This window comes from Enterobacter sp. JH25 (genome assembly GCF_021725435.1).
In the GTDB taxonomy this organism is placed as follows: domain Bacteria; phylum Pseudomonadota; class Gammaproteobacteria; order Enterobacterales; family Enterobacteriaceae; genus Enterobacter; species Enterobacter intestinihominis.
Map to the genome: position 1 here is coordinate 113,932 of NZ_CP091320.1, position 56,925 is coordinate 170,856.

56 protein-coding genes and 5 pseudogenes (2 of these 61 cut by a window edge) are annotated in these 56,925 nt (G+C 50.2%); 30 read left to right on the forward strand and 31 right to left on the reverse strand.

Translation table 11 applies throughout. The features are described from left to right. The 5 genes in view from merD to merT are tightly spaced (at most 38 nt apart) and all read right to left on the reverse strand, a layout consistent with a single transcriptional unit that may run on beyond the window. Positions 1-125: the beginning of a mercury resistance co-regulator MerD gene (merD, locus tag L2Y28_RS23170; protein WP_001277466.1), read on the reverse strand. It extends 241 nt beyond the left edge of the window; only the first 125 of its 366 coding nucleotides appear in the window; the start codon lies at positions 123-125; its stop codon lies off the left edge, out of view. A 17-nt stretch (positions 126-142) separates the two neighbouring features. After that, positions 143-1,828, reverse strand: a complete 1,686-nt coding sequence (gene merA, locus L2Y28_RS23175; RefSeq protein ID WP_000209296.1) for a mercury(II) reductase — start codon at positions 1,826-1,828, stop codon at positions 143-145. 38 nt (positions 1,829-1,866) lie between these two features. Next, positions 1,867-2,292: an organomercurial transporter MerC gene (gene merC, locus L2Y28_RS23180; protein ID WP_000522996.1), complete on the reverse strand. Its 426-nt coding sequence runs from the start codon at positions 2,290-2,292 to the stop codon at positions 1,867-1,869. Positions 2,293-2,319: 27 nt separating this feature from the next. Next, a complete protein-coding gene (gene merP / locus L2Y28_RS23185; RefSeq protein ID WP_000732275.1) occupies positions 2,320-2,595 on the reverse strand; it encodes a mercury resistance system periplasmic binding protein MerP in 276 nt (91 codons plus the stop codon). Positions 2,596-2,610: 15 nt separating this feature from the next. After that, entirely contained in the window at positions 2,611-2,976 is a 366-nt protein-coding gene (gene merT, locus L2Y28_RS23190; protein ID WP_001294656.1) for a mercuric ion transporter MerT, read from the reverse strand. A gap of 71 nt (positions 2,977-3,047) precedes the next feature. Between merT and merR the strand changes: the two genes are divergently transcribed. Then, a complete protein-coding gene (merR, locus tag L2Y28_RS23195) occupies positions 3,048-3,503 on the forward strand; it encodes an Hg(II)-responsive transcriptional regulator (protein WP_001166628.1) in 456 nt (151 codons plus the stop codon). Between the two features lie 65 nt (positions 3,504-3,568). Continuing rightward, positions 3,569-4,177: an HNH endonuclease signature motif containing protein gene (locus L2Y28_RS23200; RefSeq protein WP_000289256.1), complete on the forward strand. Its 609-nt coding sequence runs from the start codon at positions 3,569-3,571 to the stop codon at positions 4,175-4,177. A 606-nt stretch (positions 4,178-4,783) separates the two neighbouring features. On the opposite strand, the gene L2Y28_RS23205 is transcribed toward L2Y28_RS23200, so the two are convergent. Further along, positions 4,784-5,188 (reverse strand): H-NS family nucleoid-associated regulatory protein, encoded by a 405-nt coding sequence (locus tag L2Y28_RS23205; RefSeq protein ID WP_001287391.1) that lies wholly within the window; start codon positions 5,186-5,188, stop codon positions 4,784-4,786. A gap of 205 nt (positions 5,189-5,393) precedes the next feature. On the opposite strand from L2Y28_RS23205, the gene L2Y28_RS23210 reads away from it, so the two are divergent. Continuing rightward, positions 5,394-6,098, forward strand: a complete 705-nt coding sequence (locus L2Y28_RS23210) for an IS6-like element IS26 family transposase (protein ID WP_001067855.1) — start codon at positions 5,394-5,396, stop codon at positions 6,096-6,098. Between the two features lie 54 nt (positions 6,099-6,152). Continuing rightward, a pseudogene (locus L2Y28_RS23215) lies at positions 6,153-9,046 on the forward strand (Tn3 family transposase); the annotation flags it as partial. 36 nt (positions 9,047-9,082) lie between these two features. Here the strand turns inward: L2Y28_RS23215 and L2Y28_RS23220 are convergent. Continuing rightward, a pseudogene (locus L2Y28_RS23220) lies at positions 9,083-9,253 on the reverse strand (transposase); the annotation flags it as partial. Positions 9,254-10,007: 754 nt separating this feature from the next. Between L2Y28_RS23220 and L2Y28_RS23225 the strand changes: the two are divergent. From L2Y28_RS23225 to L2Y28_RS23245, 5 genes are read left to right on the forward strand one after another with little or no spacing between them, the layout of a single operon-like run. Continuing rightward, positions 10,008-10,388 carry a hypothetical protein gene (locus L2Y28_RS23225; protein WP_001371925.1) on the forward strand — a complete coding sequence of 127 codons (381 nt, stop codon included), beginning with the start codon at positions 10,008-10,010 and terminating at the stop codon, positions 10,386-10,388. 57 nt (positions 10,389-10,445) lie between these two features. Next, positions 10,446-11,111, forward strand: a complete 666-nt coding sequence (locus tag L2Y28_RS23230; RefSeq protein WP_001447900.1) for a hypothetical protein — start codon at positions 10,446-10,448, stop codon at positions 11,109-11,111. A gap of 59 nt (positions 11,112-11,170) precedes the next feature. Beyond that, positions 11,171-11,626, forward strand: a complete 456-nt coding sequence (locus L2Y28_RS23235; RefSeq protein ID WP_000916941.1) for a hypothetical protein — start codon at positions 11,171-11,173, stop codon at positions 11,624-11,626. Further along, positions 11,598-11,903, forward strand: coding sequence for a hypothetical protein (locus tag L2Y28_RS23240; protein ID WP_223152485.1), 306 nt, complete (start codon positions 11,598-11,600; stop codon positions 11,901-11,903). The genes L2Y28_RS23235 and L2Y28_RS23240 overlap by 29 nt, the downstream gene beginning before the upstream one ends. Before the next feature lie 25 nt (positions 11,904-11,928). Continuing rightward, a complete protein-coding gene (locus L2Y28_RS23245; RefSeq protein WP_001100635.1) occupies positions 11,929-12,222 on the forward strand; it encodes a hypothetical protein in 294 nt (97 codons plus the stop codon). A gap of 95 nt (positions 12,223-12,317) precedes the next feature. On the opposite strand, the gene L2Y28_RS23250 is transcribed toward L2Y28_RS23245, so the two are convergent. Then, positions 12,318-13,022: an IS6-like element IS26 family transposase gene (locus L2Y28_RS23250; protein ID WP_001067855.1), complete on the reverse strand. Its 705-nt coding sequence runs from the start codon at positions 13,020-13,022 to the stop codon at positions 12,318-12,320. Between the two features lie 254 nt (positions 13,023-13,276). Between L2Y28_RS23250 and L2Y28_RS25600 the strand changes: the two are divergent. Continuing rightward, a pseudogene (locus tag L2Y28_RS25600) lies at positions 13,277-13,480 on the forward strand (DDE-type integrase/transposase/recombinase); the annotation flags it as partial. A 363-nt stretch (positions 13,481-13,843) separates the two neighbouring features. Here the strand turns inward: L2Y28_RS25600 and tetR are convergent. Next, positions 13,844-14,485, reverse strand: a complete 642-nt coding sequence (gene tetR / locus L2Y28_RS23255; RefSeq protein ID WP_013851373.1) for a tetracycline resistance transcriptional repressor TetR — start codon at positions 14,483-14,485, stop codon at positions 13,844-13,846. 127 nt (positions 14,486-14,612) lie between these two features. On the opposite strand from tetR, the gene tet(A) reads away from it, so the two are divergent. The 3 genes from tet(A) to L2Y28_RS23270 all read left to right on the forward strand — a co-directional run bounded on the left by tet(A) (position 14,613) and on the right by L2Y28_RS23270 (position 17,571). Then, positions 14,613-15,812, forward strand: coding sequence for a tetracycline efflux MFS transporter Tet(A) (tet(A), locus tag L2Y28_RS23260; protein ID WP_031942321.1), 1,200 nt, complete (start codon positions 14,613-14,615; stop codon positions 15,810-15,812). A 514-nt stretch (positions 15,813-16,326) separates the two neighbouring features. Then, positions 16,327-16,830, forward strand: a complete 504-nt coding sequence (locus tag L2Y28_RS23265) for a shikimate dehydrogenase (protein ID WP_013851371.1) — start codon at positions 16,327-16,329, stop codon at positions 16,828-16,830. Positions 16,831-16,866: 36 nt separating this feature from the next. Next, positions 16,867-17,571: an IS6-like element IS26 family transposase gene (locus L2Y28_RS23270; protein WP_001067855.1), complete on the forward strand. Its 705-nt coding sequence runs from the start codon at positions 16,867-16,869 to the stop codon at positions 17,569-17,571. 311 nt (positions 17,572-17,882) lie between these two features. On the opposite strand, the gene L2Y28_RS23275 is transcribed toward L2Y28_RS23270, so the two are convergent. Continuing rightward, positions 17,883-18,452, reverse strand: a complete 570-nt coding sequence (locus tag L2Y28_RS23275; RefSeq protein ID WP_001749988.1) for a recombinase family protein — start codon at positions 18,450-18,452, stop codon at positions 17,883-17,885. 392 nt (positions 18,453-18,844) lie between these two features. Next, the gene (gene intI1, locus L2Y28_RS23280) at positions 18,845-19,858 is read right to left on the reverse strand and encodes a class 1 integron integrase IntI1 (RefSeq protein ID WP_002075255.1); all 1,014 of its coding nucleotides are present in this window, start codon (positions 19,856-19,858) and stop codon (positions 18,845-18,847) included. 176 nt (positions 19,859-20,034) lie between these two features. On the opposite strand from intI1, the gene L2Y28_RS23285 reads away from it, so the two are divergent. Continuing rightward, positions 20,035-20,589, forward strand: a complete 555-nt coding sequence (locus tag L2Y28_RS23285; RefSeq protein WP_032488579.1) for an aminoglycoside N-acetyltransferase AAC(6')-Ib3 — start codon at positions 20,035-20,037, stop codon at positions 20,587-20,589. Positions 20,590-20,816: 227 nt separating this feature from the next. Here L2Y28_RS23285 and istB read toward each other — a convergent pair whose 3' ends face one another. The 5 genes and pseudogenes from istB to L2Y28_RS23310 all read right to left on the reverse strand — a co-directional run bounded on the left by istB (position 20,817) and on the right by L2Y28_RS23310 (position 27,078). Next, entirely contained in the window at positions 20,817-21,557 is a 741-nt protein-coding gene (gene istB, locus L2Y28_RS23290) for an IS21-like element helper ATPase IstB (protein WP_012695455.1), read from the reverse strand. Next, positions 21,544-23,052, reverse strand: coding sequence for an IS21-like element ISCfr8 family transposase (istA, locus tag L2Y28_RS23295; RefSeq protein WP_077249983.1), 1,509 nt, complete (start codon positions 23,050-23,052; stop codon positions 21,544-21,546). Before istA ends, istB begins: the two co-directional genes overlap by 14 nt. 159 nt (positions 23,053-23,211) lie before the next feature. Continuing rightward, positions 23,212-23,514: pseudogene (locus L2Y28_RS23300) on the reverse strand (IS6-like element IS26 family transposase); the annotation flags it as partial. Positions 23,515-23,547: 33 nt separating this feature from the next. Next, complete coding sequence (locus L2Y28_RS23305) at positions 23,548-26,514, reverse strand: Tn3-like element TnAs1 family transposase (RefSeq protein WP_001138014.1); 2,967 nt, start codon at positions 26,512-26,514, stop codon at positions 23,548-23,550. 3 nt (positions 26,515-26,517) lie between these two features. Further along, positions 26,518-27,078 carry a recombinase family protein gene (locus L2Y28_RS23310; protein WP_001161490.1) on the reverse strand — a complete coding sequence of 187 codons (561 nt, stop codon included), beginning with the start codon at positions 27,076-27,078 and terminating at the stop codon, positions 26,518-26,520. Between the two features lie 309 nt (positions 27,079-27,387). On the opposite strand from L2Y28_RS23310, the pseudogene L2Y28_RS23315 reads away from it, so the two are divergent. Beyond that, positions 27,388-27,576 (forward strand): annotated as a pseudogene (locus L2Y28_RS23315) (PAS domain S-box protein); the annotation flags it as partial. Positions 27,577-27,632: 56 nt separating this feature from the next. Beyond that, positions 27,633-28,330, forward strand: a protein-coding gene (locus L2Y28_RS23320; RefSeq protein WP_095033700.1) for an IS1-like element IS1B family transposase whose coding sequence is annotated in 2 segments (ribosomal slippage) — positions 27,633-27,882 and positions 27,882-28,330 — 699 coding nt in all. Because the reading frame shifts where the segments join, the coding sequence is not laid out codon by codon here. 10 nt (positions 28,331-28,340) lie between these two features. On the opposite strand, the gene L2Y28_RS23325 is transcribed toward L2Y28_RS23320, so the two are convergent. Together L2Y28_RS23325 and L2Y28_RS23330 are read right to left on the reverse strand one after the other, a co-directional pair. Continuing rightward, positions 28,341-29,963 (reverse strand): phosphoethanolamine--lipid A transferase MCR-9.2, encoded by a 1,623-nt coding sequence (locus tag L2Y28_RS23325; RefSeq protein WP_044704969.1) that lies wholly within the window; start codon positions 29,961-29,963, stop codon positions 28,341-28,343. Positions 29,964-30,151: 188 nt separating this feature from the next. Next, the gene (locus L2Y28_RS23330) at positions 30,152-31,120 is read right to left on the reverse strand and encodes an IS5-like element IS903B family transposase (protein ID WP_072196614.1); all 969 of its coding nucleotides are present in this window, start codon (positions 31,118-31,120) and stop codon (positions 30,152-30,154) included. Positions 31,121-31,158: 38 nt separating this feature from the next. On the opposite strand from L2Y28_RS23330, the gene pcoS reads away from it, so the two are divergent. After that, positions 31,159-32,505 carry a copper resistance membrane spanning protein PcoS gene (gene pcoS, locus L2Y28_RS23335; protein WP_004248839.1) on the forward strand — a complete coding sequence of 449 codons (1,347 nt, stop codon included), beginning with the start codon at positions 31,159-31,161 and terminating at the stop codon, positions 32,503-32,505. Between the two features lie 217 nt (positions 32,506-32,722). Beyond that, the gene (locus tag L2Y28_RS23340) at positions 32,723-33,157 is read left to right on the forward strand and encodes a hypothetical protein (protein ID WP_000723070.1); all 435 of its coding nucleotides are present in this window, start codon (positions 32,723-32,725) and stop codon (positions 33,155-33,157) included. A 257-nt stretch (positions 33,158-33,414) separates the two neighbouring features. Here L2Y28_RS23340 and L2Y28_RS23345 read toward each other — a convergent pair whose 3' ends face one another. Then, the gene (locus tag L2Y28_RS23345) at positions 33,415-34,530 is read right to left on the reverse strand and encodes a nickel/cobalt efflux protein RcnA (protein ID WP_236919601.1); all 1,116 of its coding nucleotides are present in this window, start codon (positions 34,528-34,530) and stop codon (positions 33,415-33,417) included. Between the two features lie 122 nt (positions 34,531-34,652). Here L2Y28_RS23345 and rcnR point away from each other — a divergent pair, with 122 nt between their 5' ends. The 3 genes from rcnR (at position 34,653) to L2Y28_RS23360 (ending at position 37,411) form a co-directional block, all read left to right on the forward strand. Then, the gene (rcnR, locus tag L2Y28_RS23350) at positions 34,653-34,925 is read left to right on the forward strand and encodes a Ni(II)/Co(II)-binding transcriptional repressor RcnR (RefSeq protein WP_000019951.1); all 273 of its coding nucleotides are present in this window, start codon (positions 34,653-34,655) and stop codon (positions 34,923-34,925) included. A gap of 465 nt (positions 34,926-35,390) precedes the next feature. Further along, positions 35,391-36,209 (forward strand): DUF4942 domain-containing protein, encoded by an 819-nt coding sequence (locus L2Y28_RS23355; RefSeq protein ID WP_044704764.1) that lies wholly within the window; start codon positions 35,391-35,393, stop codon positions 36,207-36,209. Beyond that, positions 36,206-37,411, forward strand: coding sequence for a hypothetical protein (locus tag L2Y28_RS23360; protein ID WP_001572381.1), 1,206 nt, complete (start codon positions 36,206-36,208; stop codon positions 37,409-37,411). The genes L2Y28_RS23355 and L2Y28_RS23360 overlap by 4 nt, the downstream gene beginning before the upstream one ends. Before the next feature lie 279 nt (positions 37,412-37,690). Here the strand turns inward: L2Y28_RS23360 and L2Y28_RS23365 are convergent, their stop codons facing one another. From L2Y28_RS23365 to L2Y28_RS23375, 3 genes are read right to left on the reverse strand one after another with little or no spacing between them, the layout of a single operon-like run. Beyond that, positions 37,691-39,010 carry a DUF1173 family protein gene (locus L2Y28_RS23365; protein WP_000078514.1) on the reverse strand — a complete coding sequence of 440 codons (1,320 nt, stop codon included), beginning with the start codon at positions 39,008-39,010 and terminating at the stop codon, positions 37,691-37,693. A 22-nt stretch (positions 39,011-39,032) separates the two neighbouring features. Next, positions 39,033-39,200 carry a hypothetical protein gene (locus L2Y28_RS23370; protein ID WP_000220758.1) on the reverse strand — a complete coding sequence of 56 codons (168 nt, stop codon included), beginning with the start codon at positions 39,198-39,200 and terminating at the stop codon, positions 39,033-39,035. Between the two features lie 60 nt (positions 39,201-39,260). Continuing rightward, positions 39,261-40,688, reverse strand: coding sequence for a DNA cytosine methyltransferase (locus L2Y28_RS23375; protein WP_000833382.1), 1,428 nt, complete (start codon positions 40,686-40,688; stop codon positions 39,261-39,263). 214 nt (positions 40,689-40,902) lie between these two features. Here L2Y28_RS23375 and L2Y28_RS23380 point away from each other — a divergent pair, with 214 nt between their 5' ends. The 8 genes from L2Y28_RS23380 to L2Y28_RS23415 all read left to right on the forward strand — a co-directional run bounded on the left by L2Y28_RS23380 (position 40,903) and on the right by L2Y28_RS23415 (position 47,426). Further along, positions 40,903-41,418, forward strand: a complete 516-nt coding sequence (locus L2Y28_RS23380) for a thermonuclease family protein (protein ID WP_031942328.1) — start codon at positions 40,903-40,905, stop codon at positions 41,416-41,418. 2 nt (positions 41,419-41,420) lie between these two features. Then, positions 41,421-42,317, forward strand: a complete 897-nt coding sequence (locus L2Y28_RS23385; RefSeq protein WP_000975181.1) for a hypothetical protein — start codon at positions 41,421-41,423, stop codon at positions 42,315-42,317. A 47-nt stretch (positions 42,318-42,364) separates the two neighbouring features. Next, on the forward strand, positions 42,365-42,679 hold the full coding sequence (locus L2Y28_RS23390) for a hypothetical protein (protein ID WP_001005009.1): 315 nt from the start codon (positions 42,365-42,367) through the stop codon (positions 42,677-42,679). A gap of 73 nt (positions 42,680-42,752) precedes the next feature. Then, positions 42,753-43,010: a hypothetical protein gene (locus L2Y28_RS23395; protein ID WP_000637193.1), complete on the forward strand. Its 258-nt coding sequence runs from the start codon at positions 42,753-42,755 to the stop codon at positions 43,008-43,010. Positions 43,011-43,996: 986 nt separating this feature from the next. Next, positions 43,997-44,194 (forward strand): hypothetical protein, encoded by a 198-nt coding sequence (locus L2Y28_RS23400; RefSeq protein ID WP_001371914.1) that lies wholly within the window; start codon positions 43,997-43,999, stop codon positions 44,192-44,194. A gap of 140 nt (positions 44,195-44,334) precedes the next feature. Beyond that, entirely contained in the window at positions 44,335-44,610 is a 276-nt protein-coding gene (locus L2Y28_RS23405; RefSeq protein WP_000864986.1) for a hypothetical protein, read from the forward strand. Positions 44,611-45,101: 491 nt separating this feature from the next. Beyond that, positions 45,102-46,580, forward strand: a complete 1,479-nt coding sequence (locus L2Y28_RS23410) for a SulP family inorganic anion transporter (protein ID WP_000927306.1) — start codon at positions 45,102-45,104, stop codon at positions 46,578-46,580. Positions 46,581-46,598: 18 nt separating this feature from the next. Then, positions 46,599-47,426 (forward strand): universal stress protein, encoded by an 828-nt coding sequence (locus L2Y28_RS23415; RefSeq protein WP_001066652.1) that lies wholly within the window; start codon positions 46,599-46,601, stop codon positions 47,424-47,426. Between the two features lie 59 nt (positions 47,427-47,485). On the opposite strand, the gene arsC is transcribed toward L2Y28_RS23415, so the two are convergent. From arsC to L2Y28_RS23430, 3 genes are read right to left on the reverse strand one after another with little or no spacing between them, the layout of a single operon-like run. Next, positions 47,486-47,911, reverse strand: coding sequence for a glutaredoxin-dependent arsenate reductase (arsC, locus tag L2Y28_RS23420; protein ID WP_000065802.1), 426 nt, complete (start codon positions 47,909-47,911; stop codon positions 47,486-47,488). Between the two features lie 12 nt (positions 47,912-47,923). Then, positions 47,924-49,213, reverse strand: coding sequence for an arsenic transporter (locus L2Y28_RS23425; RefSeq protein WP_000922628.1), 1,290 nt, complete (start codon positions 49,211-49,213; stop codon positions 47,924-47,926). A 45-nt stretch (positions 49,214-49,258) separates the two neighbouring features. Next, the gene (locus tag L2Y28_RS23430) at positions 49,259-49,579 is read right to left on the reverse strand and encodes a transcriptional regulator (protein ID WP_000941305.1); all 321 of its coding nucleotides are present in this window, start codon (positions 49,577-49,579) and stop codon (positions 49,259-49,261) included. An 86-nt stretch (positions 49,580-49,665) separates the two neighbouring features. On the opposite strand from L2Y28_RS23430, the gene arsH reads away from it, so the two are divergent. Continuing rightward, a complete protein-coding gene (gene arsH, locus L2Y28_RS23435) occupies positions 49,666-50,370 on the forward strand; it encodes an arsenical resistance protein ArsH (RefSeq protein WP_000130816.1) in 705 nt (234 codons plus the stop codon). 32 nt (positions 50,371-50,402) lie between these two features. Here the strand turns inward: arsH and L2Y28_RS23440 are convergent, their stop codons facing one another. The 6 genes from L2Y28_RS23440 to L2Y28_RS23465 all read right to left on the reverse strand — a co-directional run. Then, positions 50,403-51,806 (reverse strand): ISNCY family transposase, encoded by a 1,404-nt coding sequence (locus L2Y28_RS23440; RefSeq protein ID WP_044704760.1) that lies wholly within the window; start codon positions 51,804-51,806, stop codon positions 50,403-50,405. 294 nt (positions 51,807-52,100) lie between these two features. After that, a complete protein-coding gene (locus tag L2Y28_RS23445; protein WP_016239971.1) occupies positions 52,101-52,907 on the reverse strand; it encodes a hypothetical protein in 807 nt (268 codons plus the stop codon). Between the two features lie 17 nt (positions 52,908-52,924). Continuing rightward, positions 52,925-53,365: a hypothetical protein gene (locus L2Y28_RS23450; RefSeq protein WP_016239970.1), complete on the reverse strand. Its 441-nt coding sequence runs from the start codon at positions 53,363-53,365 to the stop codon at positions 52,925-52,927. A 152-nt stretch (positions 53,366-53,517) separates the two neighbouring features. Further along, complete coding sequence (locus L2Y28_RS23455; RefSeq protein WP_000482601.1) at positions 53,518-54,879, reverse strand: FRG domain-containing protein; 1,362 nt, start codon at positions 54,877-54,879, stop codon at positions 53,518-53,520. Positions 54,880-54,892: 13 nt separating this feature from the next. Beyond that, the gene (locus L2Y28_RS23460; RefSeq protein ID WP_000589340.1) at positions 54,893-55,696 is read right to left on the reverse strand and encodes a hypothetical protein; all 804 of its coding nucleotides are present in this window, start codon (positions 55,694-55,696) and stop codon (positions 54,893-54,895) included. 58 nt (positions 55,697-55,754) lie between these two features. After that, a protein-coding gene (locus tag L2Y28_RS23465) for an ISNCY-like element ISLad2 family transposase (RefSeq protein ID WP_076611902.1) crosses the window boundary here: on the reverse strand, positions 55,755-56,925 show its 3' portion. The gene runs 176 nt beyond the window's last position; 1,171 of the gene's 1,347 nt are visible here — the last part of the coding sequence; the start codon falls outside the window, past its right edge; it ends in the stop codon at positions 55,755-55,757.

Sequence of the window (56,925 nt, forward strand, 5' to 3'; positions counted from 1 at the left end):
AACAAGCCGTAGCCGCCCGTGGTGTACGCGACCGGCCGTAGCAATCCGCGCAGCAGGTAGTCGCGCACGATATGCACGCTCACCCCGGCATCAAGGGCCAGCCGGGACACTGTGTAGGCGCTCATTGAACACCTCCTTTTCCTCATCCGGCGCAGCACGAAAGCTGCTTCACGTCCTTGCTGAAGGTCTGCGCCGCGAGCTTCAGCCCTTCGACCATGGTCAGGTAGGGGAACAATTGGTCGGCCAGTTCCTGCACGGTCATACGGTTGCGAATGGCGAGCACCGCCGTCTGGATCAGTTCACCCGCTTCCGGGGCCACCGCTTGCACGCCGATGAGCCGTCCGCTACCTTCCTCGATGACCAGCTTGATGAAGCCGCGTGTGTCGAAGTTGGCAAGCGCACGCGGCACGTTATCCAGTGTTAGCAGGCGACTGTCGGTCTCGATCCCGTCGTGATGTGCTTCCGCCTCGCTGTAGCCCACGGTGGCGACCTGCGGGTCGGTGAACACCACGGCCGGCATTGCGGTCAGGTCCAGGGCCGCATCGCCGCCAGTCATGTTGATCGCCGCACGAGTGCCGGCCGCTGCCGCCACATAGACGAACTGCGGCTGGTCGGTGCAGTCGCCGGCCGCGTAGATGTTCGGGCTACTGGTGCGCATGCCCTTGTCGATGACGATGGCCCCCTGCGCATTGACGGCTACCCCCGCCGCTTCCAATGCCAGGCTGCGCGTGTTCGGTGTCCGGCCGGTGGCGACCAGCAGCTTGTCGGCGCGCAATTCACCGTGCGTGGTGGTCAGCACGAATTCACCGTCCATATGGGCGACCTGGCTGGCTTGCGTGTGCTCCAGCACCTCGATGCCCTCGGCACGGAAAGCGGCTGTCACCGCCTCGCCGATGGCCGGGTCTTCACGGAAGAACAAGGTATTGCGCGCCAGGGCCGTGACCTTGCTGCCCAGCCGGGCAAAGGCTTGCGCCAGCTCCAGCGCCACCACCGACGAGCCGATTACGGCAAGGCGTTCGGGAATGGTGTCGCTCGCCAGGGCCTCGGTGGAAGTCCAGTAGGGTGACTCTTTCAAGCCCGGAATCGGCGGGACCGCCGGGCTGGCACCCGTGGCGACCAGGCAGCGGTCGAACATCACGACGCGCTCGCCACCCTCGTTCAAACTAACGATAAGGCTCTGGTCGTCCTTGAAACGCGCTTCACCGTGCAGAACGGTGATGGCTGAATTGCCGTCCAGGATGCCTTCGTACTTGGCATGACGGAGTTCTTCGACACGGGCCTGCTGCTGGGCCAGCAGCCGCTCGCGCAAGATCGTCGGCGGTGTGGGTGGCATGCCGCCGTCGAATGGGCTTTCCCGGCGCAGATGGGCGATGTGGGCGGCGCGGATCATGATCTTGGACGGCACACAACCGACGTTGACGCAGGTGCCGCCGATGGTGCCGCGCTCAATCAGCGTGACCTGCGCGCCTTGCTCGACGGCCTTCAGTGCTGCCGCCATCGCGGCTCCACCGCTACCAATGACGACGACCTGCAACGGGCGTTCGTTGCCACTGGGCTTATCAGCGGCCCCTATCCAGCCGCGCATCTTGTCGAGCAGGCCGGCGCGGTTGTCCGTCGGTGGCGCATCGGCAAGCGTTGCCTCGTAGCCCAGTCCGGCCACGGCGGTAGTCAGCGCATCCGATGACGTGCCCGCCTCAATGGCGAGTTGCGCTGTGCCCTTCGGATAGGACACCAGCGCCGATTGCACGCCGGGCACTTTCTCCAAGGCTTCCTTGACGTGAGCCGCGCACGAGTCGCAGGTCATCCCGGTGATTTTCAGGGTGGTCATGTATTTTTCCTTTTCTGTGGTGGCTACGGCTGTTGCCGTCAGCCACGTTGTTCTGGCAATTCACAGCTGTCCGGCCCGCAGCGGCGATGTGCTGGCGAGATGAAATCCCAGACCGACACCCCAACCATCAAGGCCAGGCCGACATAGAGCAGTCCACCGCTCTGCCAGCCGTAAGCCCGCATTAAAAACACCGCTGCCAGCACCAAGATCGGGCCTATCGTGCCGAGCGCCGTGCGTCGCCACTGTCGATGATTGAGCCAAGCGATAGCATTGGCGAGTAACGCGATGCCGGCGAACATCGGCAGCAGGATGCCAATGAATAGCCCCTCGTACTGGCTCAAGAAGCCCAGTCCGATGGCCGCGCCAAAGCTGGCGATGGCAGGAAAACAGGCGGCGCAGCCCATCGCGGAAACGACGCTGCCGAGCGCGCCGGTTTTGCCAGCGATGCGCGTGATGAGTCCCATGTGTCGCTCCCGAGTTCGGTTAACGGATCAGCGTTTGAGGCTGGACGGATAGCCCGCGTCCTCGGTCGCCTTGGTCAACTTCTGGACGTTGGTCTTGGCATCGTCGAAGGTGACGACGGCCTGGCGCTTGTCGAAACTTACGTCGGTCTTGCTCACGCCCTCAACCTTGGAAAGCGCGTGCTTGACAGTGATCGGGCAAGAGGCGCAGGTCATGCCAGGCACGGACAGCGTGACGGTCTGGGTGGCGGCCCACACGGGGGCAACAACGGCAGCGAGGGCGAGGGCGGCAAACAGTTTTTTCATGATGAACTCCTGTGATTAATAGAAAAATGGCATGACGTAGGGAAATCCGAGCGAGACCAGGACCAGCGCGGCCACGATCCAGAAAATGAGCTTGTAAGTAGCTCGCACTTGGGGAATCGCGCAGACCTCACCCGGTTTGCAGGCTTGCGCCGGGCGGTAGATGCGCCGCCAGGCGAAAAACAGCGCGACCAGCGCTGCGCCGATGAAGATCGGGCGATAGGGTTCCAGCACCGTCAGGTTGCCGATCCATGCCCCGCTGAACCCCAAGGCGATCAAAACCAGCGGCCCCAGGCAGCAGGCCGACGCAAGAATGGCGGCCAGCCCACCGGCGAAGAGCGCGCCGCGCCCGTTTTGTGGTTCAGACTTTTGTGGTTCAGACATACGCTTGTCCTTTCAAATTTGGTTTGGATAGCTTAAGCTTACTTCCGTAGTTATGTACGGAGTCAAGCGATATGCAAATTAATTTTGAGAATCTGACCATTGGCGTTTTTGCCAAGGCGGCCGGGGTCAATGTGGAGACCATCCGGTTCTACCAGCGCAAGGGCCTGCTGCCGGAGCCAGACAAGCCCTATGGCAGCATTCGCCGCTATGGCGAGGCGGATGTAACACGAGTGCGGTTCGTGAAATCGGCCCAGCGGCTGGGCTTTAGCCTGGACGAAATCGCCGAGCTACTGCGGCTGGAGGATGGCACCCATTGCGAGGAAGCCAGCGGCCTGGCCGAGCACAAGCTCAAGGATGTGCGCGAGAAGATGGCCGACTTGGCACGCATGGAGGCCGTGCTGTCTGAACTGGTGTGCGCCTGCCATGCGCGGAAAGGGAACGTTTCCTGCCCGCTGATTGCGTCACTGCAAGACGGAACGAAGCTCGCTGCATCGGCGCGGGGGAGTCACGGGGTGACTACGCCTTAGCGTGCTTTATTTTCCGAATTCTGAGACGACCCCTGTGTGTTGAAAGACAAGATGAGAACCATGATGTGTACGTAGGTAAATTCATCCAGTTACATGTAGCCGCTAATAAGAGCCTTAAGATCGTCGAAATGGGCGATGTGAAACTGGTGGCCATAACCAGCTCGATTCCTACCACTTTTAATGGTGGGATAAAGAGATACAAAGGGGTTACGTATGTGTCACTTTCCCAAACAGCTCAAACCACTATCGACTTCCCGAAGCGTATCTACAAAGAGGGCCAGGAATGTACTTCTGTCACCAGTCCTGACCAAGGTCCTTTCGCCCGGGATGTTAGGTTGAATTGCTACGGGCGATGTGTTGTCACCGGCGTAAGGTCCCCCTGGCGTACTGAGGCCGCGCACTTAACGCCACGTCATGAAGAAGGCATTCCCGACGTAACGAACGGAATTTTACTTCGCCGTGATATCCATACACTGTTCGACAATGACCATTGCGCCATAAACCCTGACACTATGAAAATTTACTTCAGCCGGGAGGCCCGGGAGTTGGATGATGATCTCCTGAAATGGCATGGGAATGAGATAGAGACGACACGCATGCAGGTTCCGGTTAACATCGAAAACCTTCGGATACGATGGCAAAAATTTAAGGCTAAGGATCGTCAGCGTAAATAAAGCCATAAGCTGAACCACGGCGAGGATTAGTCTTGTTCACTAAATGACAGCGAGAGATTAAATGCAAACCCAAAAAGATATTACAGTTGGCCAGATCTGGGAAGAAGTGGATCCAAGACTGATCCGGAAAGTGCGAGTTGTTGAGGTGGCCTCGTTAGAAGGGCCCAAAGGCATCCTAATCGAAAACGTGGAGTCTGGTCGTAAGAACTGGGCGTCGTCATCCCGCTTTAATGGAAAGCGTGGAGGGTATCGTCTTATTTCCTGAAGGTTTTGCCAATATGGGAAACTGAAGAGGTTGAAACCATCCCGGTGAGGGAGCATATCTGGTAAAGAAGAGTCTTTAAAAAGGTTTTACGCGACCTGGGATAATAAACGGGAAAACGATACCCAAAAAAAGAATACAGCGATGATAACGATAAGGAATGGTAAGGGCTTCAATATTTTGAGAAATGACCTGGCTTACTTTGCATCTGCATTTCTAATCAAACTGTCCACATAGGGATCACAGCTCTTAGGTTCTGAATTTTTCATATGTTCTGTACCTGAAATTGATTCCGTATGAGAAAAGGCCACCGAAGTGGCCTCTATCAAAACTGGTGGCAAAAGTTAGATCAGGAAATCATCAAGACTTTTACCGGCTGCAATTTGTTCTGCCAGAGCTTTGGGGGTACGGCCCTGTCCAGTCCACGTTTTTGTTTCGCCATTTTCATCAGTAAATGAGTATTTGGCCGGGCGTGGTTCACGGCTTTTCTTGGTAGCCGTAGATTTGGCCTGGAATGAGCCAAGCAGCTCTTCCGGGTTGATACCATCTTCTTCCATTAACTTACGCAGGGCGTCAAGTTTCTCCTGACGAGCTTGCAGTTCGGCAGCTTTGGATGATTCTTCCTGACGACGCTCATCAACAATGACATTAAGCTTTTCGAGGATTTCCTCAAGTACTTCTAAAGGCAGCTCGCGGCCCTGGGCGCGAAGAGTACGAATATTGTTTAACGATTTGAGTGCTTCAGACATACGACCTCACTTTCTAATTCTTTGATAAGGATTTACTTAATCATAATACACTCTATAAGGAAAAAGATGCCAGCTTTATGTCTTCAGGTACAAAGATATCTTGCTAAGAATACTCCTTATCTTCCTTGTGCAGACTGTTTCGGGCACTGTTGCAAATAGTCGGTGGTGATAAACTTATCATCCCCTTTTGCTGATGGAGCTGCACATGAACCCATTCAAAGGCCGGCATTTTCAGCGTGACATCATTCTGTGGGCCGTACGCTGGTACTGCAAATACGGCATCAGTTACCGTGAGCTGCAGGAGATGCTGGCTGAACGCGGAGTGAATGTCGATCACTCCACGATTTACCGCTGGGTTCAGCGTTATGCGCCTGAAATGGAAAAACGGCTGCGCTGGTACTGGCGTAACCCTTCCGATCTTTGCCCGTGGCACATGGATGAAACCTACGTGAAGGTCAATGGCCGCTGGGCGTATCTGTACCGGGCCGTCGACAGCCGGGGCCGCACTGTCGATTTTTATCTCTCCTCCCGTCGTAACAGCAAAGCTGCATACCGGTTTCTGGGTAAAATCCTCAACAACGTGAAGAAGTGGCAGATCCCGCGATTCATCAACACGGATAAAGCGCCCGCCTATGGTCGCGCGCTTGCTCTGCTCAAACGCGAAGGCCGGTGCCCGTCTGACGTTGAACACCGACAGATTAAGTACCGGAACAACGTGATTGAATGCGATCATGGCAAACTGAAACGGATAATCGGCGCCACGCTGGGATTTAAATCCATGAAGACGGCTTACGCCACCATCAAAGGTATTGAGGTGATGCGTGCACTACGCAAAGGCCAGGCCTCAGCATTTTATTATGGTGATCCCCTGGGCGAAATGCGCCTGGTAAGCAGAGTTTTTGAAATGTAAGGCCTTTGAATAAGACAAAAGGCTGCCTCATCGCTAACTTTGCAACAGTGCCCTTTCATCAACCTGCGTAGGGGCAGGCATAACCGGTTGGGAATTGCCCTTCAACTCACAACTGCCCGCTTTCTGGGAACCTTCTTGTCCGATCTCATGCAAATACCGCCCGGTGTCCAGTTTTATGTCGCAAGGCAACTTAACATCCGCTATCCAGAGATCATTTCCCGCTATGCTCAAAGGGAAAACACACGTTGGGAGCACCACGGGCTTATCAGGCAGCACTATAGCTATCATGATTTCGGTGATTTCCCGTGGTCGTTCAGACTGAAGCGATTGCTGTATACCCGTGCATGGCTCAGTAATGAACGCCCCGGACTGATGTTCGATTTTGCCACCGCGTGGTTGCTTCAAAATAAAGTGTTGTTGCCAGCCGCATCCACCCTGACGAGAGTCATTGGTGAAATCCGTGAGCGTGCGACCCGCCGCTTGTGGCGAAAATTGGCCGCGCTGCCAAACCGTTGGCAGACCGCACAACTGGCTGGGTTACTTGAAATCCCCGAAGGACAGCGACTCTCAGTGATGGAGCACCTAAAAAGAGGCCCTGTCACTATCAGCGGCCCCGCGTTCACTGAAGCACTTGAACGTTACACTCGCCTGCGCAGCCTGGAGTTTTCCTGTCTGAATTTCACTGGGCTGCCCGCCATACAGCTCCGCAATCTGGCACGCTATGCCGGAATGGCATCGGTGAAATATATCAGCAGAATGCCAGAAGAACGGCGGCTGGCGATCCTTACCGCATTCGTGAAAGCGCAAGAAATCTCGGCGCTGGACGAGGCCGTTGACGTGCTGGATATGCTGATCCTCAATATTACCCGGGAGGCGAAGAAAACCGGGCAGAAAAAGCGACTTAGGACGCTCAAGGATCTTGACCGCGCGGCGTTGCTGCTGGCGCGGGCATGCGCACTTTTACTTGATGAAGATACCGCCGATGATTTGCTGCGAAAGACCATATTCAGCAGTGTGTCTGTCGCCAGACTGGCAGAGTCCGTGGAAAAAGTGAATGAACTGGCCCGCCCCCAGGATACAAACTTTCAGGATGAAATGGTGGAGCAATACGGACGGGTAAGGCGTTTTTTGCCCGCACTACTGCGCGATCTGCACTTCCGTGCGGCCCCAGACGGTGAACATACCTTGGCTGCCATCCATTACCTGGCAGAGCTAAACGGCTCGAAAAAACGGATCCTGGACGATGCACCTGAACATATCATTTCAGGCCCTTGGAAACGCCTGGTGTACGATGCTGACGGTCGGATACAGCGAGCAGGTTACTCGTTGTGTCTGCTGGAGCGACTTCAGGATGCGCTACGCCGTCGTGACATCTGGTTGGAAAACAGCGATCGTTGGGGTGATCCGCGCCAAAAACTTCTTCAGGGGGAGGAATGGCAGGCGCAGCGGGTTCCAGTCTGCCGGGCATTGGGTCACCCCACTAATGGCAGTAAAGCATCGGAGCAATTGGCCGCTCAGTTAGATGAAACCTGGAAAACGGTGGCATCACGTTTTGATCGCAATACCGCCGTGGACATCTGCAATGAAGGTAAACATCCTTCGCTGACCATCAGCAGCCTGGATAAATTGGATGAACCACCGGCGCTGATACAACTGAGCAGCCGAGTCAGACAATTGCTTCCACCCGTTGACCTGACAGAACTGTTGCTCGAGATTGACGCCAGAACTGGCTTCACCCGTGAATTCAGCCATGTCAGCGAGTCAGGTGCCCGTGCGCAGGATCTGCATATAAGCCTGTGTGCGGTGATGCTGGCTGAGGCCTGCAATATCGGACATGAGCCGCTGATCAAGCACAATATCCCTGCACTGACTCGCCATCGTCTGAGCTGGGTGAAACAGAACTACATCCGAGCAGAAACGCTGGTTAGCGCCAATGCGCGGCTGGTTGATTTTCAGTCCTCGTTAGCGTTGGCAGGATACTGGGGGGCGGGGAGGTAGCCTCCGCTGATGGTATGCGTTTTGTCACGCCAGTGAAAACGGTGAATTCTGGCCCCAACAGAAAATACTTTGGTTCAGGGCGCGGCATCACCTGGTACAACTTTGTCTCTGACCAATATTCGGGTTTTCATGGCATAGTGATTCCTGGAACACTGCGGGATTCCATCTTTGTGCTGGAAGGGCTACTTGAGCAACAAACGGGACTAAACCCGGTTGAAATCATGACGGACACAGCAGGTACCAGTGACATTATCTTTGGCCTGTTCTGGCTACTGGGATACCAATTTTCACCTCGTCTGGCGGATGCGGGTGAGGCTGTGTTCTGGCGGGCCGACAAAGCAGCGAATTACGGGGCGTTGGACAAACTGGCGCGGGGTTGTGTTGACCTTTCTAAAATCGAAAGCCACTGGGATGAGATGATGCGGGTTGCCGGTTCGCTGAAGCTGGGCACTATTCATGCGTCAGAACTCATTCGATCGCTATTGAGAAGTACCCGACCGTCAGGGCTTGCTCAGGCAATAATGGAGGTCGGAAGAGTTAACAAGACACTGTATCTTCTCAACTATATTGATGATGAGGACTATCGTCGCCGGATCCTAACACAGTTGAACCGGGGTGAAGGCCGCCATGCCGTTGCAAGAGCCATCTGCTACGGTCAGCGTGGCGAGATCAGAAAACGTTACCGCGAGGGGCAGGAAGATCAGTTGGGTGCGCTGGGTCTGGTGACAAACGCAGTGGTGCTGTGGAATACGCTTTATATGCAGGAAGCCTTGTCGCACCTGCGCAGCATCGGGGAAGGGCCAGAGGATGAACATATCGCGCGGCTTTCGCCTCTGATGCACGGTCATATCAACATGCTGGGACATTATACGTTCACACTACCGGAGGATATTATGAAGGGGGAATTGAGGCCGTTAAATCTCAATTTAAACAATGAATTATCTCCTTAGCGTGGTTTTTTACATCATTGGCCCTCAAACCCCATGATGATGGTTTCGAAACGTCTTAAGGCCAAAGACTATCGAACGGTTTCCACGGGATTTAACGTCCTGAGCTCTAAGCCAGGGCTGATAACTTTGGCCATAGCCCACTCCTATGCCGTCACCTAGCGCATTTTCATAATCCAAATAGGATTTGAGACGCCTACCCCTACCCATGATCGTACCCAAAAAACGACATTGATACGTACCTATATGTGCATTTTATAGTCTCCAACCCTATAACCACACATTCAGTAAGCATACAACATTAGCGTCGTTTTTTGAGAATGGTTACAACTTTAGTGCTTTGTGTACAACTTTATTGTCTTCGGACAGTAGGACCCTCTAAAACCAATAGAATTTACGTAGAAACGCGTTTAGTAAAGGCTTTACTAATTACTAATGACTAACATATTAGCACTTTCAGATCTGTCAGCAATAACCCCGGGCGGCGAAATAATGAGAAGAGTTCTTCCGGAGAGCCTTTTCTTTCTATCTGATTGATTTTTAACACTTTTAAATGTCAGCTTTATGTAAACCTGTGGGATTTACTCCTAATTAAATCCCATAGTATGAAAATTAGGCATTTGCAAACCTTAATGACGTGACGTTGTCACGTAAATCAATGGAATTTAGTCTCTAGTAAAGAGTTAACTAGTGACTAACTGCCTGATCGGTGTGCTTGAACGGTGCACTTCAGGCCGGATATAAAAATTGATGAGAGATATACAGAAAATGATGGACCGGCTTAATAAGCCAGCCTTTCTTGGGATGATTGATGATGTTGAACACGCTATAAAGCGAAAATGCCCCTTTTTAACCTATAGGTTGGGCACTATGAGTAAGATACAATCAAATCGCCAGTCAGATGGCTAATTTCATTTTGACCAAAGCGGGCTATTTCAAGCGTTATCGCTGAGACGAGGCTTCAATGACAAGTACACTTGACCCATCACACAAGCAAATTGAAATGTGGCGCAGAGCTACCGGTTCCGAAGGTGGACTCAACGAATACCGCAACTGGGTTCTGGAAAATAGTATGAGATTTACAGCATACGGTATCCATACCGTTATCGTCGAAGGTGAGGCGAAGCATATAACAGCGCTTGATGATGTTACCCTCTGTAACGAGTGGGCGAAGCTTAAAAGAGAAAACAATAGGCTTTACGCAGCAAATGAAAAAATTTGCTCTGGCTGGCGTGGTTTTGTGTTGCGTTTGTTAGGAATAACACTGTCATGCAGAAAACCGGTCATCTTACTGGGGGCAGACGCGAAGAATCAAAATGATGCCGTGAAAGGGGCTGATTTGTAATTTTCAGGCGAGCCCACCGTTCTTAGAAAGCTGTTCTATGGGTATGTAAGGAAGATAATGTTCTCTGAACGCTCAGTACACTTAATCACTTCCTGTACAAAGGGCAAGAATCATCAGGGCCACGTCTGGCCGACATTGGACATAGATCCAAAACAAACCCCGGACGACGCAGCATATGCCTGGAGTAACATTGTAGACGACGCCAGAAGTAATCAGGCGGTACCGGCATTGTCCTTGTATTCAGGTAATCACTGGTCTACGGCAAAGGAAATTTTAAACTCAACCAGAAATCTGGAGTTGTGGATAATCTCTGCCGGGATGGGGTTTTTAAATAGTCGAGATCGGGTGCCCTCTTACGAGGCGACATTTCATCAAGTACCATTCAGGCATGATCTCTGGTGGAAAGCCATCACAAAATCACTAGGAAAGCATAACCGTTGCGCAACTATAAGCCAGTTAATGCAGTCCAGTCCGAATGATGAATATTTGATTGCGGCTTCGCCTGTTTATATTTCTGCTGTCCAGAATGACATCCTGAAGGGCATTGAGAGTTTGACTCATCCTCTTACGCAACTAACGATCGTGACATCAGGGGCATATGCTGGCCCACTTGAAGAATACTTAATTAAGAGTTCTTCTAGGATGATGAAAGAGCTAGAGTGCAATATGGTGTGCCTGAATATAAAACTGGCTCAATACATACTTAAAAGTGGTAGTCGTTAGAACTAGACTGTTAATGATACAATTCTCCTGTTATTTTATTTTTATAAAAGGTCTCAAATATGCTCAAAAACAGATTTTCTTTATTGTGTCTTGCTGTGGCATCGTCACTTACTCTTACTGCTTGCGATGTAGTTGATGCTGCCTATGACGAGACTTTAAATGATAATGCACCCGAAATTGTAATAGCTGGAGGATTCAAAATTGATATCCAAGGTAATGCAGTTCCGGTTGAGGGATATGATAATTGCTCTTTGAATACTCTTCAGGGAAGCGTTGATACGGATAAATCAAATTGTATTGTTCTGGATAGAACACGTAAAAAAGTACCGGTTCTAGTTCATTTGTCATCCGGTCCCGTCAAAGAAGAATGGAAGATCGAGCACCAGGTTGAAAAAACCAAATCCGGCAAAAATTTCATCCAAACTCGTATGATTAGACCTGACGGTAACTTTGTAGTGCCTGCATCCTCAGAACGAGGGATCTTTAGTGGCAAACATTACAGTCAAGCCAGCTAAGTCAAGTCTATCCGTTCAAACAGAAAAAGGTTTCTTAAAAATGACGTTATCCGCTGCATTGCAAGGCACTTTTAAAGAGATGAGGAAAGACAATACAGTAGGCATCACAGTTCAAACTTGTTCAGATATTTTTGACAGCAATGTTCCTCCGGCTTATGTTTTCTGGCTTTATCGTCTCAAAGCGGGAGAAACTTTGCCGCGCGGAAGGTTCTTCAGAAAAAGAAAGCCAATCATCAATGTTATGGCAGTTGTTCATGATGCTGCATTCGAAAAATAACTGCGCTATCAGGAAAGTTACTTTTATGAACGTAATTGCAGCTGGAATTTTTTGCTTTATTTTTTACCCTACAGCTTTCGCTTATGCTTGTTATAAAAAGAGATGGCTAGAGTGGATTTTTCTTACTTTAATTATAATTTTTGCTTCTGCCATTTCGATTCAACAATACAATGAAGCGAATTTTGTAAGTGAGTTAAATTACCCTATGTTTATCTCCGCCATATATGGCCTGTCACTGGCATGGTTTCCTTTTCCGATTGCTTATGTTGTTCTGCGCTTCCTTCTTGATGATTTACAGCATGAGTACCCTAAACAGTGAGCAGATTTTAAGACTCATGAACAACATCGAAAGCACGAAACAGGGCACTGTTGCAAAGTTAGCGATGAGGCAGCCTTTTGTCTTATTCAAAGGCCTTACATTTCAAAAACTCTGCTTACCAGGCGCATTTCGCCCAGGGGATCACCATAATAAAATGCTGAGGCCTGGCCTTTGCGTAGTGCACGCATCACCTCAATACCTTTGATGGTGGCGTAAGCCGTCTTCATGGATTTAAATCCCAGCGTGGCGCCGATTATCCGTTTCAGTTTGCCATGATCGCATTCAATCACGTTGTTCCGGTACTTAATCTGTCGGTGTTCAACGTCAGACGGGCACCGGCCTTCGCGTTTGAGCAGAGCAAGCGCGCGACCATAGGCGGGCGCTTTATCCGTGTTGATGAATCGCGGGATCTGCCACTTCTTCACGTTGTTGAGGATTTTACCCAGAAACCGGTATGCAGCTTTGCTGTTACGACGGGAGGAGAGATAAAAATCGACAGTGCGGCCCCGGCTGTCGACGGCCCGGTACAGATACGCCCAGCGGCCATTGACCTTCACGTAGGTTTCATCCATGTGCCACGGGCAAAGATCGGAAGGGTTACGCCAGTACCAGCGCAGCCGTTTTTCCATTTCAGGCGCATAACGCTGAACCCAGCGGTAAATCGTGGAGTGATCGACATTCACTCCGCGTTCAGCCAGCATCTCCTGCAGCTCACGGTAACTGATGCCGTATTTGCAGTACCAGCGTACGGCCCACAGAATGATGTCACGCTGAAAATGCCGGCCTTTGAATGGGTTCATGTGCAGCTCCATCAGCAAAAGGGGATGATAAGTTTATCACCACCGACTATTTGCAACAGTGCCGGCCGAATGTCTGCAGCTCGGTGAATCGGACTTTACGCATGGAGATCTCCTCAGAGGACATAATTAGTATGTCGGAGGATCTCTAAAAGTGAATGGTTCGTTTTGCAGGGATACTTACATGGGGAAACAAGATGAAACTTGAATATATACAGATAAATTAGTGGTCTGGGCGTTCTCGTCAGAAGCAAACAGCCTGCTTGCAAAAACAAGCGCTGGCAATGGCTTGGCAGGGCCGAGGTTGCCCGGGAGGTATAATTTTCCATTCGGACCAGGGAACCCAATATTGCAGCCTGCCGTACCGGATTCTGGCCGCTCAATATGGAATGATGCTCAGCATGAGCCGCAGCGGGAACTGCTGGGATAATGCTTTGCAGAATGACTGTTCCGCAGTCTGAAATCGGAGTGGATACCACGGGGTGGTTATCGGGACAGGACTGAAGCTGCTGGCGATATTGTTCAGTATCAAGGGGTGAGTCCCGAGAGGCGAGACAAGTCAAGGGCGCAGGCTGCGATGCGCAGCACGACATAGCCGGTATTTCCCTGCGGTGCCCCACAAGTATCAATGAAAGCCTCCAACGCGAGCCATTCGCGAGAGCCTTGAGTCCACGCTAAATCTATCTTATCTGCGCAGGGCAGAATGTGAAGACGGCCGCCCTGGCTCTTGCCCGCCAGGCGCACGAGGCGGTGGAAAGGGGGAGGGGATGTTGTCTATATGGCTCTGCTGTAGTGAGCGGGTTGCGCTCCGACAGCGGTCCTGATCAATCGTCACCCTTTCTCGGCCCTTGAATGTTCCTCGCAACGAGCCTCCTTTTCGCCAATCCATCGACAATCACCGCGAGCCCCAGCTCGAACACTGCGTCCGGACCGGCTTCGTCGAAGGTGTCTATCACGGCCCGCAACAACGGAGCCTGTTCAATGGTGCCGCCGCGCTCACCGGCATCGCTGTCGCCGGCCTGCTCCTCAAGCACGGCCCCAACAGTGAAGTAGCTGATTGTCATCAGCGCATTGACGGCGTCCCAAGCCGAAAAACCCGCCTCGCAGAGGAAGCGAAGCTGCGCGTCGACCACTTCCATCTGCGGTGCGCCCGGTCTCGTGCCAGCATGGATACGCGCGCCATCGCGATAAGCGAGCAGCGCCTGCCTGAAGCTGCGGGCATTCCCGATCAGAAATGAGCGCCAGTCGTCGTCGACTCTCGGCACCGAATGCGTATGATTCTCCGCCAGCATGGCTTCGGCCAGTGCGTCGAGCAGCGCCCGTTTGTTCCTGAAGTGCCAGTATAACGCCGGCTGCTGAACCCCCAACCGTTTAGCCAGTTTGCGTGTCGTCAGAGCCTCTACGCCGACCTCATTCAACAGGTCCAGGGCGACACGGATAACTGTATTAGGCTGCAACTTTATCATGCTTGACACTTTATCACTGATAAACATAATATGTCCACCAACTTATCAGTGATAAAGGATCCGTGAGTTCTATCGGACCAGCGGAGGCTGGTCCGGAGGCCAGCGGAGGCTGGTCCGGAGGCCAGACGTGAAACCCAACAGACCCCTGATCGTAATACTGTGCACTGTCGCGCTCGACGCTGTCGGCATCGGCCTGATTATGCCGGTGCTGCCGGGCCTCCTGCGAGATCTGGTTCACTCGAACGACGTCACCGCCCACTATGGCATTTTGCTGGCGCTGTATGCGTTGATGCAATTTGCCTGCGCGCCTGTGCTGGGTGCGCTATCGGATCGTTTCGGCCGGCGGCCGGTCTTGCTCGTCTCGCTGTCCGGCGCCGCTATCGACTACGCCATCATGGCGACGGCGCCTTTCCTTTGGGTTCTCTATATCGGGCGCATCGTGGCCGGCATCACCGGGGCGACTGGTGCGGTAGCCGGCGCCTATATTGCCGATATCACAGATGGGGATGAGCGCGCGCGGTACTTCGGCTTCATGAGCGCCTGTTTCGGGTTCGGGATGGTCGCGGGACCTGTGCTCGGTGGGCTGATGAGCAGTTTCTCCCCCCATGCTCCGTTCTTCGCCGCAGCAGCCTTGAATGGCCTCAATTTCCTGATGGGCATTTTCCTTTTGCCGGAGTCGCACAAAGGCGAACGTCGACCATTACGCCGGGAGGCTCTCAACCCGCTCGCTTCGTTCCGGTGGGTCCGGGGCATGACCGTCATCGCCGCCCTGATGGCTGTCTTCTTCATCATGCAACTCGTCGGACAGGCGCCGGCCACGCTTTGGGTCATCTTCGGCGAGGATCGCTTTCATTGGGACACGAGCTTGATCGGCATTTCGCTTGCCGCATTTGGTATTCTACATTCACTCGCCCAGGCAATGATCACCGGCCCTGTAACCACCAGGCTCGGCGAAAGGCGGGCACTCATGCTCGGAATGATTGCCGACGGCGCAGGCTACATCCTGCTTGCCTTGGCGACAAGGGGATGGATGGCGTTCCCGATTATGGTCCTGCTTGCTTCGGGTGGCATCGGAATGCCGGCGCTGCAAGCAGTGTTGTCCAGGCAGGTAGATGAGGAACGTCAGGGGCAGCTTCAAGGATCTCTTGCGGCGCTCACCAGCCTGACCTCGATCGTCGGGCCCCTCCTCTTCACGGCGATCTATGCGGCCTCTATAACAACGTGGAACGGGTGGGCATGGATTGCAGGTGCCGCCCTCTACTTGCTCTGCCTGCCGGCGCTGCGTCGCGGGTTTTGGAGCGGCGTAGGGCAACGAGCCGATCGCTGATCGTGGGAACGATAGGCCTATGCCATGCGGGTCAAGGCGACTTCCGGCTACCCGTCTTTCAATCACAACAAGTACAGCAATATTAGGACTGCTTTTCGCTCACAGCGGACCTCTAACCCAGCCATCTTGTCCGCTTCGTTCTAAGAACAGACATCCCTCACTTCAGAATGTGTAGTCAACGGGGGACAGGACAATACGAATGTTCCACTAAAAAATACAGATGAGATAATTATTTACACCAAATTTTGGAGATTTATCGTTGTATCAGGTATTAAAAGTACAATTTAAATCTATTATATCTCGCAATAAGCCTGACATGTAGGTTTCTACAAATTCTCTAATTACGTTATTGACATATGAGCATTTGAAGGCGTAACCTTCAATCACTGTATGTAGATGTGTCTTCCCCTGTTGAGGTGGCTGATACAGCATTTCTACTTGCCATTAAACCAGTCTTTCATGTAATCCTATGTAAAATAGTCTGGTTAATTTATTTTACATACGGGTATCAGTGATGAATGAACTCAGTATTGTTAGTGGTAAATTGCAACTGTTGTCGATCATAGGTGACCCGATCGCTCAGGTCAGCGCTCCACTCATGATAAATGCCGCCATCCTTGAAAAACAAATCCCCGACACTTTGATGGTCCCTCTCCATATAAACTCTGTAGGTCTGCAAACCGCTGTCAATGGTCTGAAATGTATTCAGAATTTTCGTGGTGCCATTATAACGATGCCTCACAAACAACATGCGCTTTCATTAATTGATTCAGCCAGTGAATCTGCTATGGCAATCGGAGGATGCAACGTCATCAGGAGGAATGCTCAGGGCCAACTACATGGGGATATGCTCGATGGTGAAGGTTTCGTATCGAGCCTTTTGAAAAGAGGCTTCGATGTGACAGGTAAAAGAGTCTATCTAGCTGGAACAGGCGGTGCTGGCTCAGCTATTGCTTATGCTATGGCCGCCAAACAGGTTGGAGAATTAATTGGCACTGTTGCAAATAGTCGGTGGTGATAAACTTATCATCCCCTTTTGCTGATGGAGCTGTACATGAACCCATTCAAAGGCCGGCATTTTCAGCGTGACATCATTCTGTGGGCCGTACGCTGGTACTGCAAATACGGCATCAGTTACCGTGAGCTGCAGGAGATGCTGGCTGAACGCGGAGTGAATGTCGATCACTCCACGATTTACCGCTGGGTTCAGCGTTATGCGCCTGAAATGGAAAAACGGCTGCGCTGGTACTGGCGTAACCCTTCCGATCTTTGCCCGTGGCACATGGATGAAACCTACGTGAAGGTCAATGGCCGCTGGGCGTATCTGTACCGGGCCGTCGACAGCCGGGGCCGCACTGTCGATTTTTATCTCTCCTCCCGTCGTAACAGCAAAGCTGCATACCGGTTTCTGGGTAAAATCCTCAACAACGTGAAGAAGTGGCAGATCCCGCGATTCATCAACACGGATAAAGCGCCCGCCTATGGTCGCGCGCTTGCTCTGCTCAAACGCGAAGGCCGGTGCCCGTCTGACGTTGAACACCGACAGATTAAGTACCGGAACAACGTGATTGAATGCGATCATGGCAAACTGAAACGGATAATCGGCGCCACGCTGGGATTTAAATCCATGAAGACGGCTTACGCCACCATCAAAGGTATTGAGGTGATGCGTGCACTACGCAAAGGCCAGGCCTCAGCATTTTATTATGGTGATCCCCTGGGCGAAATGCGCCTGGTAAGCAGAGTTTTTGAAATGTAAGGCCTTTGAATAAGACAAAAGGCTGCCTCATCGCTAACTTTGCAACAGTGCCCCTGAGATACAATTATTCGCTCCCTGAAGTGATGCAAACTTCCTGCTGGAGGTGATCAAGTAATTTGCGAGTGAGTGATCAACTGATTTGCGAATGGGGGATCAGATACATGCGAATACACAGGGAGGGGGCTGGGCCGGGCGATCCGGTCAGCGTTGCGGTTTCCGGCGATTTGCGGCCGGTGGCCGGTTAAGTCCGGCGCGGACGCCTTCCATGCCCTGACGGGCATAAGAAAATAAAACCGCCATGCTGCGGTCATTCATGATTTTGTGGTGTAGCGATAAATAGTCATGCGAGAAACGTTGAAGCGCTTAGCAACTGCACCAACTGTCATTTCAGGATCAGCAAGTAAGATTCTAATTTGTTTAACATCTTCTTCAGAAAGTGACGGTTTTCTCCCTCCCACACGGCCCCTTGCGCGTGCAGCTGCAAGGCCTGAGCGCGTTCTTTCAATATTGCGGTTGCGTTCAAAGCTAGAGAATATCGCCATCAGATGCGTATAGATTTCCCCTATAACTGGCGCATTTGTGTCTATTCTGTCCTTGATGGCTATGAAAGTTATTCCGCGTTTCTTCAGGTCGTCGAGTAAAGTAATGACTTGACCCAATGAACCGCCGAGCCGATCTAGTGCCCAAACTACTAGGGTATCTCCCTCGCGCAATGCTTTCAGGCAGTTCTCCAGTTCCGGCGCACCTTTTTTGTCGCGCTTGGGGCCGCTACGTGAGGTCTGATCCTGATAGATTTGCTCACATCCAGCTTTTGTTAGTTCGTCAACCTGGTGCGCCACATCCTGAAGATGCGTAGATTTACGTGCATAGCCGATTTTCATTCTTTTCACGCTAATTAGTTATGGGGTTATTGTTATGTTGATATAGTAACGAGTTTTGTTACATGAGGGGAGTCATTTTTCGGGAGAAGTCAGGACTTTTCAAGACTGTCACAAAAACCATCGTTTTTGATACATTAATTTAACCAATAGGTTGCAGATCAAATCGCCTGTAACAGCCTTTCTGGCTGTTTGTCGTTTTCAGAAGACGGCTGCACTGAACGTCAGAAGCCGACTGCACTATAGCAGCGGAGGGGTTGGATCCATCAGGCAACGACGGGCTGCTGCCGGCCATCAGCGGACGCAGGGAGGACTTTCCGCAACCGGCCGTTCGATGCGGCACCGATGGCCTTCGCGCAGGGGTAGTGAATCCGCCAGGATTGACTTGCGCTGCCCTACCTCTCACTAGTGAGGGGCGGCAGCGCATCAAGCGGTGAGCGCACTCCGGCACCGCCAACTTTCAGCACATGCGTGTAAATCATCGTCGTAGAGACGTCGGAATGGCCGAGCAGATCCTGCACGGTTCGAATGTCGTAACCGCTGCGGAGCAAGGCCGTCGCGAACGAGTGGCGGAGGGTGTGCGGTGTGGCGGGCTTCGTGATGCCTGCTTGTTCTACGGCACGTTTGAAGGCGCGCTGAAAGGTCTGGTCATACATGTGATGGCGACGCACGACACCGCTCCGTGGATCGGTCGAATGCGTGTGCTGCGCAAAAACCCAGAACCACGGCCAGGAATGCCCGGCGCGCGGATACTTCCGCTCAAGGGCGTCGGGAAGCGCAACGCCGCTGCGGCCCTCGGCCTGGTCCTTCAGCCACCATGCCCGTGCACGCGACAGCTGCTCGCGCAGGCTGGGTGCCAAGCTCTCGGGTAACATCAAGGCCCGATCCTTGGAGCCCTTGCCCTCCCGCACGATGATCGTGCCGTGATCGAAATCCAGATCCTTGACCCGCAGTTGCAAACCCTCACTGATCCGCATGCCCGTTCCATACAGAAGCTGGGCGAACAAACGATGCTCGCCTTCCAGAAAACCGAGGATGCGAACCACTTCATCCGGGGTCAGCACCACCGGCAAGCGCCGCGACGGCCGAGGTCTTCCGATCTCCTGAAGCCAGGGCAGATCCGTGCACAGCACCTTGCCGTAGAAGAACAGCAAGGCCGCCAATGCCTGACGATGCGTGGAGACCGAAACCTTGCGCTCGTTCGCCAGCCAGGACAGAAATGCCTCGACTTCGCTGCTGCCCAAGGTTGCCGGGTGACGCACACCGTGGAAACGGATGAAGGCACGAACCCAGTTGACATAAGCCTGTTCGGTTGGTAAGCTGTAATGCAAGTAGCGTATGCGCTCACGCAACTGGTCCAGAACCTTGACCGAACGCAGCGGTGGTAACGGCGCAGTGGCGGTTTTCATGGCTTGTTATGACTGTTTTTTTGTACAGTCTATGCCTCGGGCATCCAAGCAGCAAGCGCGTTACGCCGTGGGTCGATGTTTGATGTTATGGAGCAGCAACGATGTTACGCAGCAACGATGTTACGCAGCAGGGCAGTCGCCCTAAAACAAAGTTAGGCATCACAAAGTACAGCATCGTGACCAACAGCAACGATTCCGTCACACTGCGCCTCATGACTGAGCATGACCTTGCGATGCTCTATGAGTGGCTAAATCGATCTCATATCGTCGAGTGGTGGGGCGGAGAAGAAGCACGCCCGACACTTGCTGACGTACAGGAACAGTACTTGCCAAGCGTTTTAGCGCAAGAGTCCGTCACTCCATACATTGCAATGCTGAATGGAGAGCCGATTGGGTATGCCCAGTCGTACGTTGCTCTTGGAAGCGGGGACGGATGGTGGGAAGAAGAAACCGATCCAGGAGTACGCGGAATAGACCAGTTACTGGCGAATGCATCACAACTGGGCAAAGGTTTGGGAACCAAGCTGGTTCGAGCTCTGGTTGAGTTGCTGTTCAATGATCCCGAGGTCACCAAGATCCAAACGGACCCGTCGCCGAGCAACTTGCGAGCGATCCGATGCTACGAGAAAGCGGGGTTTGAGAGGCAAGGTACCGTAACCACCCCAGATGGTCCAGCCGTGTACATGGTTCAAACACGCCAGGCATTCGAGCGAACACGCAGTGATGCCTAACCCTTCCATCGAGGGGGACGTCCAAGGGCTGGCGCCCTTGGCCGCCCCTCATGTCAAACGTTAGGCGTCATGCATGAACCACACCGTCCCCGCAGAGGTATCCGCTCAGGTGCGGATAGTCGTCGACGTCATAAAGTCACATTTGGAGCCTGTGCTTCTTGCCATTTGTCAATGGCCATTAATTTTGACCCACCTTTGGCCAATAAAATTGACCCACCCTTGCACGTTTAACCCGTTGTTTTCTGTTTCAGCCGATAGCTCTCTCCTCCCAGCATAAAGATGTGTGAGTGATGGATGATTCGGTCGATGATCGGTACTGCCACGTTGTCGTCGTGGAAGAACTCGCCCCAGCAGGTGAAGTCCTTGTTGGTGGTCAGGATGATAGACCGGTATTCGTACAGACTGTTGATCAGCTGGAACAGGTTGTAGCGGGCCTGCCGGGTCATGGGCAGGTAGCCCAGCTCATCGATGATCAAGAGGTCGACCTTGCTCAGCTGGCTGATTTTCTTTTTCAGCTCGCCCTTCATTTCTGCCAGCTCCAGTTCTTCCACCAACTCCAGCGCGGTGCGAAACAATACCCGGTATCCGGCCTCGACGGCCTTGTGGCCAATCCCGATGGCCAGGTGGGTCTTGCCCACGCCTGGCGGGCCGATGAAGATCACGTTGTTGCGCTCGTCGATGAACCGGAAGTCCAGCAGGCTGTTGATCTGGCGCTTGCTGATGGTGGTCTGGTGGCGATAGTCAAAGCCCTCCAGATGCTTGTGCGCAGGAAAGCCTGCCGTCTTGTAATTGCGCTGTACCCGGTTGGCCTGACGCTGCTGGAGTTCGTATTCAGCCAGTCGCTGTGCAAAGCTCAGGAACGACATTTCACTGGCTTCGGCCTCGGCCAGTAACTGGGCGAGCTCTGCGGCGATGGAGGTCATGCGCAGGCTACGGTACTGGGCGGCAGTCTGTTCAAGCATGCCCATGGGTCACCTCCTGGCCAGTCGAGCGGCCAAGCTGTCGGTATGCACTCAAGTCCAGCTCTGACGGAGCCTCTGGCACGGGCTCAGGCAGACGCTCACGCCGGCTGGCCAGCTGGGTGGCCACCAGATACGCTTCGATCTGTCGGGCGGTCAGGCCCGGCTTCTGGCTCAGGTTCAACAGCATGTCCCGTTCAACAGGTGCGTGCTTACTCAGCAGGTTGCGTACTGCGAACAGTTGATCCTTATAGACCTTGGGCAAGGATCTCCGCAACTGATCACACAAGGCCAGGCTGAGTGCCTCGTCGCCCACCAGTACTTGAATGTCCTGCTCCAGCTGCTGCCGGCGCTGGGCATGGTCACGGTAGTGGTGGGTGTTTTTGATAATCTGACCTTTGCCGCCCGCCAACGCATGCTGGGCAATCACTTCGCCAGTTTGTAGATCAATCACATGCAGCTGGCTGTCGTCTTCCAGCACACCGACACGGCTTTGCTGCCAGGCCATGGGCACAGAGTACTTGTTGGCCTTCCAGGAGATCAGTCCGGTCTTATCCGCCTTGCGGGTCTCACGGGCTTCAGATGTGACGCAAGAGGGTGACAGGTAGGGCTTGAGCAGAGCCTGTTCGTCACGTTCAAAACGCAGCTGAGGTGCCTCACCTGTGGTGCCGTGTGCCCGCACATTGGCGACCTTGTCCAGCCAGTGATGCACATGCTCGCGCAGGTGCTGCTCATCACGGAAGGTCTCGCCGTAAAAGCAGTCCTGCTTGACGTATTTGACGCCCGCTTCAACCTTGCCCTTGCTCTCGGGGTCATAGCCTTCGCAAGCATGGATACGAAAGCCGGCTGTGGTGGCGTACTGATGAAAACGCTCGTTGAGGGTCAGCTCCCGGTATTTCTCCTCAATCACCACCAGCTTGGTCTGGTCGTACACCAGCTCTTCAGGCATGCCGCCAAAGTAGCGCAGCGCTTCGTCATGCAGCTGGATGAACTGCCGGGTATCCAGCGGCTTAAACGACAGGCCCACATACATCAGCCGCGAGTACGCCAGCACAAACACAACAAAGTGCACCACTGTTTCCACGCCACCAATCAGCACGTTACGCAGCTCGCCCGGGTCAACCTGGCACTGCACACCCGGCACCTCATCAACCACCGGCTCGTAATATCGGTGCTGACCGGTTGCAACCTCTTCCTTCAGCGCGCTGACGTAACGACGAATACTGCGCTCGGAGGTCGGCAGCTCACCCAGTTTCTCCTTGAGCTTGCGGGCAATCTTGACTGCACTGAGCCCGGGAAAGCTGGCCAGCAAGCTGATCAGGTATCCCCGGTAGGTGTCGAGCTGTTTGCTGCGGACAGGGTTATCCAGCTTGCGGGCAGTGGTTGTTTCATCCTGACGCAGATACTTGCGCACGCTGTTGCGCGAGATGCCCAGCTCCCGGCTGATGGCCCGAATGGAAAGTCCTTTGCCATCGTCATGTAATGATTTTATTTTGTGTATCACGTTCCACCTCATCATCAGAACGGTTCCCGGCCTGCCAAAAGGCTGGGAACCCTATCTGCATTTCTGGCCGGTTGGCCACCTTGGGGTGGGTCAAAATTAATGGCCAGGGCACTGTTGCAAAGTTAGCGATGAGGCAGCCTTTTGTCTTATTCAAAGGCCTTACATTTCAAAAACTCTGCTTACCAGGCGCATTTCGCCCAGGGGATCACCATAATAAAATGCTGAGGCCTGGCCTTTGCGTAGTGCACGCATCACCTCAATACCTTTGATGGTGGCGTAAGCCGTCTTCATGGATTTAAATCCCAGCGTGGCGCCGATTATCCGTTTCAGTTTGCCATGATCGCATTCAATCACGTTGTTCCGGTACTTAATCTGTCGGTGTTCAACGTCAGACGGGCACCGGCCTTCGCGTTTGAGCAGAGCAAGCGCGCGACCATAGGCGGGCGCTTTATCCGTGTTGATGGGGAGCCCGCAGAATTCGGAAAAAATCGTACGCTAAGGTTTTCCGGGCATCCGTAAGGGCCGAAACTTCCCGTCTTCCAGTCTGCGGCTCTGCCGCCAGACGTAATCGCCGGTTAGGTTGATGTGCTCCCAGCCCAGCGGCGACAGGAATTGCAGCAGCTCGCCGTCCACCGGCTTGCCGGCCTCGACCAACCCCTGGGTGGCGCGTTCCAGGTACACCGTGTTCCACAGCACGATAGCCGCCGTCACCAGGTTGAGGCCGCTGGCCCGGTAGCGCTGCTGCTCGAAGCTCCGATCCCTGATTTCCCCAAGGCGGTTGAAGAACACCGCCCTGGCCAGCGAGTTGCGCGCCTCACCTTTGTTCAGGCCGGCATGCACGCGGCGGCGCAGTTCAACACTTTGCAGCCAGTCCAGGATGAACAGCGTGCGCTCGATCCGGCCCAGCTCGCGCAGGGCCACGGCCAGTCCGTTCTGGCGCGGGTAGCTGCCGAGCTTGCGCAGCATCAGCGAGGCGGTGACGGTGCCCTGCTTGATCGAGCTGGCCAGGCGCAGGATGTCGTCCCAGTGGGCACGCACGTGCTTGATGTTCAGGGTGCCGCCGATCAGCGGGCGCAACGTCGGGTAGGCTTGCACGCCCTGCGGCACGTACAGCTTGGTTTCGCCGAGGTCGCGGATGCGCGGCGCGAAGCGGAAGCCTAGCAGGTGCATCAGGGCAAAGACGTGATCGGTGAAGCCGGCCGTGTCGGTGTAGTGCTCCTCGATCCGCAGGTCGGACTCGTGGTACAGCAGGCCGTCGAGCACATAGGTGGAATCGCGGACGCCGACATTCACCACGCGGGTGCTGAACGGCGCGTACTGGTCGGAGATATGGGTATAGAACAGCCGTCCCGGCTCGCTACCGTACTTCGGGTTGACGTGCCCGGTGCTCTCGCCCCGGCCACCCGCGCGGAAGCGCTGGCCATCGGAGGATGAGGTCGTGCCGTCGCCCCAGTGGGCGGCAAAGGCGTGGCGATACTGGTGGTTGACCAGCTCGGCCAAGGCCGCCGAATAGGTTTCGTCGCGGATGTGCCAGGCTTGCAGCCAGGACAGCTTGGCGTAGGTCAGGCCGGGGCTCGACTCGGCCATCTTGGTCAGCCCGAGGTTGATCGCATCACCGAGGATTGCGGACAGCAGCAACGTCCTGTCTTTGGCCTCGGCCCCGTCCTTCAAGTGGGTGAAGTGGCGGCTGAAGCCCGTCCAGTCGTCCACGTCCATCAGCAGTTCGGTGATCTTGATGCGCGGCAGTAACTGGCTGGTTTGGTCGATCAGCGCCTGCGCCCGATCCGGCACCGCCGCATCCAGCGGGGTGATTTTCAGCCCTGACTCGGTGAGGATGGCATCGGGCAGCTCGTTGTCCTTGGCCAGGCGGGTGACGGTGGCCAACTGCTCGTCCAGCAGCTGCAAACGCTCTTCCAGGTACTGGTCGCTGTTCGGGTTGATCGCCAGGGGCAGGGCCTGCTCGCGCTTGAGTGCGGCGAACTTCTCGGCCGGCAGCAGGTAGTCGTCGAAGTCGCGGAACTGCCGCGAGCCCTTGACCCAGATGTCGCCGGAGCGCAGGGCGTTCTTCAGCTCGGACAGGGCGCAGATTTCGTAGAATTTCCGGTCGAGGCCTTCCGGGGTGATCACCAGCGGCTTCCAGCGCGGCTTGATGAAGGCCGTGGGTGCATCGGCCGGCACCTTGCGCAGGTTGTCGGCGTTCATCTCACGCAGGGTCTGCACGGCTGCCAGCACGCCTTGCGCGGCCGGCGCGGCGCGCAGTTCCAGCACCTCCAGCAAGGCCGGCGTGTAACGGCGCAGGGTGGCGAAGTTCTCGCCGACCAGGTGCAGGTGGTCGAAGCCTTCCGGCCGGGCCAGCAGCTCGGCCTCGCTGACGCTCTCGGTGAACTCGTCCCAGGGAATCACCGCCTCGATGGCGGCATAGGGGTCGCTGCCGCTTTCCTTCGCTTCCAGCAGCGCCTGGCCGATCCTGGAGTACAGGCGCACCTTGTCGTTGATCGCCTTGCCCTGCTTCTGGAACTGCTGCTGATGCTTGTGCTTCGCGCCGCTGAACAGCTTGACCAGGATGCGGTCATGCAGATCGACCAGCTCATCGATCACGGTCGCGGTGCTCTCCAGCACCACGGCGGCCAGGGTCGCGTAGCGGCGCTGCGGCTCGAACTTACCGAGGTCTTTGGGCGTCATCTGCCCACCCTCGCGGGCCAGCTTGAGCAGGCGGTTCTGGTGGATGTGCCGGCCCAGGCCTTCGGGCAAGTCCACCAACTGAAATGTCTTCAGCCGCTCGATGTGTTCCAGCATGTGCCGAGAGTTGGGTTTCAGCGGTGCCTGGCGCAGCCAGGTCAACCAGGTGATGCTGCTGCCGGCCTTGAGCTTCAACAGCTCGTCCAGCTTGGCCCGATGCGAGTCCGTGAGTGGTTCGACCAGGGCGCGGTAGACCCGCCGATTGGCTCGCGCAATGGCTTCCGAGCAGGCCCGGTCAATCACGCTCAGCGCCGGCAGGATGCGTCGTTTCTGCCGTAGGCTCTCCAGGGCCTGACCGGCCAGCAGCAAGCCTTTGTCGGTCTGCTGGGCCAGCTCGGTTAGCTCGCGCACCAGGGCGCGGAAGTCGGACAGGCCGAACGGGGCCAGTTGCAGGTAGGTGCGCAGTTCCTGGGCATGCTCGCGACGGGTCACGTCGCGCTCGCCGTACTTTGCCCAGCTCGCCGGCTCGGCCTGGACTTGCTTCGCCACCCACAGGATGACCGGCTCGGGCAGCTCGCTGTCGGTTCCCAGCGCGTAACCGGGGTAGCGCAGCAGGCAGAGCTGCACGGCGAAGCCGAGGCGGTTGGCGTCGCCGCGTCGCTGGCGGATCAGCGACAGGTCGGAGTCGTTGAAGGTGTAGTAGCGGATCAGGTCATCCTGGCTTTCCGGCAGCGCAAGCAGGGTGTCCCGCTCCGTGGCCGAGAGGATCAAGCGACGCGGCATGTGTCAGTCGTCCGTGCGGAGGTACTGGTAGAGGGTTTCCCGGCTGATGTTGAACTCGCGGGCAAGCTGCGCCTTGGGCTCGCCGGCCGTCGCTCGCTGCCGCAGGGTAGCAGCCTGCTCATCGGACAGGGCTTTCTTGCGGCCCCGGTACGCGCCACGCTGCTTGGCCAAGGCGATGCCCTCACGCTGCCGCTCGCGGATCAGGGCGCGCTCGAACTCAGCGAAGGCCCCCATCACCGACAGCATCAGGTTGGCCATCGGCGAGTCCTCGCCAGTGAACACCAGGCCCTCCTTCAGGAACTCGATGCGCACGCCGCGCTGAGTCAGCTTCTGTACCAAGCGACGCAGGTCATCGAGGTTGCGGGCCAGCCGATCCATGCTGTGCACCACCACTGTATCGCCTTCGCGGACGAAGCTCAGCAGCGCTTCGAGCTGGGGGCGCTGGGTGTCCTTGCCCGATGCCTTGTCGGTGAACACCTTGCTCACCTGGGTTTGTTCCAGCTGGCGTTCCGGGTTCTGGTCAAAGCTGCTGACCCGGACGTAGCCGATGCGGTGCCCCTGCACGATGTCTCCTTGGTTGAAGGCGGCTTAAGTGCACTTTCTGTTCCGTTGTGCCTCAAAGCCCATTTCTGTCAGGCTGAAATCTATAACCTTCGCGGGCATGTGTCAAAAAATGGGAAAGCAGACTCTATTCTGACGAAGCGGCGCGGCCCTGCCTGACATCAAGTTAGGGTATAGCCTAGATTGACATGCGCGATGCAACCCTTAACTTGCTTGCACCTATCGTTTCCATGCTAGCTTTATCGTAACGCTCAAGAAATTGGGCTTAATGCCGAAAACAATAAAATAAAACAGCCAACCCTTGAGGTTCTTATGCGCCAGAATTTACCAGTGACGGGTCGAAACTTAGAACTCCCAAAAGATGCCAATATTCTTTCGACTACCTCCCCTCAAAGCCATATCACGTACGTTAATCCTGACTTCATTAAAATCAGTGGTTTCACTGAGGAAGAACTATTAGGCCAGCCTCACAACATCGTAAGACACCCAGATATGCCGCCTGGGTGATGCTGCCAACTTACTGATTTAGTGTATGATGGTGTTTTTGAGGTGCTCCAGTGGCTTCTGTTTCTATCAGCTGTCCCTCCTGTTCAGCTACTGACGGGGTGGTGCGTAACGGCAAAAGCACTGCCGGACATCAGCGCTATCTCTGCTCTCACTGCCGTAAAACATGGCAACTGCAGTTCACTTACACCGCTTCTCAACCCGGTACGCACCAGAAAATCATTGATATGGCCATGAATGGCGTTGGATGCCGGGCAACCGCCCGCATTATGGGCGTTGGCCTCAACACGATTTTCCGCCATTTAAAAAACTCAGGCCGCAGTCGGTAACCTCGCGCATACAGCCGGGCAGTGACGTCATCGTCTGCGCGGAAATGGACGAACAGTGGGGATACGTCGGGGCTAAATCGCGCCAGCGCTGGCTGTTTTACGCGTATGACAGGCTCCGGAAGACGGTTGTTGCGCACGTATTCGGTGAACGCACTATGGCGACGCTGGGGCGTCTTATGAGCCTGCTGTCACCCTTTGACGTGGTGATATGGATGACGGATGGCTGGCCGCTGTATGAATCCCGCCTGAAGGGAAAGCTGCACGTAATCAGCAAGCGATATACGCAGCGAATTGAGCGGCATAACCTGAATCTGAGGCAGCACCTGGCACGGCTGGGACGGAAGTCGCTGTCGTTCTCAAAATCGGTGGAGCTGCATGACAAAGTCATCGGGCATTATCTGAACATAAAACACTATCAATAAGTTGGAGTCATTACCAGCCACGGCATTCGCGGAACAAATCGCGGTCAGGATTATAGACGCTGGTGCTTACGTCCCACAGCCCCAAAATCGATGAGAACAGGTTGTCGTGGGAATATGATTTTTTCGCCGCATTATTTTCAAGGCAAGACATGTTGATGTGTTTCCCGGCGATAAAGCCCGGTGACATCCAGACCTGCATCGGAATATGCGTCTGCTGATCCGGTGCCAGTTTGTACGGCGTGCCGTGCAGATATAGCCCGCTTTCGCCCAATGATTCACCATGATCGGACACATAAAGCAGCACGGTGTTGTACTGATCGCTGTAATTTTTTAGCTTTTCAATCATCTCAGCTAATACATAGTCTGTATAACGAAGGGTGTTGTCGTAGGTGTTGACCAATTGTTCCTGAGTACAGTTTTCGATATCGCTACGTGCACATTCGGGCATGAAGTGGCGATGCTCAGCCGGATAACGCAGGTAATAAGTCGGTCCATGGCTGCCAATGATATGGAAGGCGACAAGCTTATCACCTGGCATTTTGGCGATTTCATCATCAAGGTTTTCCAGCATCACCTCGTCATGGCACGTTTTGCCATCGCACAGTTTCGGGTTATCACTAGGCTTAATTTCGACAGTCGGGATGCGGCTACATACGCCTTTACAACCGCCATCGTTCTCTTTCCATAACAGCGAGACACCGGTTTTCTGCACGATGTCGAGGAAATTTTCACTGTTAGATGCTTTTTTACTGTCGTACTCGGTGCGATTCATATTCGAGAACATGCACGGAACGGATATTGCGGTAGCGGTACCGCAGGAATGCATATTTTTAAACGAAATAACGCCGCCGGATTTGCTGGTAAAGGCATTGGTATCACGCGAATAACCGTTCATCGAGAAATTCTGGCTGCGTGCCGTTTCGCCAATCACCAGGAACATCAGCGTGGGTTTTTCGTGAGCGACGACGCGTTTAGCATCATTCCCCAGCGTCTGGAAAGGCACTTTAGTCGTAAAGTACGTATCCTTAACATACTGGAAAGTGCTGTAAGCGTAGTTCGCCGGGATGATCTCTTTATTCAATGTCGAGTTATTGCGGCCGACAGAGGCATAATCCTGATAATAAAGTGCGGCAACACCTGCAATCAAACTCAACGATGCCAGCACGGAGAGCAAACGGTAAGCAATGCCTTTATACCATTTTTCAGGATATTGAATTTTTATTGAAAAAAGGAGGATGGCAGGAAGGATACCGGTAAAGACGAACCATATAATAATTGAGCCATTAAGATAGGAATGCGCTTCCTGGGGGTTAGTTTCAATAATGTTTTGAATCATCGTTTGATCAAACATTACTTTATATTTTAGTGTCGAATAACTGACCAGTGAGCCAGTGATAAACAGTAAAGCAAAGAAAGGTTTCAGCAGAAAACGAACTGAGAAAGGCATAAAAACAACGTTAAGCGCCGCAACCAGAACAAAGGGAATAGAAATGACAAAACCAATTTTGACATGCTCTAAATGCGACAAAATCTCGTAAAAATGCAGCAATATTGGCCAGTTAAGTAAAAACGCAAAGATCATTGCCAGAAGTAAAACCAGCGGAATAACTTTCACCCTGAAAAGTACAGGCATTAACACCTCCGGAAAATAGTAAACCAGTAAAAACATTGATGATAATTACAACAATTCAATCTAATATTATGATTGCCTTATTCGCTGCAAAGCAGAGATTATCATTCTGAAATCTTAGGTTAACCTTAACGAGGCTTTGTTGAATAAATCAGATTTCGGGTAAGTCTCCCCCGTAGCGGGTTGTGTTTTCAGGCAATACGCACGCTTTCAGGCATACCTGCTTTCGTCATTTTGTTCAGCGCTCGTACCAGGGCCATAGCCTCCGCAACCTGACCATCGTAGTCACGCAGCGTCAGTGAACCCCCGAACAGCTGTTTTACCCGGTACATCGCCGTTTCCGCTATCGAGCGACGGTTGTAATCTGTTGTCCATTTCCACCGCGCATTACTCCCGGTCATTCGCTGATTAGCCACTGCACGGTTACGGTCTGCATATTCACCGGGCCAGTAACCCGCACCTTTTCGGGGAGGGATAAGCGCGCTGATTTTCTTATGCCGCAGTTCATCGTGACATAGCCGGGTATCGTAAGCGCCATCGGCGGCGGCTGACCTGATTTTCCGGTGGGTTTGCCGGATTAACCCGGGGAAGGCCTCTGAGTCCGTAACGTTGTTCAGCGACAGGTCAGCGCAGATGATTTCATGTGTTTTACTGTCAACGGCGAGATGCAGCTTACGCCAGATACGGCGGCGTTCCTGGCCATGCTTTTTGACTTTCCACTCGCCTTCACCGAAGACCTTCAGCCCGGTGGAATCAATTACCAGGTGTGCGATTTCACCCCGGGTGGGCGTTTTGAAACTGACATTAACCGACTTTGCCCGCCTGCTGACACAGCTGTAATCCGGGCAGCGTAGCGGAACGTTCATCAGAGAAAAAATGGAATCAATAAAGCCCTGCGCAGCGCGCAGGGTCAGCCTGAATACGCGTTTAATGACCAGCACAGTCGTGATGGCAAGGTCAGAATAGCGCTGAGGTCTGCCTCGTGAAGAAGGCGCTGCCGACTCATACCAGGCCTGAATAGCTTCATCATCCAGCCAGAAAGTTATGGAGCCACGGTTGATGAGGGCTTTATTGTAGGTGGGCCAGTTGGTGATTTTGAACTTTTGCTTTGCCACGGAACGGTCTGCGTTGTCGGGAAGATGCGTGATCTGATCCTTCAACTCAGCAAAAGTTCGATTTATTCAACAAAGCCGCGGTGATGCTTACGGTATGGTGGTTATCAAGTTTTATCCTGATTAGCACCCTTAATGGCTATTTCGATAATCAGGACCGCGATTTTCTGACAGGTAAACTTCAGCTCACCGAAGAGTTTCTTAAAACAGAGACGTTCCGGAACAAAACGGATATTAAGTCATTATCAGAAAAAATAAACGATGCGATGGTAGGGCACAATGGTTTATTCATTTCTATAAAAAACATGGAAAATGAAAAAATTGTTGAACTCTATGCCAAAAATTCTGTTGTTCCAGCGGTCCTGCTTAATAAGTCGGGTGATATTCTCGACTATATGATCCAGACGGAAGAAAATAACACCGTGTACCGCAGTATCTCGCGGCGGGTTGCCGTGACGCCGGAACAGGGTAAAAGCAAACATGTCATCATTACGGTTGCCACGGATACTGGGTATCACACCCTGTTTATGGATAAGCTCAGTACCTGGCTGTTCTGGTTCAATATCGGTCTGGTCTTTATTTCTGTTTTTCTGGGCTGGCTGACCACACGTATTGGTCTGAAACCGCTACGGGAAATGACCAGTCTGGCTTCCTCCATGACCGTACACAGCCTGGATCAGCGTCTTAATCCCGATTTGGCTCCGCCGGAAATTTCTGAGACCATGCAGGAGTTCAATAACATGTTCGATCGCCTGGAGGGGTCATTCCGGAAACTGTCAGATTTCTCGTCTGACATCGCGCATGAGCTGCGCACAGCGGTCAGTAATCTGATGATGCAGACGCAGTTTGCACTGGCTAAGGAAAGGGATGTTTCGCATTACCGCGAAATCTTATTCGCTTACCTGGAAGAACTGAAAAGGTTGTCACGAATGACCAGTGATATGCTTTTTCTGGCACGTTCAGAGCATGGTCTGCTGCAGCTGGATAAACATGATGTGGATCTGGCCGCCGAACTGAATGAATTACGTGAGCTGTTCGAGCCTCTGGCAGACGAAACAGGAAAGACAATCACCGTTGAAGGAGAGGGCGTTGTTGCCGGAGACAGCGATATGCTGCGACGTGCTTTCAGTAACCTGCTTTCCAATGCAATCAAGTATTCTCCCGATAACACCTGTACAGCGATACACCTTGAGCGTGACAGTGACTGTGTGAACGTGATGATTACGAATACGATGTCCGGCCAGGTTCCCGCTAATCTGGAACGTTTGTTTGATCGGTTCTATCGAGCTGATTCATCAAGGGTCCACAACACGGAAGGCGCGGGGCTGGGATTATCAATTACAAGGTCGATCATTCATGCTCATGGCGGCGAGCTGTCAGCAGAACAGCAGGGGCGGGAAATTGTGTTCAGTGTGCGCCTGTTAATGGATTAATCCCGTTCTTCAGGAGAAACCTGGAAGGTGACAAAATTGTCATCATTCAGTCACGCGATAAACAGAGGCGGTTTTTTATAATCATACATAAATCAGGAGCAGAGTGATAACGCAATCGCCTGGTTCCTGGAGTGATGAATAACCCGCCCTGAGATCAAATGCTTTCTCTGTTATAAGCCGTTGATTGTTTGGGTATGAAAACACCGGAGACCCAACCATGAAAAAGATCCTTGTATCATTTGTTGCCATTATGGCTGTCGCTTCATCCGCCATGGCTGCAGAGACAATGAACATGCATGACCAGGTAAATAATGCCCAGGCACCCGCCCATCAGATGCAGTCAACCTCTGAAAAAAGCGCTGTTCAGGGAGACAGTATGACAATGATGGATATGAGCGGACACGATCAGGCTGCAATGTCCCATGAAATGATGCAAAACGGCAACGCTTCTGCCCACCAGGACATGGCGGAGATGCATAAAAAAATGATGAAAGGCAAACCAGGGGCCACCAACGAATCAGCAACGTCATTTTCAGAAATGAACGAGCATGAAAAAGCCGCTGTTGTGCACGAGAAGGCGAATAATGGTCAGTCTTCCGTTATTCATCAGCAGCAGGCTGAAAAGCATCGCAGCCAGATCACCCAGAATTAACCCGCAGCTCCACTTGTTAGACCCTCATTTGACGCCGAAGTCACTGGCTTACGCTCCCGTCCGGGAGCGTTTTTTTTATTCTTTCATTTATCATTGAGTCTTATGGGAATGGATTTAATCAGTTACTTAATCCCTGCCTCAGCAACAAGTCCCGGAAAGAGCAGCTTTATATTCCGGGTTTTTCTGCTCATAACCTCAACGGTGGCGCTTAGGATGTACTTTGTAAGTACCCAGAGTGTGTGTCATCAGTACCGGTGTTAATGCACCAGCCCATTCCAGCCATGTATACCCATGTAAATCCCAACAGCAGCAATCAGGGCGCTTGAAATATAGGGGGCTCTTCTGGCGATGGTATTGAAGCCACTCCAGCGTTTGGCGACCTGACGAACGCTGATCGCCGCACCCACTCCAACCGTTACGAGGGTCAATGCCAGGCCGATACTGAAACAAACAACCAGTGTGGCACCCAGCGTAAGCGCTTTAAGCTGAAGGCAGATCAACAATACAGTTATAGCTGCCGGGCAAGGGATAAGCCCTCCTGTCAGTCCAAATATCAGGATTTGCCCGTTGGTTACTTCTTTCCCGTCGAAGCGGCGTTTTATGTCATTGGCATGAGCCAGTTCGTGAGCGTCCTGATACTCTTTCGAATTCACATCCAGCCCATCAAGCTCAGAGTGGTCATGGTCATGGTCGTGTTCAGCGAACGCCACATCATAGTCATGGACATGACCACGATGTCCCAGAGACAGACGTACGTTGAAACTGTGAGGCTCAGGGATGGGAGATGTTGACTCCAGATAATCACCATGATCAACAAATTCAAAAGTCTGAGAGATCGTACTGTTTTCCCGAAGTGTGGTTAATGAGATATCTTCAGAAGCCCATCTTTGGCCACTAAGAGTGCGTAGCCGCCAGTGGGGAAGTTGTCCTTCTTCAAAAATGGACAGTTCAACTTTTCCATGGTCAGTATCGATCAACCTTGTTTCGTCATGGTGATGATGTTCATTCTCCTGCATTCCCTCCAGCCAGTTTTTCTCACCGCTCCAGGTTCGCCAGAACATCCAAAAAGCCGTACCAAGGATGATCACTGAAGAGACCATCTGTAGCCAGGGTTCGGCTGATTCTGCGGTAAATTTATTACTGATATACATCCCTCCAAAAGCAATCAGCCATACGACTGCAGTGTGCGACAATGTTGCCGCGACACCCAGCATCACGGCCTGACGTACGGTGCCTTTTATAGCAATGATGAATGCTGCCATCATTGTTTTGGAGTGCCCGGGCTCCAGTCCATGAAGCGCGCCAAGCAGAATGGCGCTGGGGATGAAAAACCATGCGTTGCCTTGCTGAAGAAGTGTCGTAAATTCGTTCATGAGAATCATTCTTGGTTATTAAGTGTAGGCCGGATTCTACTCCCCCCCAGTAAAATATACTACCCCCCAGTAGAATAACGCTGGTATAGTTACATAAAATATCCAGGAGAGTGAGAGCCCACATGTCACATACCATCCGCGATAAACAAAAACTGAAAGCACGTACAAGCAAGATCCAGGGGCAGGTTGCTGCGCTGAAAAAAATGCTTGATGAACCTCACGAATGTGCCGCTGTACTGCAACAAATAGCCGCCATACGTGGTGCCGTGAATGGTTTATTGCGTGAAGTGATTAAAGGACATTTGACTGAACATATTGTTCATGAAAGTGAAGAACAGAAACGAGAAGAAGACCTGGACGTTGTGCTGAAGGTTCTGGATTCTTACATCAAGTGACAGTTTGGCTAAAAGCCCTGAGCATTAATTTATCTAAATAACACGTTATCAAGTGACGGTTTTGGGCTGTTTGTAGCGGCATAGTGAGTTTGTTTAATCAATGAGCTTTAAGATGCCCCCCTTCATGCAAGGCAACGCGTACATTTCTGGTACATCTACTTCCCTTACTTTGCTCAGGGCAACCCACATTGTTAAAGCCTCTACTCGCTGACCATCAAAATCACCCAACGTCAGATAATGGAAAAAAATTTTGGATGACATTTTGAAACGTGTCCTCTGCTGTGAACGTCGAGAGATGCTACGCGAGAAAGGAGATGACCTACTTAGTATCCTGTTAAGTAGGTCTATCTGAAGAAGTAGACAACTTTAAAGTCTTTTTCATGTTAAAGGAGACAACTTTAATGTCTGTGTACACCTACCTTTGCTCAAATCAAAATGTTCTGACATACCAAAATGGAGTGTAAAATGACTCAAAACCAGGGTTCTGAGCCAGTACCGGCGAGCCGGACAGGGCAGCTCATCAGCGCCCGGGATATGGCCATGCAGAAATTCGAAGAAGGGATGCGGTTAATCTCGGAAGCGTCGGAACTGTGCGGTCTCTCTCTCTTCACCAGCAGAATTATGCAGCCCAACGCATTTGGTCTTCCGTCGTCACTGGATCGCACCATCGAGGAGGGGCGTAAGGAAATTGACCGTAAAACGTGGAAAAGGCTCTTTGAAGAAACAGGTATGGACCGGTACTGGAACCATAAGCAAAAAGAAGCCTTTAACGAATCCCTTCGTACGGATCCGCCCGTCGCTTCCCTGGAGATTGTTAAGGGAACATTACAGCATGCACTGGCTAACAGACGAGACACCCTTGCAGAAGGTTTCGTTGATGTTCTCAACAAGCTTGACCGAAGTTTCAAAAGCAATGCCAGGCAATATACAATGCCAAAAAAGCTTGTTCTTCGGGGGATTTTTCCTGGTGTGAACGTGCTGAGGTACAACGGTTTCTCGCAGGACAATCACTTTTGTTTACGCGACTTTGAGAATATTGTATGCATCTGTTCTGATACTCCAACACCTGCAACCGGCGGTGGGCTGAGTATGGTCGACAGGCTGACGGCCATGAGAAATACAGAATTCACAGGCGAGTTCAGTGATGAGAATGGCTGGCGGTGTCGCCTGTTTGAGAATGGAAACGTTCATATTTGCATCGACAGTATCTCGCTTCTGAATGCTCTGAACGATCTTATCAGCATATATTTTGCAAACCAGCTTCCGGCCGCAGGAAAAAAATGATGATTGAAAATGATAAAGAAAAAAGCCTGAACGATGCTACCCCGCCAGAGGTGCAGAATGACATCCGCAGCGAATCCACTGAAAAATCAAAGGAAATGGGTCGTTCAAGGTACTCATCTATCGCGATGATCGATTACTTCAATGCAATCGAACGTCTGTGCAAAGAGAAAGAAATTAACCCGGAAAATATCGATCTGAGCTTCAAAGTTCACTGGCTCAGAAACGCTGTTGGCGGCTCGTTTGCAAGGTCACAGGAGATGTTCGCGGAGTACCAGAAGTATGTTAAAGAGGTTCCTGAAGAGGCCCGTTACCTGGATATACCCGATGAGGTAAAGGTTGCACTCGGCGATATTATCTCGTACATCACCTGGCACTACCGTAGAAGCTATACCGCAATACAGAATGATAGTGTTAAAAAAGCTGAAGCACGTAGCATGCAGCTGGAGGAGGAGGTAACGCAGCTGTTACAGCGGCTTGAGCAAAGCGCTACCGATATGGATGAGCTGAAACTTGAGAATCAGGCACTACAGGGTCGATTAGAGATCCGGGACAGTACCGTCAAGGAGTTAGAAACAAGGCTGAATGTTGCCGAAGCAGAACTCGAAACCTGCCATCACCAGTTAGATAGCACACGGCATGAATTGAGCCTCGCACAGCAGTCAAATGACTCACTCTCCCAGCAACTGGCTGAACGTAAAACAGAGATCGCTGGTCACCTTGAATATCAAAAAAAGCTGAACGAAGAGATCAACACGCAGCGTTCTGATAACGCCGGTCTTTCCAGACAATGCGACCAGTTAAGTCAGACTGTGTCAGATACAAAGGCAGAGAGGGACAGGTTTGAACAGGAATTGATTGCTGCACAGAACCTTTGTACTGAGCTGAAAAGTGCACTGTCCGGGAAAGAGGGTGACCTGGTGGCGGTGAATGCCGAGCTTACTGAACTCCATAAACTAAACGAGTCGCTGAGCGCCGACCTGAATAAAGTAACTTTGGTCAGCCAGGGCTATGAAGCGGAAGTGGCTGAACAAAGCAATGAACTCAAAACGCTCCAGGCCAAAGTAATGAAGCTGGAAGCTACCCTGGAGGCGGAGAAAACAATCTCAGAATCCCTGAAAGGCACCATTGATACATTAACTGGTGCAATGGCAGGGGGAGGTACTGGAAAGTCAAAACAGCCGCGTAGCAGAAAAACATCATGATAAATGAAGCCAGGTTGATACACTTCTCTGCATCCCCTGGCACATAAGAACTTCTGCGGACATTCAGCCCGTCCGCAGGAGTTTTCGTCCTTCAGTCAACAAATGCACTACCTTTTTTGAGTCTCCACTTTCCAGAGCAGAAAACACGTTACCGATTCTACCAACAGCTTGTATCTGAGTGATAACCCCAGTCTTGTAATCATCTAGGATCCCTGACAGGAAAGCGTTCAGTTTTGTCTGTTCGCTTAGCGAAAGCATGTAGGACATTTTTTCTCCATTTTAAGCAGGTGTGTCAGTTGAAAGAGGTTTGCGTGATTCTGGAAAATGAGGCAGCACCATAGTTTCAGATGCTGTGGTCGCATCCCAGTGCCACCATCCATAAGGCCCATATTCACGGTTGTAATAATCTTTTTTGAGTTGCTTTCGGGCCAGATAAGCAGGAGTGGCCATACCAAATACTTCCATCGGGAACGGCTTATCGCTTTTTGTGTCGAGCAGGTAGAAGTCAGGGAACACCTCACTAATACTCGCATCATAACGCATGGGCTTAACGTACTGCCGGTGCTCTGCATCCAGCTTTTCTGCAACAACCGCCTCATAGGAGGAGTCCAGAGGTATCCAGTTCTCGCTAACGTGCATCAGCACAATTTGATGAGCTCTTACAGAAGGGCCTCTGCCGGTTACCGCAGCTGGTGACGTCAACGCAAAGACAACTATTTTCGCCCCGGATTTCCATGCTGCGTACTCCGATGAAAATCGTTTCTTTACGCTATCCCAATGGACTTCTGAATTGAAAAAAATCAGCGGTAGCCCCCCAAAATTCCGCAGGGGTAAAAATTTAAGTGGCTTCTCATGCTTTTCAGCATCGTAGCGAGGTAAAACTGACAGGAGCATGAGACGTTTATCACTCATCGCCTGTGATGAAAGACGCTGAATTTGCGACTGAGCGACAGGTTGTTTCGGGTCAGGTACACCAATGAATAAATGGTCACCTATGCAGGCTCTGCCGGTACGAATTTGTTTAGCGGTTTCAAGCAGACGATACCGTACCAGTGAATCGTTACGTTTCCCTGCCATTTTCGGGTACCAGACATTCAGACCAGACTCTGTCCACAAAAGACTAAGCAAGCCCAGGAGGGTCATTGAGGCCTGACCTCCTTCTGGTCGCTGAACATGGGGCAGGGGAGGCACTTCTGATTTTTCAGGAGGATCTTTCTCTGTCATACCGATACCGAGCCTTACAGCCATATCACCTTCGGTTGTAATCCGGACCACACCACTCGCATATCCTTTCAGGCCGGTATGCCGGGCATCAAGGGAGAAGAATACACAGGAAGGATCATGCTCAATGCCCGTGTTAGCGGCTTTGACGAGAATAAAGGCATCACCGTTCGGTAAAGCACGAACATAAAGTCGCTTTTCTCCTTTTCCACGACATCCGCAGGTGATGACTGATTTTTGACCTGAGGTGTGGTGTGCCTTTTTAAGAGCCGACTGCCACCCTTTAGCAAACTCATCCTGCGTTTGAAAGTCAGGTGAATACCTTTTGACGTTTGGATCGTCGTCGTAAGCAATCATCACTGCGAATTTTTGGCTCATAGTAGTCTCCTAAACAGGAAGTTTAATATCCCAACCAGAGCAACACTTCCTGAGCGTCATACTGTTCCTTTACGCCCATGTCGCTAAAGAATTCTTCGAAATCTGTTTCGGGAACGCAATGCCTGGACAGTTCTTGTAATGCTCGTTCTTTAGATACCGTCTCACCTTCAGCTGATTCGAAATACGTCATGGTTGACCTCTGACATTATTACAACAATCTTAAGCATTTAAATTGATGAAGGAGCTCAGGTCAGCTGACTTCGTCGTAAAACTGCCGCAAGCGCTGGGAGGCTGCAAATTCAATTCGTGACTTCAGCAGTTTGGCGACGGCCGCAAAGACATCAACGACCACGGAGTTCCCAAACTGTCTGTAAGCCTGTGTATTGGACACAGGGATACGGAAAACACTTTCCCCGGGTTTATCGAAGCCCATTAGCCTGCTGCATTCACGTGGCGTTAGCATGCGTGGCCGACGGTCCATGTTGTATGTGTTATGGAAATCAGTTTCTCCCAGTTCATGAGACCAGCCCCGATCAATAAGAATTTCAGATCCGTCTTTCATATAGCGGCTTGAGAGGGTTCTGGTGACACTATTAACATTGGAAGGATCTACTAGTCCAAAACCAAAACCATTGCCTTTTGCCGCATGTTTCTTTGCATAGTTGTATAAGTACTCCCAGAGTTTAGGGGAGAGGATGTATTTACTATCTACGCTCGGATCCAGTAAATCTGAGAGAGAAGGGCGCTTGTCCGGATAAAAGTCTTTAATGTCTCTCAGAGTAAAACCGTCTTTCAGACGTAGGTCGCGGCGAAAACCAATAAGGACGATACGTTCACGGTGCTGGGGTCGGAAATGACGGCCATCGATGACTTTAGGATCATCCGCGCCCGTGCTTTCGCTGTTTGCGACGTCGTAGCCAAGCTCATCGAGCGTTTTCATGATGATGTTAAAGGTATTACCCTTATCGTGACTCTTCAGATTTTTTACGTTTTCCAGAACAAAAATTGCAGGTTGTTTTGCCCGGATGATCCTGGCCACATCAAAGAAGAGCGTACCCTGAGTGTCGCACTCGAAACCGTGTTTGCGACCCATAGAGTTCTTTTTACTGACACCGGCGATGCTGAATGGCTGGCATGGAAATCCCGCAAGAAGAACATCATGATCCGGGATAGAGGCATCGATAAATTTGTATGCCTCGTCATCAGTAACCTCGGGCCGGTTGCTAAGAGTGATGTCACGGATGTCTGAATTGAAGCGGTGCTCGTTCTCATCGCAATACCAGTTCGCCCGGTAAGTACGGCTGGAATAAGTATTCCATTCGCTCGTGAAAAGACATTTACCACCGATGGCATCAAATCCGCTTCGCAGTCCACCTATCCCTGCAAACAGATCGATAAAGCTAAAGTGCCTGTCCTCATAATCAGCAGGTCGTGAAGGTATTAAAGTCTGTAGATAGCGTCCATCTGCGATACTCAGCTCACAATGCTCAGGTATGCATGTAACCTGACGTTTAAGGGATGCACGGGACCAATTACTGCCATTTTCATCATTTAATACCTGAGCCAGATATTTCAGGTCATAAATGGTCGAAGCTGTTAACAAAGTTTTGTGGATCAGAGATGGTGTTTTATCCACATCATTCAGGTCTGTCTCAAGATCATGAGTGTAACGTTTCATCCAAACTCTCTCAGGAATAATATCTTTGAGATAGATTAACACGCTTAATTTGGATTATTTTTTGGTTCAGGTTCTAAATTTATTGTGATTATTCTGCCTTTAAGTTGCAAAAAGATTGGTTTTAAGCCCGCCCATGAAATAATGACTTGTTAAAATACTGCCTGTAAATAGGCTTGTGGATACATGTCTGTACTCAACAAATCAAGGTGAAATGATGTTTTTTTTAACAAAGTTACTTTTGCCCATCATGATTGTTGTATTCCCAGTGGCGTCCTGGGGGAACTCAACAACTTTTGAGGCAAAGGTGGTTAAGATTGTTGACGGTGACACCATAACTGCGTTGGATGCTCAAAACACAACCATCAAAATACGGATGTATGGTATAGACGCTCCTGAATCTAAACAGGCTTTTGGCCAAAAAGCAAAACAGGCCTTAACCACAGCTATAGCAACTAAAATCGTTACCGTGATAGACCATGGTACGGATATCTATGGCCGTATGTTAGGTACCATCTGGTTAGATGGATATGATATCAATGCCTCTATGGTGGACAGTGGATATGCGTGGGTTTATCGGTTCGAAGATAACGCCATTGTCCCTGGCTATATCAAATATGAATCCGCAGCACAAAAGGAGGCAAAAGGGTTATGGGCAGACACCAACCCTGTCCCACCATGGCAGTGGAGACAGGCAAACGAAAAGCCCAGAAAGGTGAAAGGGAAGAAATAACCATGATGAAAGAGCCTCATCCGTTACTTCAGTTGGTACTAAACGATTCCGGTCGTCTAACCATGCCTGTTTATTATAGAGATCAACAGTATTGCCCGACTTGCCTTACAAAGGTGTTGAAGAGTGAGGATGGAAGTTTGGCGCACCTCGGGGAAATAAATCAAAATACATGTAGACCTTCTATTTCAGTAGTTGTGACAAAAGCAATTATTGAAATGTTATGTGACGGGGAAAAAATATTTGTAAATCCAATACGATACCGAGGCCGGGTGCTGGCACCCTCAGTAATTTTTTCTCCCGACACTCACACTTTCAAACCGTTTATAAATACAGACTATCAGCCTGTGGGAGCAAACTGGAAAAGTGAAAAGGGATATAAACTCGGTCTGTTTTATCTCAAAGATCGAGCCAACTCTATCAATAAAGAGGAATTTGATTTCATTGCCGTTATAGACCCTAAGGCAATGCAGAAAGAATTTATTTCGGCCTGGTCTGAGGTTGATGAAAAAAATCCATTGGAAACGCTGAAGCAGATCTTACGATCTAAAAACAACTCTTCTTTATGGGTAAAATGGCCTGGCAAAATTGAGCATGCGCAAAAAGGAAATTGCAACGAAAATTACTGGTTCGATTATCAATCTGATAATCAGGAAGTGAACTGTACGGTCTCTGTTGTAGGTATCGAAGGTAACAGTTCCGGTGAGACAATTTATAGATTGCAAACTTTGCTAAAGCGTAAGCTCAATGAATATCAACTGGTTCGGTCTTTAGGGACTATTATGCTTCTTGATAATACCGGGAATATGATTCCATCAAACCATCCTTATTTTGAAGTCATCTCAAAAGCATGTATAAATGGAGTGCGTGACTTTGTTCGTCAAAACCCGTGGGTAGTCTGACGGTCAACTATAAAGCATAATATAATTAGTAATAACAAGGAACAGACATGAATGAAAACTCAGTAATCTTAATAAGTTTATTTTGGTTTTTTTTTGGATCGAGTGTTGTAGCTGGTTTTATGGATGCATCATTATATTGCTGGATTTTTGCAGCCATAAGCGCATTGTTTCTTCTTTCGGTGATACAAACACCAAAGGAGTTAACGGTATCTATTCTTCTTGCGGTACTTATGGCAAGCTCCGCAGGTGTTTTCATTCTGGCTTATAAAGTCAAAACGAATGTCGTTTCACCAATCTATCTCTTAAAAAAGCCTACTGCATACATGGCTGAAATAGATAACCGAAGGATTCATGGTTACTAAATATTTTGCAATTGCATCATTTGACGGTCCGGGTTTATTTACCCACAGCATCGACTAATTCAAGAGGTTACATATGATAGTTTCAGAAGCAATTTTTTATTCTTCTATTATTTCCTGGGTTCTTTATTGGTGGTTTATTGGAAATATTACTAAAAAGGTAGGGATGCTTGTTGTTCCACTCACGCTTACCTTCGGATGTTACATTTATGCAATTCATTTGGATGATTCCGAACAGCAAACCAATTTACGTTGGGAGCAGATCGGTTTTATTACCTTTATAATTGTGATAATGTGGGCAGGAAAGTTTGTGATGAAAAGACTATCTGAATGATGATCTAATCCACACTTTTCGATATCTTAGAAAAGTAACTTTGTGAGCAAACAGTCATATGACATGCAAAACGCTGATCTCAAAGACAGATGATGGATACACATTTAGCATTTCACCTTACGAAGACGGGTACCGCTTATCAGTCTCGCCTGAAAATCGTCACAATGGTACCCAAAGCTTTGACGGCTGGTTCCCACGTTTTTTTTCCGAACCACAGTATGCCAAATCATCTTTAACTAAGTTTCTCGGTGAGTCCTTAGTATGGGAAGAAGATTCAAGTAATGCTCTATGAGATTACTTATTATAAATTTTTCTATTAATCTCCATGGAGTGATATATGAATTTGGCCTATTTTTTATTTTTGTCTATAACTGTTATGCTTACGAGCTTTATTATTAAATCACTTGTCGTATTGGTAAAGTTCAAATTACTTCGTGATGAACGTCTCGAATATACCAGCAATAAAAATATTGATGAGATGTACGATTTAATGAATGCGAAGGAAGAAATCCTCATAAGGCATCATAAGCAGATGTTGGCATTGCATCTTTCACTATTAATATTCGTTCTATTTATTGCTTACATTTACTAAAAATAATTTTATTCAACATTTCAACAAAGGGTTTTCAATGGAAAGCTTCGAAACTGAACAAATGATTCAATATGCTTTCTACATAAATATCGTAATAACGACTGGTTTGGCATGGTTTTGCTTGCGGTCAGGATTGCATTACAATTTTTTCAGAAAAGCAGAGAGTGCCAGAACAAAAGGGCTGAGTAGTACCTCTACTGAACACGGTCCAGCAATTGTGAGAATAAAGAAGCTACAAGCATTAGTAGATTTTATTAGTAACTGTGCTTTTCTAATCCTTTCAATTGGCACAGCTTATATTTTGTATTTTTGGATCCACAGTTAACTCATACAAGGTAACTTCGGCAAATAACAACTTCTAATGCAGGACTTTAATAACTATAACGGATGCTACATGAAAAACGACAGTTTAATTACGCGGTATAAAATACTTAAAGGCGAACGCGATGAGTCTATCTTCACCATAATAATCGCGCTAGTAGTAAAGCTGGGGCTGGTAGCCCTGGCATTCTATCTGTTGCTTGGTTCCACGATTGATTGGTCAAGCTGGAAAACCTATGCCGCCATGTTGATCTTTGGAGCATTTCTCTAAAAGGATGACCACGGCAATACCAGGTCAGACAACAAGGTCGTTAGCATGATCGTTGGAAGCAACGGAAGCACCTTGAAAAAGGTCGGCAGCACTATAAAATCCATCAGCAATGCACACAAATAAACTACTGGTATCTTAAAATGAAAGTGAAAGAGTTGATCGCCATGCTGAACGAAAGAGACCCTGAGGCAATTGTTCTGATTTCCGGCTATGAAACGATCGGCGGCACGGAAGTCGCAGAAGCTGATTTGCTCATTGATATGCAGTCAATATGCTTAGAACAGGCTGATAATCTCACAGGAAACCGTAAAGTTGTTTCTTCCGGTGGTGAAGATTCAGTTTGGTTAGGCTGGAAAGATGATTACCGTACAAAGGTGTTTTTAGAAGATGCCCAAATTCCTGATCAAGATGAATGACGGTCAGCGTTGGCTTCAAAGGCAATCTATCAGTACGTGAAACGTAAATGTTAAAAAATAACCACATATGAATCAATAACTTATGTCAAAGCTAAGTAGAGATGTCCGGGGTGGGGCAAAGTTCAAATGTCCTTTGATAATATTGAATTCCTGGATAAAAATCGCATCTTAACCTCTTCGTTTGAGTACCTTGTTGGGTTGACCCCGTATTCGCTTTATTTGTAGTATTGGGCTGCTTTGAAGTGTTTCATGTTCAAACGCGACGTGTTCTGTAAGTTCTTCCTGACAACAGAGCCGACAATATATACACATCCGCTATGGAGAATCTGACAACCGCTATGCGTATTACGCCACCCTGAGTTTTTCCTTCCTCTGTCGTACTGAGCAAGCCTCAGCACGCACTCAATAACATCCCGTCTGCGGATGTGCTTTACCGTACGTAAAAATGTAGCCCTCCAGGGCTGACTGTATCTAAAAACTGAGAAATTACTATGTTGCTGTCCTCGACGCGTAAGGACTGGCTGGGTAACGTCCGTGGTGACGTTCTGGCCGGTATTGTTGTCGCGCTCGCACTCATTCCAGAAGCGATCGCCTTTTCCATTATCGCCGGTGTTGATCCCCAGGTGGGCCTCTACTCGGCGTTCTGTATTCCTCTCGTTATGGCCTTCTTTGGCGGACGTCCGGCGATGATTTCGTCCTCCACCGGTGCAATGGCTCTCCTGATGGTGACGCTGGTGAAAGATCATGGCTTACAGTATTTACTGGCTGCCTCCATACTGACCGGGGTATTCCAGCTGATAGCCGGATATCTGAAGCTTGGCGGGCTGATGCGTTTTGTTTCACGCTCAGTGGTCACGGGGTTTGTTAATGCACTGGCAATACTGATTTTTATGGCCCAGTTGCCTGAGCTGACCAATGTGACATGGCATGTTTATGCCATGACTGCGGCAGGGCTGGGGATCATCTATCTCTTCCCTTATATCAACAAAACCATTCCTTCACCGCTTGTGTGCATCGTGGTGCTGACTGGGATTGCCATGTGGCTGCATCTGGATGTGCGAACCGTCGGGGATATGGGGAAACTTCCCGACAGTCTGCCGGTCTTCCTGCTCCCGGACGTGCCTTTAAATCTTCAGACGCTGCTCATCATCCTGCCATATTCTGCGGGGCTTGCGGTGGTTGGCCTGCTTGAGTCGATGATGACCGCCACTATCGTGGATGACATGACCGACACGCCAAGCGACAAAAACAGGGAGTGCAAAGCTCAGGGCATCGCGAACATCTGCACATCCTTTATCGGAGGAATGGCAGGCTGCGCGATGATTGGGCAATCTGTTATCAACGTAAAATCCGGTGGACGCGGACGACTTTCAACCCTCACGGCGGGCGTGGTGCTGCTTTGCCTGATTGTGTTCCTGCGCAACTGGGTCTCCCAAATTCCGATGGCAGCGCTGGTCGCGGTGATGATTATGGTTTCCATCGGGACATTCTCCTGGCGCTCCATTGCCAACCTGCGGACACACCCCCTTTCAACCAGCGTGGTCATGCTTGCCACCGTCGCGGTTGTGGTGGCAACACATAATCTGGCCTTCGGTGTGCTGACCGGTGTACTGATTGCTTCGCTCAATTTTGCCACTAAAGTATCCCGGTTCATGCGTGTAACCTCAGTTCTGGAGGGGACGAGCCGGACGTATACCGTCACCGGCCAGGTATTCTTTGCATCAGCAGACCGCTTTACGAGCCACTTTGATTTCCGTGAAGCGATTGAGAATGTGGTGATAGACGTTTCACATGCCCATTTCTGGGACATCACGTCCGTCAGCGCCCTGGATAAGGTGGTCATTAAGTTCCGTAGAGAGGGCGCCGGGGTTGAAATACGTGGGATGAATGAAGCCACCCGCACCATCGTTGACCGGTTTGGTGTTCACGATAAACCTGAAGAAGTCGAAAAACTGATGGGCGGTCATTAACAGACTGGAGGGAAAACTATGAATAATACTGTTACAGCCTGTGTGGACGGTTCACTTTCAACGCGGTCAGTGTGTGAATATGCGGCGTGGGCAGCCCGCACTTTGCAATCACAGCTAGCACTGTTGCACGTTATCGAAAAAGACAGCACCCCGGTAGTGTCAGACCTGACCGGCACTCTCGGCATAGACAGTCAGCAATTGCTGACCGATGAGCTGGTAGAAATTGAAGGGCAACGTAATCGCCTGCTGATGGCCCAGGGGAAAGCAATACTGGAAAGTTGTGCTGAACTGCTTCAAAAACAGGGAAGCCCGGATGTGCTTTTGATGCAAAAACACGGTACACCGGATGAAGTTCTGGCAGAGCTGAGCGACCTTCGTCTCATGGTGCTGGGGCGTCGGGGTAGCCAGCATCCGGTAGGCTCTCATCTGGAAAGCGTTATTCGTCTGCAAAAGAAACCCCTACTGGTTGTTCCGGAGAACTACTCAGTGCCTTCCAGAGTCATGCTGGCTTATGATGGCAGTGAAGAAAGCAGGAGTAACCTGGAACGTCTGACGATGAGTCCCTTACTCAGGGGGCTGGAGTGCCACCTTGTCATGGTAAACGGTAAGAAGGAAGAGCTGCTGACCGCACAGCAAATTTTACGTGACGCGGATATAGAAAACAGCACAACACATCTTACCGGGCAATCAGTCGGGGACGCGCTTATTCGTTACGCCGAGGAAAATGCTGTCGATCTGATAGTGATGGGGGCCTACGGTCATTCCAGGTTGCGGCAGTTCTTTATCGGTAGTCATACCTCCGAAATGCTGCAAAAGACGCAACAACCGCTTCTTATCCTCCGTTAGCACTGATTATCTTAAATAAAAAAGGGCGAGTTCTCTCGCCCTTCGTCACAAGAACACGTTTAGTTCAGCCGGTTACCTTTTTCATCAACTACCTTCTCACCGTCCTCTTTCGTGAACGCGCTTTTCTGCGCATCGGGAAGAATATCCAGCACGACTTCAGAAGGGCGGCATAGCCGGGTACCCAGCGGCGTTACCACGATAGGGCGATTGATCAGAACAGGGTGCTGCAACATAAAATCGATTAACTGCTCGTCAGTAAAGCGGTCTTCCGCCAGCCCTAACGCTTCAAAAGGTTCGACATTCTTACGCAGCAGCGCTCGTACCGTGATCCCCATATCCGCAATGAGTTTTACCAGCTCAGCTCGTGATGGTGGGGTTTCAAGATAATGAATAACGGTCGGCTCTGTACCGCTGTTGCGGATCATTTCAAGGGTATTGCGTGACGTGCCGCAGGCCGGGTTGTGATAAATGGTAATGTTGCTCATATCAGTATCTCATTACAAAGTGAAAGACAGACGAAGCGCCAGTGCTGCAAGCGTGACAAACAGCACGGGGATTGTCATGACAATGCCCACCCGGAAGTAATATCCCCAGGTAATTTTGATATTTTTCTGCGACAGAACGTGCAGCCACAGTAACGTTGCCAGACTGCCGATAGGGGTAATTTTTGGCCCCAGGTCGCTGCCGATGACGTTGGCGTAAATCATCGCTTCTTTGATAACACCGGTCGCTGTGCTGCCATCAATCGACAGCGCCCCGACCAGCACGGTCGGCATATTGTTCATCACTGATGACAGGAAGGCCGTCAGGAAGCCCGTACCCAGCGTTGCCGCCCACAATCCCTGCTCTGCCAGCTGATTCAGCAAGGAAGAGAGATAGTGGGTCAGACCGGCATTTCGTAAGCCGTAGACCACCAGGTACATCCCCAGCGAGAAGATAACGATTTGCCAGGGCGCACCACGCAGCACCTTACCGGTGTTAATGGCATGCCCTTTTTTCGCAACAGCAAACAGAAGCAATGCACCAGCGGCTGCGACCAAACTGACCGGTACGCCCAGCGGCTCCAGTCCGAAGAATCCCACCAGAAGCAACACCAGAACCAGCCAGCCGGTTTTAAAGGTATTCACATCACGTATAGCGTCTTTCGGTTCTTTCAACAGAGAAACGTCGTAAACGGCGGGAATGTCCTTACGGAAAAACAGATGCAGCATCACCAGCGTAGCCGCAATCGCGGCCAGGTTAACCGGGACCATCACGGCGGCATATTCTGAGAAACCAAGCTTAAAGAAATCCGCCGAGACGATATTCACCAGGTTTGAGACAATCAGTGGCAGGCTTGCCGTGTCAGCGATAAACCCTGCGGCCATGATAAACGCTAAGGTTGCTCCCCGGCTGAATCCCAGCGCCAGCAGCATCGCGATAACGATAGGTGTCAGGATCAGTGCCGCACCGTCGTTGGCAAACAGTGCCGCAACCATCGCACCAAGCAGGACGATCCAGGTGAAGAGCAGCCGCCCCCGGCCATTCCCCCAACGGGCAACGTGCAGCGCGGCCCATTCAAAGAAGCCGGATTCGTCGAGCAGAAGACTGATGATGATCACGGCGATAAAGGTGGCGGTCGCATTCCACACTATCTGCCAGACCACCGGAATATCCCCCAGATGAACGACGCCAGTCAGCAATGCCAGAATTGCGCCCAGTGAGGCACTCCAGCCAATCCCCAGCCCTCTGGGTTGCCAGATAACCAGGACGAGCGTGAATAAAAAGATAGCACCAGCCAGTAACATCAGAAACTCCATTCACATTTGTTTATTCGGATATATATATCGCCATCAGCAGGAGACAGATGCCACGCTACTGAGCTTGTTGCGTATGTTTTCTCGTTCACAGTTCCAGGCTGTATCAATAATACCCGCAGCCCATGCTGGCATGTGTGGCGACAGTCGGTAATGCACCCATTTTCCTTCGCGACGGTCGATGACCAGCTCGGCTTCACGTAAAAGGGCCATATGGCGAGAAATTTTTGGCTGAGACTCTGCGGTTGCCGCACAGATGTCACAGACGCACATTTCACCGGACTCCCTGAGAAGCATCACGATAGTTGAACGGGTCTCGTCGGCGAGCAGTTTAAAAAGCTGAACAGGCTGTAGCATGCTTAACCTCGTAAAAAAATAACAATACATATGGTATTTCATATGTGATAACTTTTAAAGCATAGCTTATGAAATGGAGATTTTTTATGACCGACTTACCAGCAATCGAACCGGCTTATTTTGATGATGCGCTTGCCAGCAAACTTACGGGCAACAACGAAACCATGCCGCGAATTCTCATCCTGTACGGTTCAGTACGAGAGCGGTCCTACAGTCGTTTTGCAGCGGAAGAGGCCGGGCGGTTGCTGGCAAAGATGGGGGCTGAGGTGAAAATATTTAACCCATCCGGTCTGCCGTTACCCGATGATGCGCCCGAAAGTCACCCCAAAGTGCTTGAACTCCGCGAGCTGGTCAGGTGGTGTGACGGAATGGTCTGGAGTTCTCCGGAAAGACATGGCGCCATGAGCTCGGTGATGAAGGCCCAGATTGACTGGATACCCCTGAGTGAAGGTGCTGTTCGTCCTTCCCAGGGTAAAACGCTGGCCGTCATGCAGGTTTGTGGTGGTTCACAGTCGTTTAACACGGTCAATCAGATGCGGATACTTGGCCGCTGGATGCGGATGTTCACCATCCCCAATCAGTCGTCAGTGCCAAAGGCATGGCAGGAATTTGATGATGAAGGGCGCATGAAACCCTCACCCTGGTATGACAGGATTGTCGACGTTACCGAAGAGTTGTTCAAAATGACGTTACTCCTGAAAGGGCACACAGCCTACCTGTCCGACCGCTACAGCGAAAGGAAAGAGAGTCATCAGGAGCTCGCGGCACGGGTCAATCAGGCCAAAATCTGACAGCCAGGCATGCCCGGATGGATTACCGGGCTTTAAATCGGTTTCTTCCCAAATATCTCTTCAGAGCGTGACTGAAGTTTCACCAGGGCATTGAACATATCGTCCTGATCCAGGGAACGCTGGGATTTCTTCGTCGTGGGAGCTTTACGCCTGCGAGAAGGGCCGTCTCCGGATGGTACGGATTGCGACCGGTTATTATCCCGCTCGGCCTGGACCAGCTGCGCCATTTCCAGGGCCCGCCCCAGACGTTTGTTATCCACAATGGCCCCCTGATCGATTTCAGAAAGCTTGTCATAGGTGGAGTAGGGAAGTGATACGCCATTAAGCCGGAGCTCTTTATGTCCATCCGGGTAATGCCAGACATCGATGTATTTACCAATCGCCCGACGACTGAATTCGCTGTCTTCAATCAGATAAAGGACTTTGTCGTATTGCACTGTGAGTGATTTCGACACTTTACGAGCTTCATGCCAGTTAAATACCATATCAAGATCGTCATCGACATCCAGTTCCCGATGAACATCAAACGCCTGGCGAGGCGCTTTTGCGAAACGACGGTTGTAATCGTTCATGAACTCTTCGGCAAATGCGTTCGCAGCTTCCATGGAACTGATGCCCTGGAGCCTGAGCTCCTTGACCAGTCGGTCCTGAAGCGTCAGGTGCGCCCGTTCAACGCGGCCTTTGGCAGCACTGGTTTCTGCACAAATGGTCTGAATGTTCAGTTCATGCATCGCACGGCCAAACTGGGTATCGCCGTCGCCGCCGGTTGCATTTTTATTGTTGATCCTGAATACGCTGGCTTTGTCGCTGTACAGCGCAAGCGGTTTGCCATGTTTTTCAATATAGCCCCGGGTCGCTTCAAAATAGGTGAAAGTAGACTCAGATTTCACGAAAAGAAGCTGCATTAAACGACTGGTTGCGTCATCAACGTAAACCAGTGCCGTACACTTAGGTCCCCGATTTTCAAACCAGTGGTGGTCGCAGCCGTCGATTTGTATGAGTTCACCGGCACAGGCACGGCGGTAACGAGGTTGCTGAATTTTTGGCGCACGTTGCTTACGTGGGACCCACAGACTGGCCTGAGTCATCAGCTTACGGACGGTTTCTTTGGAAAGATGAACACCGTGCACCTCAGACAGTTTTTCACAGGCCAGCGTCGGACCGAAATCGTTATAGCGTTCGCGAATAATGTTCAGCGCGTATGCGGCCAGTCCCTGAGGCAACTGGTTGTTACTGGATTTACCACGACGGCGGCTGGTCATGCCAATCGGACCATCTTCACGATAACGCGCAAGCAGACGACGGCACTGACGGTCGGAGATACCAAGCCGCTGAGCTGCCATTTGTGTTGTCAGACGCCGGTCGATGACATCCTGAATGATTTTGAGTCGGTTAACTTCATCCAATGTGAAAAACTCCGCTGCGAGAGCCGTCATGGTAATCCTTACTTGATTATACACGCCGGACATCTTAACTTAGCCATTATCGGACATTACAACTTTGCTACTACAACTTATGTCAAAGCAAGTTTAAAATGTCACCTCTTTGTGCAAGATAGTAAGGGCACTTTCAGCCTATGTAATCATATTAATGTGACTGCTGCGTTATCCCACTCAACCAATTAATAAAGCAAAAGTTAAATATGAAAGACTGGAATAAAAATATAACGAAAACATCTTAATATGGAAATATCTGTGTCAACGGGATCTTTAGTTATTGAATATCTGGTTCTAAATAGGTTCTACATTCAACGGGAAGGGAAACCAAATATCTATATGTTTTTTATAAATACCATTACGTGGCAAACAACAATCTGCATATTTTTTTAAAGAATCTCCACATGGACAAATATTTTCTGGCGATAATACTCCATCATGTTCTTTCGCCTTAAATCTCCAGGTCGTAATATTGAAAATTTGATGTGGGGATTGTATGTATTTGACAACACTAATTAAAGTTGAATAGTTATAATGATCACCATCATTGGAGAAAAAAACACTACATTTGTTAACGGGATTACTAACTATGTCATAAGTAATTAATTCAAAATCGATCACTTCATCAAAGCAAAGAACTCCATTATAAAGTTTATTTTTAACATGACCACAATCATTAATAAAACTACGGGTTGTATTACATACTGAACATTTCACTTCTTTTATTATTTCACGAGAACTACCGAAGATTTTATATGGGAATAACGCCTGCCAATTACATACCATTCTCGCTAAGAAGTTAACACCATAGAAATTAACCTCAGGCAGAAACTCATTATTTTCTTTAATATGTATTAAATCTATTTCTATCCTTTCAAGTTCTACCCATGCTTCATAAAAATCACCTCTTGTAAGTAAATTAATGACTTGAATATATTTTAAATGGGCTAGTAAAATTGTTTTGTATAAAAACAATCTGTTTGATTCATTATTCAAGCTCAAGGATTGAGCTTTTTTTAACTCAGCATTAAGATAATCAAGAATAGCACTATCTTCTTGAGTAATACACATCCAACGCTTTAACTTTTCGTGAATATTCATAATATCTATATAGATTTTTATTTGATTTTGTTAATTACTTTTAAAACATCGTCTACTTTTCCAGAAACAGTGTATTTCACATGTTTTCCTGATTTATTTTTTTTAATTATAGAGACTTTAACGTCTATATCTCTAGTTCCAAAGTTATCAATTTTTTTCTGAATATAATTTGAAACAAGATTTACTAAAAAAGGTATCATTACTGATGTGGCAAAGAAAGTGCCTAACGCTAACGTTATACTGTTTAATTGCAGGTACGAAACACCATTAGAATCTCCGTACACTTTAACATTAGAATGTGATTGCTTGGTGAACTGGAAAAAATCCAGTGCATTACCTCCAGTAATTTTTGAACTATCAAAAACGATCGCAATCTCATCATCTTGAGGTTCATATGAAGAAATGATTTTTACCTCTTCATCTTCATCACTCATTTCACTCAAAGTAATGGGGTTCATTCTCAACTCCTTGTTTTATATTTTTACATTCAAATTTTACTATACGACTGGTTAATTGCTCCTGTCCAACACACACCAGAGTTCATATGCTTAGCATACAAGGGACCAATGCCAGTAGCGACAGGCTAGTGTGTCAAAAAACCACATGAAGATCAATCTCCTGCGGAAAATTTGGCCGCAATTAGTTTCATTGTCCTTTCCATGCCTTGATAAACTGTCGCATCTGTAATGTTTAACCTTGCGAGTTCCTTAAGTATTCTAGCTTTGTTTCTGATCACTATTTTTTCTACTTTAAACTCTTGCATAGCATCATCAGGGTTTGAAACTAAATCGGGATAAACAGCATTATTCCCAAATAATAAGAATGCACCTGACTGTGATGACATCCTTTCATTATTATTTCTTCCTTTAACGAAAATTAACCTTTCCAAATCTGATGGTATAATTACATCTTTAAAATAAGGTTTTTCATCTTTAATGTAATGTATGAGTTTTTGACAAGCTTCAGTTTTATTGAAAGCCTCCTTGTCCATTTTACAATCCAGCTGATCTTTCAGTGTTTGACTTAGCATTGATATATTTGATATGCAACTTACTGTATCAGAGTCAAAGAATTTTATACGATCCCTTTTTGTTTTGAAAATAATAACATGTCCATCAACCTCATTTGTATTTTCATTATTACTAATGTCGCAACAAGCGAAATACAGAGCGATTAGTGGATTTGATGTTATATCCAACAAACGAGTTGGTAGTCCGTAGTGTTGCATCCTTACTAACTTGTCTAGCATTGTTTTATCATCAACAAACTCAGTTGGCCTTGCTGTTAGGGCTTCACGGACTAAATTTGATTCACTGTGCAAATGCTTGAAGTTACCTTTTTTGTTTTTCCTGAAAACTGATGGAGCCAACTCGTAAGATACATCAGAATGTCCACGATAAAATATTTCTGCATCTTCTTCATGATCTTGTTCTAAAACACGCGCCATGAAACTTTGAACATTATCTATTATTGGGTAGTTATCAACTTCATCAGGAAGTGCTTCAGTAGGAGGAAGTGGTGTACTTCTTGTCGTTATATTTAGAAGTGCTAATGTTTGATTTAAATCACGTGCTTTTATTCCCCAGTGAGTCCGTTTCAGCCCATATGCACCTAATTCTAAAGCTGTTTGATATAACTCTTTGTTTATCACTACGACATCATCTTGTGAGTGAGTGATTCTGAAATCAAACTCAACATTTTTGTTAACTGTTCGTAGATTTGAAATTACACCAAGTCGCAAAGTAATGTATTCAACATTGTCTCGGGAATAAAGTTCTGACATAAAAAGCGTAGGTAATTTCTCAATATAAGATAATGCTTTATCATTCAAAGGCGTTAACTTCAACCGGATGTCATCAGAGGTGCCTTCTAACATACGTGATATAGGAAAATCACAACTCCCACTAACCCGTTCATACATGGGCCAATGTTCAAAATAGTCAGGTTCTCCGCCCATAATTAGATTAAACATTAAAACTAAATCCTTATATTTTACTTAATGAATTATTTACAATCCAATCAATTGCGCCAGAGGTGCGAATCCAAGGCTTTATATTATGATTCACATAATAAATGGCTTCATCCATTCCACCTAACGTGATATATCCACTGTTAGACTTGATCTGTAATCTGCACTTCGATAACAAGCCGGGGATGTGTCTATTAGAATCAATCGCAGCTTTAGCGATATCATCGGCATCCGGGGATGACTGTCGGTAGGCGAGTAGGGCGCGTGTATACTGAAAAAACGAACGCATATCCCCAGGATAATCGTCCAGTAGCAAGGCCAGATCATCCACCATTTCAAGCTCAAGGTAATAGTTCGCTAATAAATGACGAATCCCCTGGTTATCGTTCGGGTTGAGCTTCAGCATTTCGCGGCTATGAGCCATAGCCGGATAAAAATTACCAGACTCCCATAAGGCCTCAGCCAAAGCTGCTTTTGCTCTCATATATGGACGTGTTTCGACAAATCCCCAGAAACGTCCTGCGAACTCCTGAAAATCCTCGCCAAGTGCAATGCTGGCTGCGTACAAAGCAGTCTCCAGCTTCCCGATTTTTGACTCAGGAGGTTCTTGAGATATCTCGCAGTAGAATGAGTATGCGTCAGCACAGAGCGGGGATTTCTTGATAGCTTTTCTGATGAGTTTCAGCACAACTTCCAGGTCATCATTTTCCCAGGCATCGAACATGAACTCCTGAGCCGCAACCAGATCTAGATGTAATTGCTCAGAGCTGACAGCAGTTTTATACAAATCAACGCGCTTTGTAGTCGGGAATTTAATCATCTCAAGTATCCTTTTGGGGACTCACTGTTCCGGTACTTTGCAGCACTGATGGTCGATTCTATCGCTTTGAACTTGCCACAAACAAGCTCGGGTCTGCCAGAACGGGATTGATAGCCCGGAGCTGTTCCTGGATGCGCACCTGAGCCTTACGGCTGGGCGATTTTTTGCTTCGTTCCCGTTTGCCTTCGCTTTCCCGCTCATCCTGTTTTACCTGAGCCAGTCGGAGTACAGTCCCGAGACGTTTGTTATCAACAATCTGCCCCTGGTCGACACAGGCCAGCTTATCAAATGCCTGGCACTTAAGGCTCCGGTGCCCATAGAGGAAGGCGAGGGTGCCATCGGGATAATCCAGTACTTTAATTTTTTCACCGGCAAGACGGCTATTTTCTTCTGTGGTGTCCATGAGATAAAGGATCTTATCGTACTGGAAGGTCAGTGATTTCGACACGGTACGAACATCATGCCAGGCAAAGATGTCTCTTAATTCATCGGGGCTTTCCTGCACCGGACGATGCAAATCTTTGGGGAACTTAGCCGGTCGTGAAAACCGGCTGTTAAAGTCAGCGATGAAAGTGGCAAGCCAGGCATTTGCGGCCTCAATGCCGGTTATACCTTCCAGACGCATTTCTTTGATCAGCCGATCCTGAAGTGTCTGATTCGCACGTTCCACGCGGCCTTTAGCTTCAGAGCTGTTGGCACAAATAAGCTCGATTGCCAGGTCATAAAGCACACGTCCGAACTGGGTAACGGTGGTATTGCGTTTCTCCGGACCACTGACGCGAAATATTGCGTGTTTGTCACTGTACAGCGATACCGGCTTCCCATGCTGCTCGATGTATTCCCGGGTTGCCAGCATGTAGTCAAAGGCTGTTTCTGACTCGCTGAACCGCAAATGCATCAGACGCCCGGTGGCATCATCGATAAAGACCAGCAGGCAGCATTTTGGCGCACGGCCTTCAAACCAGTCATGGTGGGAGCCGTCGATCTGGATAAGTTCACCCAGACAATCACGCCGATGTCGGGGTTGATAAACCCGTGACTTACGGCGAGCATGCGGGACCCAGAGTCCGTCAGACGTCATCCAGTTGCGGACGGTCTCGATTGAAAGCCGGATATTATGGCGCTCTCTGAGTTTTTCTGCGGCCAGTGTGGGCCCAAAGTCACTGTAGTTTTCACGTATCAGCGTGAGTACTCGTAGTTTGAGAGATTCGGTCAACCGGCGGTTGCTG

Excerpts from the sequence above, each read along its gene's own strand:
- L2Y28_RS23270 (WP_001067855.1), top strand. The coding sequence starts at position 16,867 with ATGAACCCATTCAAAGGCCGGCATTTTCAGCGTGACATCATTCTGTGG.
- L2Y28_RS23225 (WP_001371925.1), top strand. The coding sequence starts at position 10,008 with ATGACAAGTACACTTGACCCATCACACAAGCAAATTGAAATGTGGCGC.
- L2Y28_RS23210 (WP_001067855.1), top strand. The coding sequence starts at position 5,394 with ATGAACCCATTCAAAGGCCGGCATTTTCAGCGTGACATCATTCTGTGG.
- L2Y28_RS23430 (WP_000941305.1), bottom strand. The coding sequence starts at position 49,579 with ATGCTACAGCCTGTTCAGCTTTTTAAACTGCTCGCCGACGAGACCCGT.
- L2Y28_RS23275 (WP_001749988.1), bottom strand. The coding sequence starts at position 18,452 with ATGAAAATCGGCTATGCACGTAAATCTACGCATCTTCAGGATGTGGCG.
- L2Y28_RS23395 (WP_000637193.1), top strand. The coding sequence starts at position 42,753 with ATGATAGTTTCAGAAGCAATTTTTTATTCTTCTATTATTTCCTGGGTT.
- arsH (WP_000130816.1), top strand. The coding sequence starts at position 49,666 with ATGACCGACTTACCAGCAATCGAACCGGCTTATTTTGATGATGCGCTT.
- L2Y28_RS23440 (WP_044704760.1), bottom strand. The coding sequence starts at position 51,806 with ATGACGGCTCTCGCAGCGGAGTTTTTCACATTGGATGAAGTTAACCGA.
- rcnR (WP_000019951.1), top strand. The coding sequence starts at position 34,653 with ATGTCACATACCATCCGCGATAAACAAAAACTGAAAGCACGTACAAGC.
- L2Y28_RS23325 (WP_044704969.1), bottom strand. The coding sequence starts at position 29,963 with ATGCCTGTACTTTTCAGGGTGAAAGTTATTCCGCTGGTTTTACTTCTG.
- L2Y28_RS23460 (WP_000589340.1), bottom strand. The coding sequence starts at position 55,696 with ATGATTAAATTCCCGACTACAAAGCGCGTTGATTTGTATAAAACTGCT.
- L2Y28_RS23400 (WP_001371914.1), top strand. The coding sequence starts at position 43,997 with ATGAAAAACGACAGTTTAATTACGCGGTATAAAATACTTAAAGGCGAA.
- L2Y28_RS23445 (WP_016239971.1), bottom strand. The coding sequence starts at position 52,907 with ATGAATATTCACGAAAAGTTAAAGCGTTGGATGTGTATTACTCAAGAA.
- L2Y28_RS23365 (WP_000078514.1), bottom strand. The coding sequence starts at position 39,010 with ATGAGCCAAAAATTCGCAGTGATGATTGCTTACGACGACGATCCAAAC.
- merR (WP_001166628.1), top strand. The coding sequence starts at position 3,048 with ATGCAAATTAATTTTGAGAATCTGACCATTGGCGTTTTTGCCAAGGCG.
- intI1 (WP_002075255.1), bottom strand. The coding sequence starts at position 19,858 with ATGAAAACCGCCACTGCGCCGTTACCACCGCTGCGTTCGGTCAAGGTT.
- L2Y28_RS23355 (WP_044704764.1), top strand. The coding sequence starts at position 35,391 with ATGACTCAAAACCAGGGTTCTGAGCCAGTACCGGCGAGCCGGACAGGG.
- L2Y28_RS23370 (WP_000220758.1), bottom strand. The coding sequence starts at position 39,200 with ATGACGTATTTCGAATCAGCTGAAGGTGAGACGGTATCTAAAGAACGA.
- L2Y28_RS23455 (WP_000482601.1), bottom strand. The coding sequence starts at position 54,879 with ATGTTTAATCTAATTATGGGCGGAGAACCTGACTATTTTGAACATTGG.
- L2Y28_RS23405 (WP_000864986.1), top strand. The coding sequence starts at position 44,335 with ATGAAAGTGAAAGAGTTGATCGCCATGCTGAACGAAAGAGACCCTGAG.
- arsC (WP_000065802.1), bottom strand. The coding sequence starts at position 47,911 with ATGAGCAACATTACCATTTATCACAACCCGGCCTGCGGCACGTCACGC.
- merC (WP_000522996.1), bottom strand. The coding sequence starts at position 2,292 with ATGGGACTCATCACGCGCATCGCTGGCAAAACCGGCGCGCTCGGCAGC.
- L2Y28_RS23360 (WP_001572381.1), top strand. The coding sequence starts at position 36,206 with ATGATGATTGAAAATGATAAAGAAAAAAGCCTGAACGATGCTACCCCG.
- L2Y28_RS23340 (WP_000723070.1), top strand. The coding sequence starts at position 32,723 with ATGAAAAAGATCCTTGTATCATTTGTTGCCATTATGGCTGTCGCTTCA.
- L2Y28_RS23230 (WP_001447900.1), top strand. The coding sequence starts at position 10,446 with ATGTTCTCTGAACGCTCAGTACACTTAATCACTTCCTGTACAAAGGGC.
- L2Y28_RS23410 (WP_000927306.1), top strand. The coding sequence starts at position 45,102 with ATGTTGCTGTCCTCGACGCGTAAGGACTGGCTGGGTAACGTCCGTGGT.
- L2Y28_RS23425 (WP_000922628.1), bottom strand. The coding sequence starts at position 49,213 with ATGTTACTGGCTGGTGCTATCTTTTTATTCACGCTCGTCCTGGTTATC.
- L2Y28_RS23385 (WP_000975181.1), top strand. The coding sequence starts at position 41,421 with ATGATGAAAGAGCCTCATCCGTTACTTCAGTTGGTACTAAACGATTCC.
- L2Y28_RS23265 (WP_013851371.1), top strand. The coding sequence starts at position 16,327 with ATGAATGAACTCAGTATTGTTAGTGGTAAATTGCAACTGTTGTCGATC.
- L2Y28_RS23250 (WP_001067855.1), bottom strand. The coding sequence starts at position 13,022 with ATGAACCCATTCAAAGGCCGGCATTTTCAGCGTGACATCATTCTGTGG.
- L2Y28_RS23415 (WP_001066652.1), top strand. The coding sequence starts at position 46,599 with ATGAATAATACTGTTACAGCCTGTGTGGACGGTTCACTTTCAACGCGG.
- merP (WP_000732275.1), bottom strand. The coding sequence starts at position 2,595 with ATGAAAAAACTGTTTGCCGCCCTCGCCCTCGCTGCCGTTGTTGCCCCC.
- tetR (WP_013851373.1), bottom strand. The coding sequence starts at position 14,485 with ATGATAAAGTTGCAGCCTAATACAGTTATCCGTGTCGCCCTGGACCTG.
- L2Y28_RS23375 (WP_000833382.1), bottom strand. The coding sequence starts at position 40,688 with ATGAAACGTTACACTCATGATCTTGAGACAGACCTGAATGATGTGGAT.
- istB (WP_012695455.1), bottom strand. The coding sequence starts at position 21,557 with ATGGGCATGCTTGAACAGACTGCCGCCCAGTACCGTAGCCTGCGCATG.
- L2Y28_RS23345 (WP_236919601.1), bottom strand. The coding sequence starts at position 34,530 with ATGAACGAATTTACGACACTTCTTCAGCAAGGCAACGCATGGTTTTTC.
- L2Y28_RS23450 (WP_016239970.1), bottom strand. The coding sequence starts at position 53,365 with ATGAACCCCATTACTTTGAGTGAAATGAGTGATGAAGATGAAGAGGTA.
- L2Y28_RS23380 (WP_031942328.1), top strand. The coding sequence starts at position 40,903 with ATGTTTTTTTTAACAAAGTTACTTTTGCCCATCATGATTGTTGTATTC.
- L2Y28_RS23305 (WP_001138014.1), bottom strand. The coding sequence starts at position 26,514 with ATGCCGCGTCGCTTGATCCTCTCGGCCACGGAGCGGGACACCCTGCTT.
- L2Y28_RS23235 (WP_000916941.1), top strand. The coding sequence starts at position 11,171 with ATGCTCAAAAACAGATTTTCTTTATTGTGTCTTGCTGTGGCATCGTCA.
- L2Y28_RS23205 (WP_001287391.1), bottom strand. The coding sequence starts at position 5,188 with ATGTCTGAAGCACTCAAATCGTTAAACAATATTCGTACTCTTCGCGCC.
- L2Y28_RS23245 (WP_001100635.1), top strand. The coding sequence starts at position 11,929 with ATGAACGTAATTGCAGCTGGAATTTTTTGCTTTATTTTTTACCCTACA.
- merA (WP_000209296.1), bottom strand. The coding sequence starts at position 1,828 with ATGACCACCCTGAAAATCACCGGGATGACCTGCGACTCGTGCGCGGCT.
- merT (WP_001294656.1), bottom strand. The coding sequence starts at position 2,976 with ATGTCTGAACCACAAAAGTCTGAACCACAAAACGGGCGCGGCGCGCTC.
- pcoS (WP_004248839.1), top strand. The coding sequence starts at position 31,159 with ATGCTTACGGTATGGTGGTTATCAAGTTTTATCCTGATTAGCACCCTT.
- L2Y28_RS23390 (WP_001005009.1), top strand. The coding sequence starts at position 42,365 with ATGAATGAAAACTCAGTAATCTTAATAAGTTTATTTTGGTTTTTTTTT.